This window comes from Paenibacillus sp. FSL M7-1414 (genome assembly GCF_038003195.1).
Classification (GTDB): Bacteria; Bacillota; Bacilli; order Paenibacillales; family Paenibacillaceae; genus Paenibacillus; species Paenibacillus amylolyticus.
Window position 1 is genome coordinate 3,171,934 of the sequence record NZ_JBBOOS010000001.1, and the last position, 57,671, is coordinate 3,229,604.

General features: G+C 45.0%; 50 protein-coding genes and 1 pseudogene (2 of these 51 only partly in view). 48 read left to right on the plus strand and 3 right to left on the minus strand.

All coding sequences use genetic code 11. The annotated features are described in order from the left end of the window. The 20 genes from MHH92_RS13800 to MHH92_RS13895 all read left to right on the plus strand — a co-directional run. A protein-coding gene (locus tag MHH92_RS13800; protein WP_340904368.1) for a glycoside hydrolase family 125 protein crosses the window boundary here: on the plus strand, window positions 1-281 show its end. It extends 1,021 nt beyond the left edge of the window; only the last 281 of its 1,302 coding nucleotides appear in the window; the start codon falls outside the window, past its left edge; its stop codon occupies window positions 279-281. 78 nt (window positions 282-359) lie between these two features. Beyond that, entirely contained in the window at window positions 360-1,739 is a 1,380-nt protein-coding gene (locus MHH92_RS13805; RefSeq protein ID WP_340904369.1) for an extracellular solute-binding protein, read from the plus strand. A 67-nt stretch (window positions 1,740-1,806) separates the two neighbouring features. Beyond that, entirely contained in the window at window positions 1,807-2,673 is an 867-nt protein-coding gene (locus MHH92_RS13810) for a carbohydrate ABC transporter permease (protein WP_101314027.1), read from the plus strand. A 22-nt stretch (window positions 2,674-2,695) separates the two neighbouring features. Beyond that, entirely contained in the window at window positions 2,696-3,520 is an 825-nt protein-coding gene (locus MHH92_RS13815) for a carbohydrate ABC transporter permease (protein WP_076211825.1), read from the plus strand. 18 nt (window positions 3,521-3,538) lie between these two features. Further along, entirely contained in the window at window positions 3,539-6,340 is a 2,802-nt protein-coding gene (locus MHH92_RS13820) for an alpha-mannosidase (RefSeq protein WP_340904377.1), read from the plus strand. A gap of 244 nt (window positions 6,341-6,584) precedes the next feature. Continuing rightward, the gene (locus tag MHH92_RS13825; protein ID WP_315370982.1) at window positions 6,585-7,589 is read left to right on the plus strand and encodes a Gfo/Idh/MocA family protein; all 1,005 of its coding nucleotides are present in this window, start codon (window positions 6,585-6,587) and stop codon (window positions 7,587-7,589) included. 24 nt (window positions 7,590-7,613) lie between these two features. Next, the gene (locus tag MHH92_RS13830; RefSeq protein WP_340904382.1) at window positions 7,614-8,537 is read left to right on the plus strand and encodes an AraC family transcriptional regulator; all 924 of its coding nucleotides are present in this window, start codon (window positions 7,614-7,616) and stop codon (window positions 8,535-8,537) included. A 12-nt stretch (window positions 8,538-8,549) separates the two neighbouring features. Then, window positions 8,550-9,647 (plus strand): Gfo/Idh/MocA family protein, encoded by a 1,098-nt coding sequence (locus tag MHH92_RS13835; protein ID WP_340904383.1) that lies wholly within the window; start codon window positions 8,550-8,552, stop codon window positions 9,645-9,647. A 312-nt stretch (window positions 9,648-9,959) separates the two neighbouring features. Further along, window positions 9,960-10,673 (plus strand): glycosyltransferase, encoded by a 714-nt coding sequence (locus MHH92_RS13840; protein WP_340904384.1) that lies wholly within the window; start codon window positions 9,960-9,962, stop codon window positions 10,671-10,673. Between the two features lie 213 nt (window positions 10,674-10,886). Beyond that, on the plus strand, window positions 10,887-11,639 hold the full coding sequence (locus tag MHH92_RS13845) for a FadR/GntR family transcriptional regulator (protein WP_340904386.1): 753 nt from the start codon (window positions 10,887-10,889) through the stop codon (window positions 11,637-11,639). After that, a complete protein-coding gene (locus MHH92_RS13850) occupies window positions 11,636-12,847 on the plus strand; it encodes a M20 metallopeptidase family protein (protein ID WP_076317980.1) in 1,212 nt (403 codons plus the stop codon). Before MHH92_RS13845 ends, MHH92_RS13850 begins: the two co-directional genes overlap by 4 nt. Continuing rightward, window positions 12,844-14,409 carry an ABC transporter substrate-binding protein gene (locus MHH92_RS13855; protein ID WP_340904391.1) on the plus strand — a complete coding sequence of 522 codons (1,566 nt, stop codon included), beginning with the start codon at window positions 12,844-12,846 and terminating at the stop codon, window positions 14,407-14,409. The genes MHH92_RS13850 and MHH92_RS13855 overlap by 4 nt, the downstream gene beginning before the upstream one ends. Before the next feature lie 102 nt (window positions 14,410-14,511). Continuing rightward, the gene (locus MHH92_RS13860; RefSeq protein WP_017688654.1) at window positions 14,512-15,429 is read left to right on the plus strand and encodes an ABC transporter permease; all 918 of its coding nucleotides are present in this window, start codon (window positions 14,512-14,514) and stop codon (window positions 15,427-15,429) included. 16 nt (window positions 15,430-15,445) lie between these two features. Next, on the plus strand, window positions 15,446-16,375 hold the full coding sequence (locus tag MHH92_RS13865) for an ABC transporter permease (protein ID WP_036670788.1): 930 nt from the start codon (window positions 15,446-15,448) through the stop codon (window positions 16,373-16,375). A gap of 21 nt (window positions 16,376-16,396) precedes the next feature. Beyond that, window positions 16,397-18,415, plus strand: coding sequence for a S9 family peptidase (locus tag MHH92_RS13870; RefSeq protein ID WP_340904403.1), 2,019 nt, complete (start codon window positions 16,397-16,399; stop codon window positions 18,413-18,415). Beyond that, on the plus strand, window positions 18,412-18,888 hold the full coding sequence (locus MHH92_RS13875; RefSeq protein ID WP_340904405.1) for a hypothetical protein: 477 nt from the start codon (window positions 18,412-18,414) through the stop codon (window positions 18,886-18,888). The genes MHH92_RS13870 and MHH92_RS13875 overlap by 4 nt, the downstream gene beginning before the upstream one ends. A gap of 163 nt (window positions 18,889-19,051) precedes the next feature. Continuing rightward, window positions 19,052-19,414: an Asp23/Gls24 family envelope stress response protein gene (locus MHH92_RS13880; protein ID WP_340904407.1), complete on the plus strand. Its 363-nt coding sequence runs from the start codon at window positions 19,052-19,054 to the stop codon at window positions 19,412-19,414. A gap of 32 nt (window positions 19,415-19,446) precedes the next feature. Continuing rightward, a complete protein-coding gene (locus MHH92_RS13885) occupies window positions 19,447-20,055 on the plus strand; it encodes a GNAT family N-acetyltransferase (protein ID WP_340904409.1) in 609 nt (202 codons plus the stop codon). Window positions 20,056-20,303: 248 nt separating this feature from the next. Then, window positions 20,304-20,909, plus strand: a complete 606-nt coding sequence (locus MHH92_RS13890; RefSeq protein ID WP_047842838.1) for a pentapeptide repeat-containing protein — start codon at window positions 20,304-20,306, stop codon at window positions 20,907-20,909. Between the two features lie 137 nt (window positions 20,910-21,046). Next, entirely contained in the window at window positions 21,047-21,430 is a 384-nt protein-coding gene (locus MHH92_RS13895) for a hypothetical protein (RefSeq protein WP_036608246.1), read from the plus strand. Between the two features lie 157 nt (window positions 21,431-21,587). Here MHH92_RS13895 and MHH92_RS13900 read toward each other — a convergent pair whose 3' ends face one another. Next, window positions 21,588-23,093 carry an MFS transporter gene (locus MHH92_RS13900; RefSeq protein ID WP_340904415.1) on the minus strand — a complete coding sequence of 502 codons (1,506 nt, stop codon included), beginning with the start codon at window positions 23,091-23,093 and terminating at the stop codon, window positions 21,588-21,590. 139 nt (window positions 23,094-23,232) lie between these two features. Here MHH92_RS13900 and MHH92_RS13905 point away from each other — a divergent pair, with 139 nt between their 5' ends. The 9 genes and pseudogenes from MHH92_RS13905 to MHH92_RS13945 all read left to right on the plus strand — a co-directional run bounded on the left by MHH92_RS13905 (window position 23,233) and on the right by MHH92_RS13945 (window position 33,179). Beyond that, window positions 23,233-24,072, plus strand: coding sequence for a MerR family transcriptional regulator (locus MHH92_RS13905; protein ID WP_100528039.1), 840 nt, complete (start codon window positions 23,233-23,235; stop codon window positions 24,070-24,072). 383 nt (window positions 24,073-24,455) lie between these two features. Beyond that, window positions 24,456-25,828: pseudogene (locus MHH92_RS13910) on the plus strand (ATP-binding cassette domain-containing protein). Between the two features lie 151 nt (window positions 25,829-25,979). Further along, window positions 25,980-26,546 (plus strand): TetR/AcrR family transcriptional regulator, encoded by a 567-nt coding sequence (locus tag MHH92_RS13915; RefSeq protein WP_036608234.1) that lies wholly within the window; start codon window positions 25,980-25,982, stop codon window positions 26,544-26,546. 354 nt (window positions 26,547-26,900) lie between these two features. After that, on the plus strand, window positions 26,901-28,055 hold the full coding sequence (locus tag MHH92_RS13920; protein ID WP_017688647.1) for a glycosyltransferase family 2 protein: 1,155 nt from the start codon (window positions 26,901-26,903) through the stop codon (window positions 28,053-28,055). A 37-nt stretch (window positions 28,056-28,092) separates the two neighbouring features. Further along, entirely contained in the window at window positions 28,093-29,400 is a 1,308-nt protein-coding gene (locus MHH92_RS13925) for an aminotransferase class III-fold pyridoxal phosphate-dependent enzyme (protein WP_338708741.1), read from the plus strand. A 42-nt stretch (window positions 29,401-29,442) separates the two neighbouring features. After that, window positions 29,443-30,474 carry a zinc-dependent alcohol dehydrogenase gene (locus MHH92_RS13930; RefSeq protein ID WP_340904425.1) on the plus strand — a complete coding sequence of 344 codons (1,032 nt, stop codon included), beginning with the start codon at window positions 29,443-29,445 and terminating at the stop codon, window positions 30,472-30,474. Between the two features lie 92 nt (window positions 30,475-30,566). Next, a complete protein-coding gene (locus MHH92_RS13935) occupies window positions 30,567-31,811 on the plus strand; it encodes an MFS transporter (RefSeq protein WP_051449724.1) in 1,245 nt (414 codons plus the stop codon). 93 nt (window positions 31,812-31,904) lie between these two features. After that, window positions 31,905-32,498 (plus strand): DUF1349 domain-containing protein, encoded by a 594-nt coding sequence (locus MHH92_RS13940; protein ID WP_339199459.1) that lies wholly within the window; start codon window positions 31,905-31,907, stop codon window positions 32,496-32,498. A 39-nt stretch (window positions 32,499-32,537) separates the two neighbouring features. Next, on the plus strand, window positions 32,538-33,179 hold the full coding sequence (locus tag MHH92_RS13945) for an HAD family hydrolase (RefSeq protein ID WP_339286763.1): 642 nt from the start codon (window positions 32,538-32,540) through the stop codon (window positions 33,177-33,179). Here MHH92_RS13945 and MHH92_RS13950 read toward each other — a convergent pair. Further along, window positions 33,176-33,991 carry an AraC family transcriptional regulator gene (locus MHH92_RS13950; RefSeq protein WP_340904429.1) on the minus strand — a complete coding sequence of 272 codons (816 nt, stop codon included), beginning with the start codon at window positions 33,989-33,991 and terminating at the stop codon, window positions 33,176-33,178. The genes MHH92_RS13945 and MHH92_RS13950 overlap by 4 nt on opposite strands. 295 nt (window positions 33,992-34,286) lie before the next feature. Between MHH92_RS13950 and MHH92_RS13955 the strand changes: the two genes are divergently transcribed. From MHH92_RS13955 to MHH92_RS13965, 3 genes are all read left to right on the plus strand, one after another. Continuing rightward, window positions 34,287-35,429: an NAD(P)/FAD-dependent oxidoreductase gene (locus MHH92_RS13955; RefSeq protein ID WP_340904433.1), complete on the plus strand. Its 1,143-nt coding sequence runs from the start codon at window positions 34,287-34,289 to the stop codon at window positions 35,427-35,429. Then, entirely contained in the window at window positions 35,426-35,713 is a 288-nt protein-coding gene (locus MHH92_RS13960; RefSeq protein ID WP_340904435.1) for a hypothetical protein, read from the plus strand. The genes MHH92_RS13955 and MHH92_RS13960 overlap by 4 nt, the downstream gene beginning before the upstream one ends. A 215-nt stretch (window positions 35,714-35,928) precedes the next feature. After that, window positions 35,929-37,164, plus strand: coding sequence for a cytochrome P450 (locus MHH92_RS13965; protein WP_340904438.1), 1,236 nt, complete (start codon window positions 35,929-35,931; stop codon window positions 37,162-37,164). 98 nt (window positions 37,165-37,262) lie between these two features. Here MHH92_RS13965 and MHH92_RS13970 read toward each other — a convergent pair whose 3' ends face one another. Further along, window positions 37,263-38,702: a DHA2 family efflux MFS transporter permease subunit gene (locus MHH92_RS13970; protein ID WP_076249946.1), complete on the minus strand. Its 1,440-nt coding sequence runs from the start codon at window positions 38,700-38,702 to the stop codon at window positions 37,263-37,265. Between the two features lie 282 nt (window positions 38,703-38,984). Between MHH92_RS13970 and MHH92_RS13975 the strand changes: the two genes are divergently transcribed. The 16 genes from MHH92_RS13975 to MHH92_RS14050 all read left to right on the plus strand — a co-directional run. Next, window positions 38,985-39,590: a TetR/AcrR family transcriptional regulator gene (locus tag MHH92_RS13975; RefSeq protein ID WP_017688636.1), complete on the plus strand. Its 606-nt coding sequence runs from the start codon at window positions 38,985-38,987 to the stop codon at window positions 39,588-39,590. Between the two features lie 45 nt (window positions 39,591-39,635). Next, window positions 39,636-40,181 (plus strand): GNAT family N-acetyltransferase, encoded by a 546-nt coding sequence (locus tag MHH92_RS13980; protein WP_340904440.1) that lies wholly within the window; start codon window positions 39,636-39,638, stop codon window positions 40,179-40,181. Between the two features lie 59 nt (window positions 40,182-40,240). After that, on the plus strand, window positions 40,241-40,915 hold the full coding sequence (locus tag MHH92_RS13985; RefSeq protein ID WP_340904443.1) for a response regulator transcription factor: 675 nt from the start codon (window positions 40,241-40,243) through the stop codon (window positions 40,913-40,915). Next, window positions 40,912-42,282, plus strand: a complete 1,371-nt coding sequence (locus MHH92_RS13990) for a sensor histidine kinase (RefSeq protein ID WP_340904445.1) — start codon at window positions 40,912-40,914, stop codon at window positions 42,280-42,282. The genes MHH92_RS13985 and MHH92_RS13990 overlap by 4 nt, the downstream gene beginning before the upstream one ends. A 217-nt stretch (window positions 42,283-42,499) precedes the next feature. Further along, on the plus strand, window positions 42,500-43,486 hold the full coding sequence (locus MHH92_RS13995; RefSeq protein WP_340904447.1) for an alpha/beta hydrolase: 987 nt from the start codon (window positions 42,500-42,502) through the stop codon (window positions 43,484-43,486). A 193-nt stretch (window positions 43,487-43,679) separates the two neighbouring features. Then, window positions 43,680-44,600 (plus strand): alpha/beta fold hydrolase, encoded by a 921-nt coding sequence (locus tag MHH92_RS14000; protein WP_051447070.1) that lies wholly within the window; start codon window positions 43,680-43,682, stop codon window positions 44,598-44,600. 39 nt (window positions 44,601-44,639) lie between these two features. Further along, window positions 44,640-46,097 (plus strand): alpha/beta hydrolase family protein, encoded by a 1,458-nt coding sequence (locus MHH92_RS14005; protein WP_340904448.1) that lies wholly within the window; start codon window positions 44,640-44,642, stop codon window positions 46,095-46,097. A gap of 32 nt (window positions 46,098-46,129) precedes the next feature. Then, on the plus strand, window positions 46,130-48,217 hold the full coding sequence (locus MHH92_RS14010) for a serine hydrolase domain-containing protein (RefSeq protein WP_340904449.1): 2,088 nt from the start codon (window positions 46,130-46,132) through the stop codon (window positions 48,215-48,217). Between the two features lie 162 nt (window positions 48,218-48,379). Continuing rightward, window positions 48,380-49,054 (plus strand): response regulator transcription factor, encoded by a 675-nt coding sequence (locus tag MHH92_RS14015; RefSeq protein ID WP_024634381.1) that lies wholly within the window; start codon window positions 48,380-48,382, stop codon window positions 49,052-49,054. Further along, a complete protein-coding gene (locus tag MHH92_RS14020; RefSeq protein WP_340904454.1) occupies window positions 49,051-50,412 on the plus strand; it encodes a sensor histidine kinase in 1,362 nt (453 codons plus the stop codon). The genes MHH92_RS14015 and MHH92_RS14020 overlap by 4 nt, the downstream gene beginning before the upstream one ends. A gap of 194 nt (window positions 50,413-50,606) precedes the next feature. Next, window positions 50,607-52,733, plus strand: a complete 2,127-nt coding sequence (locus tag MHH92_RS14025) for a serine hydrolase domain-containing protein (RefSeq protein WP_340907679.1) — start codon at window positions 50,607-50,609, stop codon at window positions 52,731-52,733. Between the two features lie 25 nt (window positions 52,734-52,758). Continuing rightward, on the plus strand, window positions 52,759-53,700 hold the full coding sequence (locus MHH92_RS14030) for an alpha/beta hydrolase (protein WP_340904456.1): 942 nt from the start codon (window positions 52,759-52,761) through the stop codon (window positions 53,698-53,700). 175 nt (window positions 53,701-53,875) lie between these two features. Beyond that, window positions 53,876-54,250, plus strand: a complete 375-nt coding sequence (locus MHH92_RS14035; protein ID WP_235200730.1) for a hypothetical protein — start codon at window positions 53,876-53,878, stop codon at window positions 54,248-54,250. Between the two features lie 2 nt (window positions 54,251-54,252). Then, on the plus strand, window positions 54,253-55,971 hold the full coding sequence (locus MHH92_RS14040) for an ABC transporter ATP-binding protein (protein ID WP_339286781.1): 1,719 nt from the start codon (window positions 54,253-54,255) through the stop codon (window positions 55,969-55,971). A gap of 461 nt (window positions 55,972-56,432) precedes the next feature. Next, complete coding sequence (locus MHH92_RS14045) at window positions 56,433-56,855, plus strand: MarR family winged helix-turn-helix transcriptional regulator (protein WP_036670809.1); 423 nt, start codon at window positions 56,433-56,435, stop codon at window positions 56,853-56,855. Then, window positions 56,852-57,671, plus strand: partial view of a threonine aldolase family protein gene (locus MHH92_RS14050; protein ID WP_340904457.1) — the 5' portion only. It continues 260 nt past the right edge of the window; the window shows 820 of its 1,080 coding nt (coding positions 1-820); it begins with the start codon at window positions 56,852-56,854; its stop codon lies beyond the right edge, outside the window. The genes MHH92_RS14045 and MHH92_RS14050 overlap by 4 nt, the downstream gene beginning before the upstream one ends.

Below are 57,671 nucleotides of genomic sequence, written 5' to 3' on the forward strand. Positions count from 1 at the left end.
TTTATGAGGGAGCAGCAGCAGCAGGAATCGGTAGTCCGCATACACCGGAAGGGTACATCTGGCATATCGCTTTATCGATGCAGGGGCTGACTACAGAGGATCGCAATGAAAAACTACGATTGCTTCAGCTTATCCATAAGACGGATGCGGATACCGGACTGACCCATGAAGGTTTTTCGGCCAACAATCCACATGAATATACACGTCCATGGTTTTCATGGTCCAACATGCTCTTTAGTGAACTGATTATGGATTATTGCGGATTCCGCGTACAGAAATAGATAGGGAAGCAAGAGATAACCTGCGAGTACATTATAACGTTCGGAGTTCGTTAAATTCCGACAAGAGGAGAGCGAATCATGAGAAAAATATCATTGAAAATGCCGGTAGCAGCAGTTATGACATCCTTGCTCATTCTTACTACAGCCTGTTCGGGCGGAAGCTCAAGCACAGGCACAACCAGTGATGGCAAGAAGGAAGTAACTGTATCGTTCCGTTCTTCAGGATCTGAAGATACACTTACGAAGTTTTTCCAATCAGGCTTGGTGGGTCAATTCGAGAAAGAAAACCCGGATATCAAAATCAACATTGCGCCTGTACTGGCAAGTGAAGGCGATTATACGTCCAAAATGGTTCTGCAAATGAAATCCCCGGATACGGCACCGGATGTCATTGCCGAAGATACATCCATCATCAAATCCGATGCTGCTGCGGGATATCTGGAGCCGCTGGATACACAGGTTCAGGGATGGCCCGATTGGGAAGAACACATCATCGACAACCTGAAGGCAGGGGTTACCGGAGAAGACGGCAAAGTGTACGGCGTTCCGGCTACCTCGGATACACGCGGAATCTGGTACAACAAGGAACTGTTTCAACAGGCGGGACTTGAAGTTCCGTTCAAACCTGCAAGCTGGGCAGAAGTACTCGAAGCAGCACGTACGATCAAGCAAAAACTGCCGGGTGTGACACCACTTAATATGATCGTGGGCAAAGCAAACGGTGAAGGTGTCACCATGCAAACACTGGAAATGCTGCTCTATGGTACGGCGGACACGCTGTATAACGACACCAGCAAGAAATGGGTCGTGAACAGCCCGGGGCTGCTGGATTCCTTCAAATTCATAGATCAAGTGTTTAACACGGATAAAACAGGTCCAACCATGCAGGTTGCCCTGAATGGACAAGCTGGCAGTATTGCATTCCAGCAACAGTTCCCGCAAGACAAACTGGCGATGGCTGTAGATGGTAGCTGGGCAGGTTCGACATGGGCCGAGAACGGTGCTGCTCCAATAGCCAACGTTGAAGAAAAAATAGGTTTTGCACCATTCCCAACACAAAATGGGGAAGAACCTGGAGCAACTACGATGTCTGGAGGATGGGCTTGGTCTGTTCCTGCACAAGCGAAGAACAAGGAAGAAGCTTGGAAATTTATCGAGTTTCTGATGAATAAGGAAAATGCGACTGCACGCGTAGTAGCGGAAGGCAGCCTCAGCCCACGTAATGATTCCACAGAAGTTGAAGGTTATACGGATCGTCCATATACCAAAGAAGCACAGGAACTCTTGAATGTGGCTCACTTCCGTCCAGCGAACGATCAATATGCAGCGGTATCCGCACAATTGCAAAGCATTGTTGAGAGTATTGCCTCTGGCAAGCTGACGCCGGAAGAGGGAGTTACACAATTGAAGGACAACGTATCCCGTTCCCTTGGCGCGGACAGCATCGAAGAGAAATAAGGATATCGATATATTCGGAGGGGGAGGCATAATCTCCCCTTTTTCCGGTTCGAATGGAGAGTGACTTATGAAAAGGAAAGCACCAGGTTCATTTCTGTTTCTCATGCCTTCCGTACTGTTATTACTTGTGTTTTTCATTGTTCCCATCATTCTGACGATCTGTTTTGCCTTTACGAATATGGCTCTGACCGGGGCGGCAGCCAAGAGTTTGGAGTTTGTCGGATTCCAGAATTTCATTAATATGTTCCATGATCCGGACTTCCGGATTAGTGTCTGGCGTACGCTGGTCTTTCTCATCTTCTCCGCAGTGATTGGTCAGGTATTGCTTGGATTCATTCTGGCTCTTCTAATGAAGGAGAAAAATGTGACGTTCCGTCGGGTCATCGGCATCATCGTCATTGCCGGTTGGGTGACACCCGAGATTGTTGTGGCATTCTGTATGGTCGCCTTTTTCAGTGACAATGGTTCATTGAATCAGATCCTCGGCTGGTTTGGGGCGAATCCAGTCTCCTGGTTGTTCAGTTTCCCTATGGTGAGTGTAATTATCGCAAATATCTGGCACGGCACAGCCTTTTCGATGATGGTCTATCAGTCGGCACTGGATGATATCCCGAAGGAAGTTGAAGAAGCTGCGATTATTGACAGCGCCACCGGGTTCCAGATTGTCAGACACATTACGATTCCAATGGTAAAAGGGTCCATTGTGACCAACATGATGTTGGTTACTCTACAGACACTGGGCGTGTTCACGCTGATCTATACGATGACCGGTGGTGGCCCGGGTACTTCGACACAAACCTTGCCGATCTTCATGTACAATCAGGCCTTTGTGAACTATCAGTTTGGATACGGCACAGCCATATCTCTGGTTCTGTTGTTCATCGGTATTGTCGCCAGCCTGTTCTACATGCGATCCATGAAAGTGAAAGTGTAACCATGAAGGAGGTTCGATCCCTATGGTCAAACATGGGCTTCAACGCAAAATCCAGTACGGGATTCTAGTTTTTCTAGGGCTCTGTTTTTTATTGCCGCTGCTCTGGATCATTCTGGCTTCATTTGACCCAAACGCGCAACAGGGTATCAAAATGCCCAGTACCTGGACCATTCAAAATTTCAAGGATGTACTCGGGGATTCGAGCAATCTTCGTTCATTCGGTGTAGGCCTGATTCTGTCGGGAGGACAAGCGATACTGGTTGTTCTGGTATCTGTCCTTGCTGCTTATCCTTTATCCCGTTATGAAATGAGATTCAAAAAAAGCTTCTTGTTATCCATTCTGTTCATGACAGCTCTACCGATTACTGCCGTGATGGTTCCGGTATTTCAGATGTTTCTGTTCTTCAAAATGCAAAATAGCATCATCGCCACGATGTTGTTCCTGACCGCATCCTCACTTCCTTACGGCATCTGGATGATGAAAAATTTCATGGATTCGGTGCCCATTGATCTGGAAGAATCGGCATGGATTGACGGAGCGTCCGTATGGAACGGATTGAGACGAATCGTGGCTCCGCTGATGTTGCCAGGTATTGCAACGATAGCGATATTTACGTTTTCAGGAAGTTGGGGCAACTTCTTTGTGCCATACATCCTGCTCCAGACACCGGAGAAACTTCCGGCATCAGTCACGATTTATCAGTTCTTTGGCAGCCACGGTATGGTTGAATACGGCAGATTGGCTGCATTTTCACTACTTTATACAATGCCTTCGGTTGTGCTATATATTTTCTCCCAGCGTTACATGTCCAAGGGCTTCAGCATGGGCGGGGCAACCAAAGGTTAATGACAGGAGGTACGTAACATGACAACCAAAAAGATGGCACATCTCATCTCGCATACCCATTGGGACCGCGAATGGTATATGCCTTATGAACACCATCATGTACTGCTCATTGAGCTGATGGATAAACTGCTGGATACGCTCGATCAGGACCCGGAATATCGCTATTTCCATCTGGATGGGCAGACGATTATTCGTGAAGATTATTTGCAGGTTCGGCCCGAACAACAGGAGAGGCTCGACCGTTATATTCGTGAAGGACGCATCCATTTTGGTCCATGGTATGTGTTACAGGATGAGTTTCTGACCAGCAGTGAGGCCAACTTACGTAATCTGCTCATCGGTCATCGTGATGCTCGACCTTTCGGTGTGATATCCAAGACGGGATACTTCCCAGACTCGTTCGGAAATATGGGACAGGCACCGCAGATTCTGCAACAGGCGGATATTCATAACGCGATCTTCGGGCGAGGGGTGAAGCCTACGGGATTCAATAATGCGGTGGTTGATGCCGACAGTTACGAATCTCCCTATTCCGAGATGATCTGGCGTTCGCCGGATGGTTCGGAAGTGCTCGGCATTTTGTTCGCGAATTGGTACTGTAATGGGATGGAAGTTCCGGTTGATCCGGAGAAAGCCCAAGTATATTGGGATAAAAATCTGGAGGATGCCGAGAAGTTTGCCTCGACTTCACATCTGCTGTTCATGAATGGTTGTGATCATCAGCCGATCCAGACGGATCTGCCAGAGGCTTTACGCACGGCGGCTGCATTGTATCCTGATGTTGAATTTATTCACTCCAATTTTGACGATTACATTGAGGCGGTTACGAAGGACGTGCCTGAGCATCTGGCGACCATCGAAGGCGAGCTTCGCAGTCAGCACACGGATGGTTGGGGAACACTGGTGAATACGGCATCCGCACGGGTTTATCTGAAACAGTTGAACCAGCAGGGGCAGACGTTGCTTGAAAAAGTAGCCGAACCACTGGCCGCCATGGCCCATATAGCCGGGGTAAAAGATTATCCGCATCATCTATTGACGCATGCATGGAAGATGCTGATGCAGAACCACCCACATGATAGCATCTGCGGATGCAGTGTTGATGAGGTTCATCGTGAGATGGTGACCCGCTTTGCCAAGAGCAGACAACTTGCAGAGAAATTGGTTTCCCAGAGCGCGCAGGCGATTGCTGAGTCCATTCGTGTGCAACCTGCTGAGGCTTGGGGAGAGGAAGCGGTGCTGTTCACCGTGTTCAACACGAGTGGGTGGAATCGAAATGGAATCATTGAGATGGATCTGATTGTGGACAAAGCATTTTTACCGGAAGGTCCTAACCCTCAGGCACTTGCGCAGAAGGTGGAAAAAGATGCACTACCAGTGTATCAGCTGGTCGATTCGGATGGACAAGTGTATTCGGCAGAAATTAACGATCTGGGTGCACATTTTGGCTATGAACTTCCGAAGGATCGTTTCCGACAACCTTATATGGCTCGTAAAGTAAGAGTGACTTTCCAAGCGGTGGATGTACCTTCTCTAGGTTATAAGACGTATGCTCTCATTCCAGTAGAGAAACAAGCAGAGATTGTTGAGATTGTTGAAGTGCCCGATACGAGCGAACTCATCCAGGTGCAGGGAATGATGATGGAGAACGGTCAATTACGGGTGACGGTTGAAGAGAATGGTACGGCAACAATTGAAGATAAGGTCTCCGGTGCTGTATACAGGGGATTGAATTCATATGAGAATACCGGTGATATCGGCAATGAATATGTCTACCGTCAACCGGAGGGAGAGACAACGCTGACCACGGAGCATCTGAAGGCAGACCTGCGGATTGTGGAGCAGTCTCCGTACCGGGCAGTTATGGAAAGTGTATTACGCTGGGATATTCCTGCTGGAGCAGATGAACTGTTCGAGCTGGAGAAGCGCCAAATGGTTCCTTTTACAAAACGGAAGGCACAGCGAGTTAAGAACACTGTTCCGTTGGTGATTACGACAACGTATACGTTGGAAGCAGGCAGTAATATGGTCAAGGTAAAGGCTGACTTTACCAATCAGGCCAAGGATCATCGACTGCGCGCACTCTTTCCGTCAGGACTGGTGACAGAGGATCATTATGCGGATTCCATCTTTGAAGTTGCCAAACGTTCCAATACACCGGCCAAAGAATGGGTGAATCCGAGTAATGCACAGCATCAGCAAGGGTTTGTACATGTGACCGATGGTGATCATGGCTTGATGATTGCAAACAAAGGGCTGAATGAATACGAGATTTTGCAGCATGAAGAGGGCAGTACGATTGCGGTTACGCTGCTGCGTGCCTCTTCGGAACTGGGAGATTGGGGTGTGTTTGAAACACCAGAAGCCCAATGTCTGGGACCTCAGAGTGTGGAATATGCTATTATTCCATTTGCGGGCGATGCGGCACAGTCAGGTGCATGTGCATCCGCATACGTGTATCCGATTCCGTGGACGACTGTACAGCTAGGGGCACTAGCACGCACGTTTGAGCGAGAAAGTCATGCCGGAACTGATGGGAAAAAGGTTGAACTGCCTCTGTCGAAGCAATGGCTGGCATGGAATGCACAAGGTTCGTCACTAGCCTTCTCCACATTGAAGATCGCAGAGGAAACTGGAGATTTGATTGCTCGCTGGTATAATCTAAACTCCGAACCCGTTGAGTTGAACGTGCAAACTGGATTCGAAACTGCCTCCGCTTATGAGAGCGATGTGCTGGAACGGGTTAAGGACACATTGGAGGGGCATAGCCAGACGGTATCCGGGTACAAGATTGTTACACAAGGGTATGCGTTACGGTGAGTTGATTTTTGAATATCATAACTATAAAAACCTTCTGTTCACGGTAGCGTGGGCAGGAGGTTTTTGTTATGCGACCTGGTTATGTAAAATATATCAGAAATATGGGCAAGTGTATAAATGTCTAATAACATTCATGTCGTGATTTTATACATTTATTGTCGCGAGTTTCTATTAAAAATAGATTAAGTCTGTGATAACTTATAGATAAATGTCAGAATATTATATAGTATGGAGGTAAGACACATTGACCATTCGAATTGGAAAAATTAGCTTGTGGCATGTTCACGCATGGGATTACATCAAGCAGGCACAGGAACATGAGGATACAGTCATCGCCGCTGTGTGGGATGAAGATGCTAAGCGCGGACAGGAAGCGGCTGAACGTTTAAACGTACCATTCTATGCTTCACTCGAAGATATGCTGGCCAAGGATGACATCGATGCCGTTATTGTAGATGCGCCAACCCGCATTCACGAAGAAGTGATCACCGCTGCTGCAAAAGCAGGTAAACACATTTTCACGGAGAAAGTTATTGCCTCGACACAGGCGGAATCCAACAGAATCCTTAATGAGGTAAAGGCAAACAACGTCAAGGTGACAGTATCCTTACCTCGACTGAATGCAGGGTATACGTTAACGATTCAGGATGTCCTTAACCAGGGATTACTTGGTGAAGTGACTTATGTTAGAGCGCGTTTATCACATGATGGAGCAATTTCCAACTGGTTGCCTGAACACTTCTATGATCTGAAGGATTGTCAGGGCGGTGCGCTGATTGATCTGGGCTGTCATCCAATGTATCTCGCCAAACTGTTTCTGGGTCAGGAAGTAACAGCGGTTAATGCGAACTTTGGATATATTACAGGTAAAGAAGTGGAAGATAATGCCGTTGCAACCTTGTTTACGGATTCTGGAGCAGTCGGCGTTGTTGAAGCCGGTTTTGTGAACAGCCATTCTCCATTTACGATTGAGGTTCATGGTACGGAAGGTACACTTCTGTACGGAACACCCGAAGAAAAGTTATTGATTCGCACGAAAGCAGCACAGGGACAATATGATGACTGGACTGAACTTCCTTTGGTAGACCAAAGAGAAAGCGCATTCAATCAATGGGTTGCACATATACAGAATGATACGGATGCAACTGAAAACGTGCAGATCGCTATGGAGCTGACCCGTTTGATGGAAGCAGCGAATCTCTCTGCCAAAGAAGGGCGCAGAATTACTCTGAAAGAGTTGAAGGGTTAGTTTTAATAAAGGAGGTGTGCAATCTTGAGCCTGTATCCTTATGAGAAAATGCTTGAACGGCAGGATCTCCTGGAGAGACTGGATATTCTAATGGTATGGGGACATTATGAGATTCGCGTGATGCGATTTCATCTGACTTCTTTTCCAGCGGGCCGAGTTGTGGATTTCCATAATCATGCGGAGTTTGAGTTTCATTTTATCCCGAGAGGTAAAGGTAAAGTTATTCTGGATGATCAGACACATGCACTCTCGGAAGGTATGCTGTATTTGACTGGACCAGGTGTCGTTCATTATCAGGAGGCTGATGCCAAAGAGGACATGGATGAACTATGTCTTCATGTGGATATCGTTCACAAGCCAAGAGAGCATGTCGATCCCTGGGAAGCAGCAGAATCCGAGGAAACGATGGAAAAGCTGAGAACGCTTCCGCTTACTCCGGTGAATGATTATCATCGGGCAATGCATTGTTTTTTGGAAGCCTACGAGGCATGTGATCAGAAATTGTTAGGTTATTATACGTCCATTAAACAACTAGTCATCAGCATATTACTCAAAACCGTGCGAGCATACGACACCGGGGGGAATCGACCGGAAGCCCCTGTGCGGGATATGTCGGTATATCGCTATGAGTATGCACTACAGTATATGGAGGCGAATCACCCTTCAGTGGTCACGCTGGAGCATGTAGCTGAGAAACTTCATATTAGCAGCAGACAATTGCAGCGAATCTTCTACCAAGTACAGCCGGAGATGCCGTTCAGCCGTGTACTGGAGGATATCCGTCTGCGCGCCGTGTGCCGCAATCTGGAGGAAAGTAACGTATCCATTGAACAGATCGCACTTGCTTCAGGATTCAATAATGCCAACTATTTGCATGCTGTATTTCGCAAACGTCTGGGGATGACCCCGTCGGCTTTTCGCAAAATGAAACAACCAATACTTAAGTGAGGGTGAATATATATGAGTAAAGTATATCGTATCGGAATTATTGGCTGTGGTGGAATCGCGAATGGTAAACATCTGCCGAGTCTGAGTAAACTGGATAATGTTGAACTGGTGGCTTTCTGTGATATCGTTCAGGAACGTGCGGATGAAGCCAAACAGAAATATGGCACTACTGAAGCCGAAGTCTACACGGATTATCAGGAATTGCTCAAGGATGAGTCTTTGGATATTGTGCATGTGCTTACACCGAATATTTCTCATTCCGAGATTTCAATTGCTGCTCTGGAGGCAGGCAAACACGTGATGTGTGAAAAGCCAATGGCGAAGACATCTGCTGAAGCACAGCTCATGCTGGAAACGGCAGAACGTACCGGCAAGAAACTGACTATCGGATACAACAACCGTTTCAGAGAAGACAGTCAGTACTTGAAGAAGGTGTGCGAAGCGGGTGACCTGGGTAATATTTATTTTGCCAAAGCACATGCAATTAGACGTAGAGCAGTACCAACATGGGGTGTTTTCCTGGATGAGGAGAAGCAAGGTGGCGGTCCATTGATTGATATTGGTACGCACGCACTTGATCTGACGCTCTGGATGATGGATAACTATCAACCAAAAGTTGTGCTGGGTACGACCTATCATGAGCTTTCACAACGTGAAAATGCGGCCAATGCCTGGGGCCCGTGGGACCCAAAACAATTCTCCGTAGAAGACTCGGCCTTTGGCATGATTGTAATGGAGAATGGGGCAACGATCATGCTGGAATCCAGTTGGGCACTGAACTCACTGGATGTGGATGAGGCAAAATGTAGCTTGAGCGGTAGCGAAGCGGGTGCGGACATGAAGAACGGACTGCGCATCAATGGTGAGAAATTCAGCCGTTTATACACCAATGAGATTGAACTGAGTGCAGGCGGGGTAGCTTTCTACGATGGTAAGAGCGAGAGCGCACCGGATGTTGAGATGAGAAAGTGGATTGAAGCGATTGAGAACGATCAGGAGCCGGTGGTCACACCGAAACAAGCACTGATTGTATCTCAGATCTTGGAAGCACTCTATGAATCTGCTCGCACAGGCAAGGCCGTGTACTTGAATAACGGTAACGAAGCATAGAAAAGGCTTAAAACAATAGATTACAAAACCCTTTGTCCTGTTATTTGGGGCAGAGGGTTTTTGGTGTTTTGGATGCTAGGGCGTATCTGAAAACTCCGAAGGAAGCAGATTTTGCCGAATTTTCGTTCCAAGCCAGGAAGTTTTCCGCAGGCGTGCCGGGGCACGTCAAGGGGAAGTGACGCAGGAGGGGGCGAAAAGGCGGTAAAAGATGCACTTCAGCGAGTTTTGAGACACGCCCTAACTATTGGTCCATACCAGACTCTATTTCGGCACATATGATGAGAGAAAAATGAGCTGAAAAGAGGGTATGTCTTGACTAAACACAAAACGGGTCATGGTGTTTCCATTGTTGTATGTACCAATCGGCCGCAATTTTTTGATAACATCCTGCAAAATTACAATCGGCAGCGTTATAAAAGCAAAGAGCTGATCATTGTCCTGAATCATGACAGTATGAATCTGGCATTATACCAAAACCGGGTTCGAAATCTTGCCAATGTTCATGTATATCAAGTTCCGGAGAGCATTTCCCTAGGACAAAGCCTGAACGCTGGCATGACAAGGGCACGCTTTTCGCTGATTGCCAAATTTGATGATGATGACTACTATTCGCCGTATTATTTAACAGAGCAGGTGAGAGAACTTAGACGGACCAAAAGTGATATTGTGGGTAAACATTCGTGCCTGGTCTATTTGGGCGCATCCAAGACATTGTTGGTCAGATCTCCTGCTGAAAAAAATAAACCGGTTGAATTTGTTCAAGGGGGCACTATTTTATTCAAAAGAGAGATCTTGAAAAAAGTCCGCTTCACAGACCGTTCAATAGGGGAAGATGTGACCTTCCTGAGACAATGCAGGAAAAGAGGATTCAAAGCGTACGCGACCTCTCCTTATAATTATGTCTATCACCGCAGACAGAACAAAAAGAGTCATACCTGGAGAGCGGATGACAGCTTTTACCTGGAGGGAAGCAAAAAACTTGCGGTTACAGAGGATTTCAGACCCTATGCTAATAAAAAGTTATAGTCTGTAATCGTAGTGCCCATGGGTGTCGTCAAATAACGAAAGCGAAGATGCATCTGATGCGTGTAGATGCGTCTTTTTTGTGCCAAAATGCTTAAATTTGGAGGTGGTCAGAAAAAAATATGAATTTACTTGAAAAAAAGTATTGCATATAAGTTTAGTCGGAATTATATTAATGGTATAAGGTCTAGACCATATACAGATCGGAGTGTTTAGATGTCCAGTACGTTTTCATTTCGTTTTGAGAAAGTATCCACCAAAAAGGTTAGTGAATTCATTAGGGAACAACTGGAAGAAGCCATTATTCTGAAAGAATTAATGAGTGAAGAACAGCTTCCAGCCGAGCGAGATCTGGCAGAGATTTTTAACGTAAGCCGGATTACCGTTCGCGAGGCACTCTCTTCATTGGAAGAGAAAGGCTTGATAGAGAAAAGGGTGGGTGCCAAAGGCGGAACATTTGTACTGCCTCTGACAGCCAATTCGCATAAACGGACCAGAGAAGAAATTAAACGGGATTGGTCACAGATGCTGAAGGTGTTTGAATTTCGAACCATCATCGAGCCAGAGGGAGCTTTTCTCGCTGCTGAGCGGATCACCGCAGGCGAACTGGAGCTGCTTGAGGGTTACATGGAACAAAGTATAGAGCCAGACTGCACAAGGGAATGGTTCAGGGCGCTGGATGTGAAATTTCATCTGACCATCGCCAAGGCTTCGGGGAATCCATACTGCGAGAGAGCCGTCAGACAGATCCGGACGAAAATTAATCCGGCGCTCGACTTGATGCCTTATGATGACCGGATCCGTACCGTCAACCACGGTGTACATATGGAGATTCTTGAAGCATTGAAAGCCCATGATAGCATCAACTCTAAGGAGACGATGAAAAGGCATATCGAATTCTCGGCGGATGCAATCTATGCCCGTTTGGTTTCTGAATCGGACAAAAATGAAGGGAATGACAGCAAATGAATCGTTCAGAACTAATACAGCTGGCTCAGCCACTACAAGCCCAGTTAAGTGCTTGGCGCAGAGATTTACATGAGCATCCGGAGATCGGTTATGAGGAGCATCGCACATCTGCTATCGTAGCTGAGCATCTGGAAAGCCTGGGGTTGGAAGTTACACGCAATGTCGGACAGACCGGGGTTACAGGCCTGCTTCGCGGAGAGACCGACGGACCAACCTTTGCTTTGCGCGCAGACATGGATGCCTTGCCAATCCAGGATCAGAAAGCGGTGGAATACCGTTCGCAAGTAGAAGGCAAAGCGCATCTGTGTGGGCATGACGCTCACACCTCCATCCTGATGGGAGCCGCCCAACTGCTTACTGGTCTTGGAAGACCGAAGTCAGGCAACATCAAATTTATTTTCCAGCCAGCAGAAGAGGGACTTGCAGGTGCAAGAGCCATGATCCAGGACGGCGTTCTGGAGAATCCAAAGGTTGATGCCATCGCAGGATTACACATGACACCTGGACAGGACACGGGAACCTTGGGCGTAAGTCAGGGCGTTGCTTTTGCATCAGCTGATCCCTTGATTATCAAGGTGTTTGGCAAGGGTGGGCACGCAGCTCGTCCGCATGAGGGTATTGATGCGATCGCGGTATCCGCTCAGGTCATCACCGCATTGCAAAATATCGTCAGTCGGATGGTTGATCCACTTGAACCGGCAGTAGTCACGATTGGCAAAATCACGGGAGGTTATATGGGAACAGCCATCGCCCCCGAAGTGGAGATGATCGGTACGGTTCGTACACTCTCACCTGCCATTCGTGAGCGGATGCCAGCTTTGATCGAGCAGGTTGTTAAAGGGGTCTGTGATTCTTTTGGAGCTGGATGCGAAGTTGTCTACGGCGATGGATACCCTGTTGTCGTGAATGATCTCGGCATGGTTGACCTGCTAACAGAGACTTGTGATCAGGTTAATGCGGAGAAGGGATGGACTTATATCAAACCTTCTACAGGGGGCGAGGATTTCGCGTTTTATTGTGAACAGGTTCCGGGTGTGTTTTTCAGACTAGGATCTGGGAATGATGAGGAACGTACTCGCTATCCACTCCACCATCCCATGTTTGATCTTGATGAGACAGCGATGCCTTATGGTGTGGGCATGTTGTCCGCAGTAGCACTTGAATTTTTGGCACGGAATACAACTTCTGAGGGGGAGCAATCACAATGAAAAAAAGACAATGGACAGGCTTGTGGATCACGTTACTGGCAGTCGTAATGGTACTCAGCGCTTGCGGAGGAAAATCGACAAGCACAAATGATGGTTCCGCAACAGAAGGAACGGGCAGTGGAAGCGCAAGTACAACACTGACCGTTGCTGCGGCAACCGATATTGAGAGTTTTGATCCGCACAACAACAACAATACTTCCAGTGAGGCGGTTCTGGTCAACGTTTTTGATTATCTGATCAAAAATGACAGTGAGCAAAAAAAAGTTGCGGGACTTGCGACATCATGGGATCAAGTCGATGATACAACGTGGAGATTTAAGCTGCGTGAAGGTGTTACCTTCCATAATGGCGATCCATTCACTTCAGCAGATGTAAAATACACGCTGGAGCGCGTAGCCAAGGACGAGACACTGAAACAAAACAGCTATTTCAAAAATATTGTAGAAGTTAAAGTGGTGGATGACTATACCGTAGACATTATCACGGATGGCCCAGATCCATTGCTCCTGAATCGTTTGTCCAAGATGGGAGCAGGCATTCTGCCGGCAAAATATATTGCAGACAACGGTTTTGATGCTTTCCTGAAACAACCGGTTGGAACAGGCCCTTACAAGTTCAGTAAATGGACGAAAGATGATCGTGTAGAACTGGTGAAAAACGAGAGCTACTTCGATGGAGAACCAAAATGGAATGAAGTGGTATTCCGCGTTATTCCTGAAGCCTCCACACGTGTATCCGAATTGCTTGCTGGTGGTGTAGATGTGGCGTCTTCCATTCCCTCCACTGACATTGCCCGGATCGAAGGCGAAGCAGATAAGAAGATTGTCAAAGCGCCAATCCAGCGTGTGCTTCAGTTGATCTTCCGTCAGACAGAAGGTAGCATCACAGCTGATCCGAAAGTACGTGAAGCGATTGACCTGGCTATCGACAAACAAGGGATCGTGGACAGCATTGCCGGCGGAGCAGGTATCGTAACCCGCACATCCGTAACACCAGGCAACTTCGGTGCTGATCCTTCATTGTACAAAACATCACTTTATGATCAAGCAAAAGCGAAACAGTTGCTGCAAGAAGCTGGCTATGCGGAAGGTGAAGCCGAGATGACTATCTCCGTTTCCGCACAATACAAAGAACAGGCTGAAGTTGTTGCAGCAATGCTGGAACAAGCCGGATTCAAAATCAATCTGGATGTCCTGGAAGCAAGTGCATTCAGTGAACGTTACAGCTCCAAATCATTCAAAGAAATCTTCATGATTGGTATTGGTAACTCCTTGTTCGATGCTTCGAATAACTACAATCGTTATATGTTGGAAGAAGCAAAAGGCGAGTCGGATTACAACAACCCTGAAGTAGAGAAACTGCTTCAATCGGCATTGGTGAACATGGACCCTGCGTCTCGTGAGAAAGAGTATCAGCAAGTACAACAGATCTTCTCTGAAGAACGCCCAGCCGTATATCTGTACCAAATGGAAGGTGTCTACGGAACAAATGCTAAAGTGAACTTCGCGCCACGCAGTGACGAGATGTTCTATGCTGACGAGATTACACCTGTTGCACAGTAACATCGGGTATAACAACCGGTCATTGAAAAGATAGGCCGTGAACGGCAGGGACTGGATAACCATGTTCCTGCCGTTCTTTTTTAAAAGGGAGGTGAACAAGGAATGGGCAAATACGTACTTAAGTCACTACTGCAGATCATTCCGGTGCTGTTCATTGTTTCATTAATTGTGTTCATTTTGGTTCGAGTCACCGGTGATCCGGTTGCGCTAATGTTGCCTGAAACGGCTACCGCTGAAGATCGTGCTGTCTTGACGCAGGCACTTGGTTTGGACCAGCCTTTATATACGCAATACGTGAAGTTTCTGGGCAGTGCGATACAGGGAGACTTTGGTCAATCTTTTCGCTACAATCAGCCTGCGTTAGAGCTTGTGCTGGAGAGATTGCCTGCCAGCTTTGAACTGGCTGTAGCCGCCATGTTTTTTGCTGTACTTATGGCTGTGCCACTTGGCGTCATTTCAGCTGTCAAACGCAATACGTTTACCGATCTCATTATTTCAGGAATATCCGTCATTGGTAAGGCGATGCCAAACTTCTGGATGGGGATTATGCTTATCCTCTTGTTCTCCGTCATGCTGGGCGTATTGCCGGTATCTGGTCGCGGAGGATTGTCACATCTGATCTTGCCGGCCTTTACACTTGGTGTTGGACTGGCTGCGCAGATGACCCGACTGATTCGCTCCAGCATGCTGGAGATTCTCAACCAGGACTATATTCGAACAGCTCGCAGCAAGGGGCTTGGCCGGATGGTTGTCATTGTAAAACATGCATTTCGGAACGGATTGATTCCGGTCGTGACAATTATGAGTTTGCAGTTTACAAGTCTGATCGGGGGCACTTTGATTACGGAAACGGTATTCTCCTGGCCTGGACTGGGTCAGTTGCTGGTCGTTGCAGTCAACACACATGATATGGCGATTGTACAGGCAGCGGTGTTTGTCATTGCCTTTATCGTTGTAGTAATCAACATCTTGACGGATGTAGCTTACAGGCTACTTGATCCGCGCATCAAATACGACTAGAAGGAGGTGCAATCATATGACAGGCAGCAATGAAATGCCAATTCCGGGTACAGAACAGGAACAAGACAATGGGCGTGCACCAACGGGATTTCGTTATATCTGGCAACAACTGATCATCAGCAAGACCGGAATGTTTGGTGCTGTGCTTGTATTGTTGGTTGTGTTAATTGCCATAGGTGCACCTCTATTGACGAGTCATGATCCGGCAGCGGTGAATCCGCTGGGCCGACTTAAACCACCAGCATGGCTTGAGGGCGGAACGGCCGAATACTGGCTGGGCACCGATAATCTCGGCAGAGACATGTGGAGTCGAATTGTATATGGTGCCCGAGTTTCCTTAATCGTGGGGATGGGTGCCGTGATTGTGTCAGGAATTATTGGCGCGATTCTGGGGCTGGTATCCGGATTCTACGGGAAATGGCTGGATGCTGTTATCATGCGTGTAGGTGATGCATTCATGGCGATTCCAACCATTCTGTTCATGCTTGTTGTGATGGCAATTGTTGGCCCGGGTATTACAACGTTGATCTTTGTCATCGGGGTGACGAACTGGGTTCCATTCACCCGTGTGGTAAGAAGTGAGGTTCTTAGTATCAAAGAGCGTGATTTTGTTCATGCGGCCAGATCGATTGGCGCGAAGAATGGAAGATTGATTCTGAAACACATTCTGCCGAATATCCTTTCATCCTTTATCGTCATCTGCGGTATGAATGTCGGCACAACGATTATTATGGAAGCTTCACTCAGTTTCCTGGGTCTGGGTATCAAACCACCTGATGTATCCTGGGGAGGGATGCTCAGTGATGGCAGACAATACGTTGCTACAAGCTGGTGGGTCGCTACATTCCCGGGACTAGCGATCACATTTACCGTACTCGGTGTTATTTTCCTTGGAGATTGGCTGCGTGATGTGCTTGATCCACGTACGGAGACAACCCATAAATAAACGGAGAAGGGAGCCATCATTATGAATCAAAGACCAATTATGCCGGAGGATCTGAGTCACTACCGTTGGATAAGTCAGCCGGTGATCAGTCCTAACGGACAAGTGGCTTATGTGGAACAGACCATAGATCAGGATAAAAACGAATATAATACACAAATTCGAGGGATTTCCCTCGATGGTGATGAAGATATTGCACTTTCGGATGGAACAAAAGATTCCTCACCTGCTTGGTCGCCGGATGGCACACAGCTCACATTCATTCGCACAGTGGATGGGGGCAAAGGATTATGGACGCTCCATTCAGATCAAAAAGAGCCGGTTATGCTGATATCTCCCGCACGTAAAATATTGAGTTATATCTGGTCGCCGAACGGGCAGTACATTGCGTTTACCAGCAAAGTACAACCGGAGGACCAACAGAAGAAAGCAGACGTCCAACAGGAGTCTGTACCTGAGCTGCGAGGTAAAGTCTTCGAGCGTACAACGCCGAAGGCGGAAGGGGCTGGCTGGTGGGATGGTCAATACAGCCAGTTGTTTGTATATGAGATCAAAAGCGGGGAGATCACACAGGTGACTTCAGGGCTATGGAATATCAGTGCTCCGGCGTGGTCGCCAGATAGCCAGCAGCTTTCTTTCATTTCGAAGCAAGTAGAGGACGAGGAACTTGATGCGGATCTGCTTTACTTTACCGATGTATACAGCATTCGATTGGGAGAAAGTGATCTGTTCAAAGTGACGGATTCCAGTCTGGCGATAAGCCAATTCTCCTATTCGTCCGACGGGCAGCAGCTAATCCTGATCGCCAGTGATCGTGAGTATGGAAGCGGGAGCCACAACAGCTTATACGCTGTCCCCGTTCATCGAGGTATACCCAGGCCAATCGCACCTCAATTAGATATGCAGATTGGTAACGCGGCGCTTGGAGATATGAAGTCGGCAGGTGCGTCACCTTCTCCTATCTCGGATGCCCATCATCCAGAACGTGGTGTATATGTACTCGGAACAGATAACGGGAATGTGGACGTGTATCGCATTCAAGAAGATGGGAATTATCAATCTGTGACGGGCGCTGGTGAAAAGGATGTGTATCAGTATACCTTAACGCCAGATGGTTCGTCGCTGGTAATCGCTGCGTTGACTGCTGAACACCCTGGAGAGTTATATCGCGTGGATATCGACAGTGGTGAAATGTTCAGACTCACCCGGCGAAATGATGAATTTATGGCTGAATTGGCTGTAAATGTGCCAGTCCGTGTAGAGTTTAAGTCCTCTGATGGATGGCCGCTTCAAGGTTGGTTAGCCACACCGGCAATACGTGACACCAATGGGAAACTGCCACTGATTTTGCAGATTCATGGTGGACCCCACGCAATGTATACGGGAACATATAGTCATGAGATGCAGACACTCGTTGCGCAAGGTTACGCTGTGCTGTGGATCAATCCTCGCGGAAGTATGGGATACGGTCAGGAGTTTGCCAGAGCTTGCCGTGGTGACTTTGCCGGAGGGGATTACCGGGATCTGATGGAAGCTGTTGATTATGCCCTGGCTACATATGATTTCCTTGATGCATCACGTCTGGGTGTAGCGGGTGGCAGTTATGGCGGAGTGATGACCAACTGGATTGTAGCGCATACCCACCGTTTCAAGGCGGCTGTAACCCAGCGATGCATCTCCAACTGGTTGTCCATGTATGGAACGAGTGATATCGGAATTTCCTATGTTGAGGGAGTCATCGGTGGTAATCCGGCGGAAAACGCTGAATTCCTGTGGTCCCGTTCACCTCTTGCCCATGCACATCACATTGAGACGCCACTTCTAATCATGCACGGAGAGCAGGACTATCGGACACCGATTGCGCAAGCGGAGGAATTATATACTACGCTAAAACGATACGGCAAAAAGACCAAACTGATTCGTTATCCGGGCTCCAACCACAGTTTGCTGAAAAGCGGTAAACCTTCATTACGTATCGATAGCTTCGAACAGGTGAATGCCTGGTTCAATCAGTACCTCGGGAATGAGGAGGGCGAGCAATGAGTCGAACTCAGCTGTCCATTCCTGTAGGGCTTCTTGTAGAGAATGTTCTGACAAGTGGGGAATCAAAAGAAGTGATTATTGAATGTTTACAACGTCGAGACTATTCCCGTTTGTTGCCTCTGGTTAAGGAATCCGCGATGGATTTTGATGAAAGACTACAGACAGCAGCTGATATCGGAGACGATTGGGAAAAGGCGATACGTCAAGGTTATGAGTTCAAGTTTTTGCATATTAACGGGTTGAAACGATTGCTCGATTTCCGGTTTGACCGTAAGGTGGATCGGGATTACGTTCAAGATGAGTTGTCTCTGAAGCATATTCAACTGACCGCAGAAGAGATTGAACTGCTACAATGGTTAATTGGCAGGCAGTGGATCGTGCAAGCAGAAGAAACAGAGGCAGCAGAAGAAGGCAGAACAGAGGACGAGTCATCTTCCCATTTTCCTGTCTGTATTCAATTGAAATTCCCATAGTATGACTAGAAGAAACCGCGATGATCGCGGTTTTTTTGCTATGTACAGGTAGAAATGAGGATGACTCAATTCAAAAGTTGAAATCGGACCCTGCATGATTTATATTTATATTAAATGATATTATTATCTATCAAAAATGCAGGTATAAAGAGGGGGACCTAGGATGTCCATTCAAAATGTTTTGGGAAAAATTCAAATATCGGATGATGTGATCTCCAAAATTGTCGGCAAGATCGCAAATACCACCAGTGAGATTTCCTCCATGTCGACAGGACTTATAGAGGGCATCACCAAAAAGTGGAGCGGGAAAAGTCTACAAAATGGCATAGATATCCGCAAGGTAGAATCAAGACTGGAGATAAACGTAAAGGTTGTCGTTTGTTATGGAACAAAAGTGCATGAAGTCTGCAGGGATTTGCAAAACAATGTGAGATTGCATGTGGAACAGCTGACCGGATTAACCATTGATACGGTGAATGTGATCGTTGAGGGGTTATCATTCAACCAACCTGCTACGAGGTTTTAGTCCAATTTCAGCTACCTAGAGGAGTGACAGCGATGAATAAGATTTCCATAACAAAAGCCAGTCCACAATCATTAGTCGGCGGGCAACTAAATCAGATGGCACTTGAATATATGGCCTATTCGCTTGCAGGTACCAAGGACAAAGGCATTATAGAAAAAACATTTAACAAGTTATGGCGTTCGAATCAGAATCGATTCAGTCACCAATATGCTTATGAAGCTAAAATGGGTAACCAAACGCTGGGCATGATCATGTGTTATCCGACCACTATAATGAACAAACTTGCTTTACCAACGTTCTCCAAACTGTTTGAACTTCGTAAATGGAGCCTGATTAAGTATAATCTCCAACACTGGAAAGAGTTCTACTCCATGGTGACATTAAAAGAAGCGGAGAACGACGAGTACCATATCGGAACATTGGCTACCTTGCCTGAAAGCAGAGGTCTTGGTGTAGGGACACAGCTCATTCATTTTGCTGAGGAGCAAGCTATAACACAATGTCTGTCCAAATCTTCACTTACGGTTAAAAAGGAAAATCTACTAGCAATTAAACTCTACGAGCGTTTGGGATACCAGAGAGTAGGGGAAATCAATAAACCTTCGCTATCCTTGTACCGAATGTCCAAAATACTGGTGTAGTGCTTTCTAAGAAGATTAGAATAAGCAACTGGAAGGTTCACATATATAAGCCCACATTGGAACAGTTAAAAGTGTGAGCTGGAGGGGCACTTTATGCGTCCCTTTTTTAGTTCTTCAGATTTTTCTCATAAAAAAAGTAACTTGACTTTTGCGGGTGTTTAAGCAGGTACTTGACAGGGGTGTGGTATAGTATAAAAAGTTCTTTTAATGAAGAAAGACGGAGAAATATACAATGTGGGGTGTAACCAGTGTATCAATATAAGGATCAGGAATATGAAGCAGTACATTTTGAGGGACGTGACCTGCGCTATGGAGAACTCATAAGCTGTGTTTTCAAACAGTGTACATTTATGAACGCTTCTATGGAAGAAATTGAAACGAGTAACTGTCGTTTTATCGAGTGTGACTTCAAAGGGGCTTCCATGAATGGTTCGATTCATACGGAATCGGCTTTTGAAAACTGCACCTTCGGTGGTGCAAATCTCTTTGCTTCCAAATTCAGCTCCTGCAAGATGACAGGCTCAGACTTCTCTGGTGCGCAAATGGATGGCATTACCCTGAGTCACGGCGATTGGTCCTACACAAATCTGAGACATACACGTTTGGGGAAACAGGATCTGCGAGGAATTCGTTTCTTTGAGGCTGACTTTACGGACACGGATTTCACCAAAGCAGATTTGAGAGACAGTGATCTTACCCGAGTTGTATTAAGCAGAGCCAAGTTGCAAGGAGCCGATCTTAGAGGGGCTAACCTGGAAGGCATCGATCTGAAATCACTGGATATCAAAGGCGTACGTTTGGATCGCGAACAAGCTGTTCTGTTTGTACGCTCATATGGTGCGAAAGTAGATTGAGTTGAACATACACAGCAGGAAGCCGCCCTTAAGGCGGCTTTTTTGACGTTAAAGCTTTCCCATTCAAGCAAATTGGCAGGAATAAGAGATCTAAACAAGAAGTAGTTAACATAAGTTTCAACTAAAAGGAGGTTATCATGACCGTCACATTAATTATTATTGTTGCTATTATTGTCTTTGGGCTTATAACAGGCACAATCACTACGATTATGGCATTTAAACTGCTACGTAACAATAAAGAGAAACATCACCTTCGCAAGAGCATTCTGATGGACGGAATTCCAACAGAAGCAATAATTCATGATATTGTGCAGACATCATCCAGTAGGGATGGAAGGCCTGGCGTGCGATTGGATCTGACTGTAACCCAAGTTGACGGCCGCACCTTCCCAACAATTGTAGAGACTTATATTCCAATCACACATATTCCCCATTTTCAGAAAGGAAATGTCATTAACGTAAGATACATTGCGATGGGGAATGAACGAAAAGTTGAGGTAGAGGATGCCTACCTTCCGTGAGGTGCCGCATGGTGGTAAGCTTCGGTTATCAGGCATATCAAAAACCATTACCTGAAACAACTCAGGTAATGGCTTTTGACGTTAATTTAATTGAGTTAATCCTCTTCTTTTGACATATTTCGTATATACCTCGCTTTGTTTCATGAAGTGAATTTCATTACGTTTTAACGCTGTGCTTGTGGGTTCGTTTCAATCGCACAGCAACCCAACTCATAATCAGAGCAGCAATGAACAGAAATACGGTCACACCTGCAATGACAACAAAGAAGGATTGGTCAAATGCAGCAAAGGCGGCATTTTTGAGCGATTCAGCAGACGCAGCAGGCAAGCTTTCGGCAGCGATAAGCGCTTCATCCAAACTGTCTTTCGCATTGGCTGGCACACTAATTCCCACAGGAATCTTCATAGCGAGTGTGTAGAAAAGGGTCGACATGCTGCCGATGATTGCAATACCGGATGCTCCGCCCAGCTCATAACCCACTTCCTCAATGGAAGCGGCCATGCCCGCTTTGTGTGGTGGGGCATAACTCATAATGGAATGTGATGCAGCGGTCATCCCTGATCCAAGACCTGCACCAAGCAGTGCCAAGCCGATAATCTGCCCGGTGAACCCAGCATTGAAATAAATCAGATACGTCCCCATGCCAAGGGCAGCGATGAAGAGAGTGAAGCTTTTGATATATACAACATCCACACGGTGCATAATGGCCCCCGTAACAGGTCCGGCAATGAGTGCTGCAACAGGTATGGATACGGTGAATAGTCCAGCCTGAAGCGGTGACATGCCTTCCACCAGCTGAAGCCGCTGAGTGACCATATATTGCACACCCATTTGTGCAAACAAGCCAACCAGTGCGGTAATAAAGCCGGTGCTGAATCTTGGGATTTTGAATAAGGACAGATCCAGCAGTGGGTTGGTACTGTTATTCTGACGGCGAATAAAGATGATCAGGGACAGAACACCGACAATAGCAGCAATAATAGCGAGTGTGAGAGATCCTTCGCGTCTTGTGAATTCCTTAATGGAATAGATAATTCCGACCATGGCAATCATGATCTGAATGGAACTGGTGAAGTCCCACTTTTTCGAGGTATCCCCTTGATGTTTAGGGATCATTCTCAAGGCGAATACAAACGCGATAATGGCTATGGGCAGGTTAATCAGAAACACAGAGCCCCACCAGAAATGTTGAAGAAGCAGTCCACCAACAATCGGTCCCAATCCAGCACCACCTGATGCAATGGAACCCCAGATGCCGATTGCCAGTGCGAGTTCTCGCTCATTCGTAAACGTAACTCTGATAATCGACAATGTTGCTGGCATCATCATGGAGGCACCTACGGCGAGAAGAATTCTGCTCATGACCAGCATAGCCGGTACTGGAGAAAAGGCAGCAGCAAGAGAAGCAGCAGAAAAGACGACCAAGCCCAGGGTGAATATTTTTTTATGACCAAGACGGTCCCCGAGTGTTCCCATTGCAGGAAGAAGACCCGCCATGACAAGGGAGTAACCGTTCAGAATCCATAATTTCTCCGAAGCAGATGCACCGAGATCATGGGTCAAGCTGGGTAGGGCTGTGTACAGGATGGTCATATCCATCACAATGAGTAATAGTGCACTTGAGACAATAACAAGAATCATCCAACGTTTGAATTTAGACATGTTTCCCTCCGACGATATGAATAACTTACAATTTTAGACTAAACTATCGGGTAACCCTATAGTCAAACTTTTCTTTACACACTATAATGCATGTATATTGATAAAACTTAGACTACATATGTACATGGAGGGCCCATAGATGGCTGGACATCACGCACAACACTTTACCACCAGTGAATTTGCCAAGATCTGCGGAGTGACCAAACATACCTTGTTTCATTATGACGAGATTGGGCTGTTAAAGCCTGAATATACCAATGCCAAGGGCTACCGCTATTATGGTATGCAACAAACGTATGTGCTGGATGTCATACATGTGCTGAAGAAGGCAGGAAGCTCACTCCAAGAGATTAAGTCGTTTATTCAAAATCAGAATACACCATTGTTAATTGAGCTGTTTGAACAGAAATTAAAGGCACTTGAGTTGGAGCAGCAACGAATCAAACGTATGCAAAAGCTGCTAAGTGGTGCAATAGAAATGACGAAACAAGCCACGGATGCTTCTCCTGAAGGGCTGCATATCGAACAATGTGAGCTGGAGTATTTTATTACTGTTCAACTGGAGCAAGGGGATGGGGATAAGGAATTCTTCCGTAAATTCATTGAATACAGGACCCATTGTGATGAACAGATGATCGACTATGAGTTTCCGGTATGGACGATCTTAACTCAGGAGCACTATGAGGCAGGAGAATACTATCCGGATTACTTTGGCAACAAAATAAAAGCTCCCATTCCAGGGGAAACGATATGGATTAAGCCAAAAGGGATGTATGCCGTCATGAATCATCGAGGTTCATACGAAAGCATGCCGGAGACGTATTCCCTCATGAAAGAGGAGATAGAAAAAGAGGGACTGCAAGTCTGTGGACATGTGTATGCACTGGACCTGCTCACTTATTTTGCAGAAAGTAATCCCGATGAGTACATCATCAAAATTTACATAGAGGTGTGTAAGCCAGAAAACACAATGGTTTAACGGTACGGGGATGGAAGATGAGATCGAGGCTACACTGTCTTGACCCATATCGTATTCCATGTTAAGTTTTCTGTATTAAATTTTGAACTTTCAAAGGGGGGATAGAGTCATGACTGAATTAGAGGTTGTGGATGTTTATGTGGACCTGTCAACAAACATGAACAGTGGCATGGTTCACAATATGACTAATCAGAATCCGGCACTTTGTCCTCCTATGCATAGATCTACTTGGCGCTGAGTGGTTTATCGCCAGGTTTCTTTATTGTATAAGCGAATCTAAATTCTGATTATGTTCAAATATTAAAGTGAGGGAATCCATGCCATGTTCTATGGTGAAATCCCGTCAGTTTACTTTTATATTTCACATAAAAAGGATGATATGCATGTCTTTAATCAACGTTACCAACCTGACCTTTGCTTATGAAGGCAGTTACGATAATATATTTGAAAATGTTAGTTTTCAGTTGGACTCCGATTGGAAATTGGGTTTTACCGGAAGGAACGGCAGAGGCAAAACGACATTCCTCAATCTTTTGCTTGGCAAATATGAATACAGCGGACATATCTCTGCGAATGTTAGCTTTGAATACTTTCCTTTCCAGGTAGAAAATAAGGGAGCCATGACCGTTGATGTCATCGGCGAGATTCATCCTGAATATCTACACTGGCAAGTTGTGCGCGAGCTTAACCTGTTAAAAGTGTCAGAAGATGTGTTGTATCGGCCTTTTGATACGTTATCCAACGGAGAACAAACAAAGGTGATGCTGGCTGCTTTGTTCCTGAAGGATAATCGGTTTTTGCTCATTGATGAACCTACCAATCATCTTGATCTTCATGCAAGACAAATTGTCAGTAATTATCTTGGTAGCAAGAGTGGATTTATTTTGGTATCTCACGATCGATCCTTTCTAGATCACAGCGTGGACCATATCCTTTCCATCAATAAAAGTAACATCGAGATTCAGAAAGGCAATTTCTCCGCTTGGTGGGAAAATAAAAGAAGGCAAGATCAGTTTGAACTTGCGAGTAATGAGAAATTAATAAAGGATATATTGGGCACAAGGCTGCCAAAATGATGAAACGTTCCAAAAATATCGAACAAAGGCAGCAATCTGCGATTCAAGAGAAATCCAAACTTCTCAAAAATATCGAGAGTGCAGAACGTTTACAGATTCATCAGCTGGATTTTCACAAGCAGGAACTTGTTGAATTGGAACATGTGTCGATATCATATGGCTCCAATACGGTGTGTAAGGATGTCAGTATCACGGTTGAACAAGGGGATCGTATTAACCTGTACGGTAAAAATGGATCTGGCAAATCAAGCATTCTTAAACTGATCTGTGGTGAAGATATCCCTTATACAGGTCTTTTCAGAAAGGATCATCAGCTTAAAATCTCGTATGTGTCGCAGGACACGTCCGATCTCGGAGGACATTTATCTGAGTATGCGGCCACACAGGGGATTGATGAAAGCCTGTTTAAATCGATACTTCGAAAGTTGGATTTTTCCAGACTGCAATTGGAGAAAAATATCTCAACGTTTAGCGCAGGTCAAAAAAAGAAAGTGCTCATTGCCAAAAGTCTTAGTGAGAAAGCTCATCTGCATATTTGGGATGAACCACTCAACTTTGTAGATGTCATTTCACGTATGCAGATCGAAGACTTACTCTTGGAATACTCGCCAACCCTGCTTTTTGTAGAGCATGATCGTGAATTTTGTACAAATATTGCAACGAGAATCATCGAACTGTAAGTAACGTGAAAGATAACCATGCTAAGAGCCGCCAAATGGCGGCTTTTAGTATTACTCGTGAGGAAGTATGCTATAATTTTATAATCTCATCCAATCATTTGATGGATGACTAGATCAATTGTAGACTAATTCGCCAAGAGGTGTAATACCAATGAAAAAGGAAATGACAACAATCAAACAAACCAGGCTTCATTCCATTTTGGACGAGGCCACCAAATTGCTGATTGAAAAACCGAATGCTTCTATGAATGAGATTGCAGAATCTGCAAAAATCGGGATCGCTACGTTACATCGATATGTGGAAAGCCGTGAACAGCTCATGGTATATCTCGGATTACGCGCAATCGAGGTGGTCAGTGAGACCATGAAAGAAATCCAACTGGATGAGGAGCACTGTGAAAAGTACATACCTGAGCTGATCGAGGCGCTGATTCCATTAGGCGACAAAATTTATTTTCTGGCTCATGACACCACCATTAACTATAATCCCGAGATTGAGGGAGCAGATCTGAAACTGAGAGAACCTGTATTACACGCGGTCGGTCTGTTACAACAGAAAGGTTATTTCCGCTCCGATCTCGATAAAACCTGGATTGTCGATGTGTTGTATTCCATCATGTTCCTGACGTGGCAGCAGGTTGTAAGTGGTCATATCGCGAGAAAAGCAGCCCCTGCGCTTGTGGTAGATACGTTTTATCATGGATTTAAGCAGCGATAGCTAAAGGTTAATTCAGCGAGAATCAATAGATTTCCATCAAGCGAACACCCCAAAAAAAGTCGAATGTATCGTTAGATACACAGACTCTTTGAGGGTGTTTTTTTGCGTTCACAACAGCGTTTCTCAGTGCGCAAGCTGCAAAAACTTGATTTTCTCACATATTCAAATATTAACAGAGTTCAGAATTTAAGATTTTCAGTTTACAAAAAATGATATAAATTTCTAGTAGATTCAAATCATTACCAAATAAAGACAAAATATTCAAACGAGGGGGCCGGGCAGAAATACCTTCAATTGTGCAGTTCAAAATCAGCTTATGTACTCATTCCATCAACCCAAATCAGGAGGGATTCCATGCTTTACACCATTATTGTGCCAGTCAACCAGGACTATAACATTTTGAACCTGTTCACAGATTCGCTACTCCGGACGGTTAGCCCATCCACTCAGATTATTTTCATCAACGATGGTTCCGGCTCAGCAGTCTTTCAACATCTGGATAAACTGAAGCAAGAAGTAAGAGAAGGTGTGACCATCGAGATTCTTCAGCATGATTTTCCACTCGGTTGCGCCGTGTCGATTAATAGCGCACTGAGTCTTGCCAAGGGAGAGTACATTTTCTTCCTGGATTCTGACACCATTCTTCAACCGAACTGGCAACCGATGATGAAAGAGACACTGGATAGCGATATTACGATTGGCATGATTGGAGGGGTTCTGTTGTATCCACAAACAGGAGGCGTGCAGCATTGCGGCATTGCTTTTGCGGACACCATCGGCCGACACCTGTTCCTGAACGCATCTCCTGATGATATCCCAAAAGAAACCTTCTCTGTTCAACTGGTGGTCTTTGCCATGTTTGGCATGAAGCGGGAGGTGTATGAGACCATCGGCAACCTCGATGAGAAGTTCTTTAACGGATACGAGGACTTTGATTATCAGATGCGGGCACGAGCTGCCGGATACGATACGGTCATTAACCCGAATATTCAAGCGTATCACTGGGAACGCAGCAGCGGGATTCACCGCAACTTCAACCGCAAGAACAATCTGGCACGCTTCTGGAAAAAGTGGGGCGGTCAAATCGAGGCTGATGTATGGCCATTCGTTTTCAGTCATCTGAAAGCACAGCTGGAAAGCCAAGAGGAATACCAGCATCTGCCGATTGTCGGGATTGACCTTGCCGAGGTTCGAAGTGATGCCGATACATTCTGGACCAAGCTGGAGGAAGCCGAATTTGCAAATGTAGCCGAAGTACGGGACTATTCAAACCGCTTTAATTCCAATGGGGCCATCTGGCTGCCACAGGTACTGGGCAAGGAACTGATTCATAGTGAGAACCGGTTACTGTTTTTGGTGGACAATTTCGCCCGTTTGCTGGAGAACCGCTACTGGATTGAGATGAGACATGCTCATCGAGCCAAGGATCTGATCATTGATCTGTATGGCAATGTGATCACGATGGATCGCATATACGATGGATGCTGGCCTGGAACCAAAGTTCGGTAATACACTCACAACGAAAATAAACAGGGAGGTACTTAAGGTGAAAGAAAAAGAGAGCACGCTCGATCGTGCCGTACGGTTTACCCGTAATCTGGAGTGGTTGGAACAAGTCGAGAAGGTAATTCCGAGCGGATGCAGCACTTTAGCCAAAGCACCTGAACGTTTATTTCCGGGCCATACACCCGTATGTTGTGCAGAGGCTTATAACTCCCGATTTACAGATATCGACGGGAATGAATGGCTGGATTGCGAAATGGCCATGGGTACGGCGCCATGGGGCCATGCCAGACATGAAGTCCAATTAACCGTCATTCACCAGTTGAAAAAAGGGACAAGCTTTTCTTTACCTGCCGACATCGAGCTTGAATGTGCCGAGTTGATTCTGGAGCGGTTCGAGGGGCGTTATCCATCGCTGCGCTTCACCAAGAGTGGTGCCGATGCAGTGAGTGGGGCCGTGCGTCTGGCCCGTGCCGCTAGTGGCAAAAGCAAGGTTATTGCGACAGCTTATCATGGGTGGCACGACTGGTCTGCCTACGGTTATTATGGTGGCCAGACAAAAGAACGTGGCATACCCGTGGATATCGAGCGTTCAACGATCTGGGTCAACAAGCCTACTACGGAGCGAATTGAGGCTCAGATTACCGCGTCTCCCGAGGATATCGCATGTATTGTTCTATGCCCCAACGAGTGGAAAAAGGATGCGCTGGAGGAAGCCGTAAACCTATGTCGGTCTCTGGACATCATTATCATATTCGATGAGGTAACTTCCGGTATTCGAATGGGCAAGCAGGCTACAGCAGGAGAATATGACATCTGGCCTGATCTGCTCTGTATCTCTAAAGGTATGGCCAACGGTTTACCGCTCGCAGCGGTTATGGGGCCTGAGCACTTGATGTCTTTGTCAGGACAGGTCAGATTCAGTAATGCCCATTCCAGTGAAACGACAGCGCTCGCGGCAGCTATTGCCTGTGAACGATTAATGAAAAATGCGAAAGTATGGCCGACTTGGCGTGATCCGGCAACCCGGATCATGGATCGTCTGGAATCTGAACTTGTGTTACTCGGATTGACGGATCAATTGGAAGTGAGAGGGACTTATGCAAGCTTCTGCATTCAATCCTTGGCTGAAGATAACTTCCAAACCGATCCTTTCCGCGAGTTCATGGTGAAGAGAATGGCTCACTTCGGCATTTTCACCAAAGGATACTTTATTTTCTCTGATGCCCATACACGGGAAGAATTGCTATGGGTCGAGGAAGCGCTGTTGCAGATCCTGTCAGACTGGAAAGAGATTCAGAAGCAGGAACATCTTCATGCGATGCAACTTTCGAAAACGTTTGAAGCTTAATCCATAGATCATAATCAACAATCCACTAGGAGGAATTATTCAATGAAAGCACTCGTATATCAGGATCTCAAACAGGTGACTTACCAGGAGATTGAGGAGCCAACCATTCAAAAGCCAAACCAGGTGAAAATTAAAATCTATGGTTCCGGCATCTGCGGTACAGATCTGAATATTGTCAAAGGCAAAGTGCCTGCGAATAAAGGAACGATCATTGGTCATGAAGGCGTAGGCACAGTGGTTGAGGTGGGCGACGACGTTCGTGGTTTCAAGATCGGTGATCGGGTATTGGTTGATCCCACGCAATCTTGCGGTACCTGTTCATACTGCCGTGAGGGTCTGTTCATCTACTGCGAGAATTTTGATGATTATCAAGTAGGGATGACGACACACGGAACCTTTGCTGAATATTTTGTTGGGGACGAAAAGTATATCTATGCCATCCCGGATTCCATGAGTTGGGAAACGGCCATGTTGATCGAACCACTGGGATGTGTACTTCAGACGTTCATGAAAGCAGGAACTAAGCCAAGTGACTCTGTACTCGTCCTTGGTTCTGGAGCAATCGGTTCCCTGTGTCAGCTTGTTAGCAAACGATTGGCAAGGCTTACCGTAGGCACGGAAGTTGATCCATACCGCAAAGAGTTCGCTTCAGGGATCGCGGATCATGTGTTCTATCCTCAGGATCTGACACTGGATAAAGTATACGAGATCAATAATAACAAAAAGTTTGATATTGTAGTGGACGCGGTTGGTAACCAGCTTCATGTAGGGTTTGAGCTGATTGCCAAAGGCGGCAAAATTATTCCTATGGGATATGACGACAGCTATGAGGTGACGTTCAAATCAACAGCCGTGATTAATGATGGCATTAGTATCATCGGTGCAGTTGCTAATCACTCGATGATCAGTACGGCACTGAAATTTGCCCAAAGCATCCCGGAACTGGAACAGATGGTGACAGCCAAGGAACTGCTGAGTGATTATGAACAGGCCTTTAATGGAACGATTGGTTATGACATGCATACTGGAGAGAAGTTGCCGATGAATTCGGTCAAAACAGCTCTTATCCTATAAGAGGTACTATAAGCATGTAGACATTAGCGGGTTTGCCGCTGCGAGAAGTTGGAATTCGCAGCGGTGAAAACCGCAGAAGGAAGGGATATCGATTGAAATTGCTTCAAGATTTGCCGAAGAATCCACGCTACTCCATTTTACTCGAACCGGTATGGGCCATTCCGGGCACGATCGTTCTATTCTACGCTCCTTTATATATGAAGGAAGCCGGACTTTCGGACATAGAAATCGGTTTAATCAATTCGGTGAATCTTTATTTTGCCTTTATCTTTCAATTGTTTGCAGGTTCCATTACGAATAAGCTGGGACGAAAACGAACAACACTGATCTTTGATCTGCTTGCCTGGAGTGTTCCCATGTTCATCTGGGCCTTCTCCCAGAACTTCTGGCTGTTTCTGATCGCTTATTTACTGAATGCAACATCCAAGTTTGTAACGGTCGCCTTTAACTGTCTGATCATAGAGGATGTGGAGGAACACAAACGATCCAAGGTATTTGCCATTCTCAACATGATCATTACAGGGGCTGGGGTACTCACGCCTATTGCCGGGGTGGTCATTGCTGATTATGGTATTGTGCCTACACTCGCCAGCATTTACTTTGTCGGGGGCATCCTCATGACCGCTATGTTTTTCATTCGTAACCGATACACGGATGAGACCGAGGTCGGCAAGGAACTTATGGGATTGCATAGTAAAACCCGCGTGCTTCAGAGCTTGGGTTCCAGTCTGCGCCTGTTTGGCAAATCGTTCTACAAACGGAGACTTTTTCCGATTATTCTGATCACGGTGTTGTCCAATCTGATCTTGCAGCTGAATTTCTTCCAGGTCATTTTCTTCAAGGAACAGTTGAAGTTTGATGACCGTGTCATTTCGTTTATCCCAGTAGTGACTGCGGTAACCGTCATGCTGCTCTATCTGGTCATCATTCCGCGACTGAAACGGCGTTCGGAAGAAAAGTATGTTGGTTTTTCCATCGTGCTTAGCACGGCCGGAGCCATTCTGTTTCTGTTGATCCCTGTGGGGAATATAGGGATGTTGTTTCTCACGCTAATCGTGCTCGCTGCGGGTAACTTCATTTTGCAGACGTACCGGGATTCCCTGCTGATGAACCGATTGGGTACGCATGAGAAAGCCGATATGTTCTCGGCCGTGCAGACCGTCATGACGCTTACAGCCATTCCATCCGGTTACCTGACGGGCCTGCTCTACCATCACAATCCAACACTGTTATTCAGCGTCATTCTTGGTCTATATGTTGTACTCATGGTCATCATGTTCTTCCTGCCAGATCCGCAAAAGCACTCCCAAGTGCTGGAACCTTACAAAAATATGTAGAAAAAGGGGTTTACTGTATCTGGAGCGAATATGTAGTACAGAAAAAAATAGAACTACCTCTAGAACATATTTTAACTTGGGAGGCTGCTAAAAATGACTAACGTAATGACAACAGAAGCACGGAAGCAATGGAGTTGGATGAACGAGCCTGAAACCTGGTCCTATACCGATCAGGGAGGTGTGCTGGTGGAAGCGAAGGCGGACACCGACTTTTTCCAGGATCCAGCGGGGAAGCACATTCGTGCAACTGCTCCTTTCTTGTCCATGCCTGTGCCTGGCGATTTCGAAATCACAACCCAATTAACCGTTGATATGAAAAATCAATATGATTCCGGATGCCTGATGGTGATGGCGGATGATCGTAACTGGTGCAAAATTTGTTTTGAATATGATGGAAAAGTGCCTACCATCGTGTCGGTGGTGACACGTGATGGTTCATCGGATGATTGTAATTCGGTGGAAGTCTCCATACCTAATCCCTATTTGCGTATACGCAAAGTAGAGGGCTGCATATCATTCTTTTATTCACCCGATGGGGATGAGTGGAAACTAATTCGTTATTTCGGCATGCCGATACAAGGGGAACTTCGAGCTGGATTAGTTGTTCAGTCGCCGACTGGAACGGGCTGTACGTGTCATTTTTTATCCGTGAACGTTACTCATCCGGACTTGACCGCACGTTTCTAATCCGCTCCCCTGGCCGATCACTGGAGGGAGAACAGGTTCATGGTAAAAGCATTTATATTTGATTTTGATGGACTCATTGTCGATACAGAGACACCTTGGTATTATGCGTTTCGCGATATTTATGAAGAGCACGGAGTGGAACTTGGTCTGGAGCTTTGGTCGAAAAATGTGGGGACATCCTTTGAGGAATTTCATCCATTTCTGTATCTGGAGCAAGCGCTCCAAAAAAAGATAGATCATGATCATATCAAACTGCTCTCTGAACAAAAATACGAAGTCTATTTGGGACAGGCCGCCATTCTTCCAGGGGTGTATGAATTGCTTCAGTCTGCAAGGGAAAAGGGGATTCAGCTTGCGGTTGCTTCCAGCTCCACACGGGACTGGGTGCATGGTTACTTGCAGAAATTAGACATTTTAGATTATTTCACAGTCGTTCATACATCCGAGGATGTGAAGCGAGTGAAACCGGACCCTGAATTGTACCTTCTTGCTCTCCAGAGTCTTGGGATCGAGGCTTCCGAAGCGATTGTGTTCGAAGACTCACCTAATGGCTTGAAGGCAGCCAATGCAGCAGGTATTCGGTGTATCATCGTACCTAACGAGGTAACGCGTGGTCTGGAATTCGCCATGCATGAACTGCGGTTATCCTCGCTGGCCGAGATCGATATGGAGGCGCTTTAATCCAGATACTGCTTGCGTAGCTCGATAGGGGAGATCCCTTCGTATTTTTTGAACACTGACCCAAAGTAACTGGCACTGTTGAAACCAACAGCTTTGGCTATTTCATGAGCGGTCGTAGCGTTATTTTCGATGAGCATTTCCTTGGCTTTCAACAACCGATATCGCATCAGATACTCTAGTGGAGTCATTTGAAATTCTTTTTTGAATATCCGATTGAGGTGCTGCTCGGTAACGTCCATCTGCTCAGCCAACATGGGGAGAGAAATATCCTGATGATAATTTTGTTTGATAAAAGTAATGAGTTCATCCAATCTTAATCGGGCATCAGAACGTTCGTAAGCACTATAGCGTTCACCTTCAATGGTTAATCTGACCAAAAGCATGTACAGTAATGCGGATACGTGCCAGATCTGATCCTTGTGCCGGGACTGCAGCGCCAACGTAATTTCACGCAACAGGATATGAAGCATTCCATCCGGCTTGAAGGCGCGCAGCTCCCCGATCTGCAAGGTATGCAAGAACCGTGGCAATAAATAGCCATTGAAAGACAGACAATCAAATCGTAATGAATCACTCAGATTGTGGTAACGGTAGGTTACCTCCGGGAACAAAATGAGAGCGGTCCCTTTTTTGATCGAAAATTCATGATTCTTTGCTGCGATTCGCCCTGTTCCTCCGATGCACTGTACAATGCTGTAATCCCGTGAATGGTCGCTCCAATTCATCAATTCATCAACGGTCAACTGGTTTTTCCCTGTAATCATGAGCGGCATATCGGTATCCAGTGGATTCCCCATACTAGGTTTCGGCATCGTCGTGTTATTCCTCTTTTCGTTAAAGGATCATGTGCGTAAGTGGCGTGGTTACAGCGTTAAAAGAAACCTAGAAAGAATTATATTACATAAATGGAATAATTTTAATTGAATGACGGGCAATATATAAAACGTTTTCATACAAATGCTTCAACAATTCTTTATTGGATGAATGAGTATGAACTGTAGTCTGATCAGCCTCTATTTATGGATCTAAAAGTACGCCTGCCTTGCCAACAGAATGCGAAACGGTATACGCTATAACGAATGAGTGATTAAGGAAAGGGATGCAAACATGAAGAAAGTCATCGTAGTCGGATCGGGTATTCTGGGGGCATCAACAGCCTATCAATTAGCCAAACATGGCGCAGAGGTCATCATCGTAGATCGAAAAGATATAGGACAGGCAACGGATGCAGCTGCCGGTATCATCTGTCCATGGCTGTCACAGCGTCGCAATCAGGACTGGTATCAGCTCGCCAAGGCAGGTGCGCGGTTCTATCCTGGCATCATAGCGGAGCTTGAAGGCGAAGGAGAAACGGAAACCGGTTATGCTCAAGTGGGCGCGCTTAGTATTCATACGGATGTGGACAAAATCAACAAGATGGAAGAGCGGGCCCATCTTCGCAAAACAGATGCGCCGGAGATTGGCGACATTACACCTTTTGATGCCAAAGAAACCCGTGATCGTTTTCCTCTACTGGATGAACGTTATCAATCGGTACATATCAGTGGTGCTGCACGTATAGATGGAAGAGCGCTGCGCGATGCATTGATCCGGTCTGCACAGCGAAATGGAGCGGAAGTGATCCATGGAGACGCCACGCTTCAATTCGAAGCGGATCGGGTCATTGGTGTGAGTGTTAATGATCAGAGTTTCCTGGCAGATGAAGTTATTGTCTGTGCAGGTGCTTGGGCCAACGAACTGCTGAAGCCACTCGGCATACACTTTAAAGTGCATTATCAAAAGGCACAAATTATGCATCTACATGTCACGGATGGGGAGGATACAGGCCGCTGGCCTGTGATCATGCCACCTTCTGATCAATATCTGCTGGCCTTTGATCAACAGAAGATTGTGATTGGTGCCACTCATGAAAATGATGTGGAGGGTTATGATACAAGAGTCACTGCAGGGGGCATGCAGGAAGTTTTGAACAAAGGTCTGGAACTGGCGCCGGGGCTAGCCAATAGCACATTCCAGGAAGTAAGAGTTGGGTTCCGTCCGTTCACACCTGGCTTTCTACCAGTAATGGGGGCTGTCCCAGGCTGGCAAGGTCTGATTACCGCGAATGGACTTGGAGCCTCTGGATTGACTATGGGTCCTTTTATCGGGAGTCAACTGGCGAAACTAGCTCTCGGCATGGAGCTGGATATCGATATTGAGCCCTACACTGTTGGCAAAGCAATGGATGAAATTGAAAGAGGTGAGTCATGACATATTCACAACGTGTATCCGATGGAGCGAACTCGTCCGACATCATATATTTGGAGCATCAGATCGGTACGACAAAAGAAAAACTGCGAATGGCTTTGGAGAAACAAGAAACATACAAAAACGAATTGTCGGAATTGAAGTCATCACCAATCAGGAATGCATCCGAAGACAATTCTGAAGAGCAAGTCTTAATGGAGAAGGTAAGCCAAACGAAGAACTTGGTTGAAACCCTGTCTGAACAACTGGAGCAACTACAGGAAGCATTGGCGAAACTAGGCGATTGATCGGCTCGTATGGCTTATCTCACTGAGACATCGACAGAAATAATATACGATACGTATAAAACGAAAACCCCTTATATTAAGGGGTTTTTCTGATTTAGTTCAAATGGTTTATATCAACAAATGAACGAATGGTATAAAATGGAATCAGGTGCTGAACTGTCAATTCAGATACCCATGTAACCAATCACGAAACTATGCTGAGAGGTGGATTCCAAATGTATAAAGAAGTGATACGTGTTGAGGACATCACGAGGTTTCAGTCCAGGTCTGAAGAGTTTTTCCCACTTCACTGGTTTCGAAAAATGCTGTCCGAGCATCCAGTGTACTATCACGAAGATACAGACACCTGGAATGTGTTCAGATACGATGATGTGAAGCAGGTCCTCAGTAATCATGAGTATTTTTCAGCCGAAGGAACCCGGACAACGATTGCCGTTGGAGCAAAGAACAATGAAGGCACACCTCCAGACAAATTAAACATATCAAGTATCGATCCTCCCCGTCATCAAAAGAGCCGTTCGTTGTTATCTGCTGCTTTTACTCCGCGTAGTCTGAAAAACTGGGAACCACGAATTCGCAACATTGCAGAACAGCTGGTAGCCGATATTGAGCCAAATACGACCATTGATATCGTCCAAGCATTAGCTGCTCCGTTGCCTTCCATGGTGATGGCGGATCTGCTCGGCATCCCTCTCACAGACAGCCATCGCTTCAAGAACTGGGTAGATATTCTGTTTCAACCCACCAATCCCAAGACGGCTGAGGAGAGTGAACTGAAAAAGCAAACTGCCGCTCAAGAGTATTATCAATTCCTGTATCCTATTGTGGTTCATAAACGGACTCATCCTGGTGAGGATATCATTACCGATCTGTTGAACGTGGATGTTGAGGGGGAGAAGTTCACGGAGGATGAGGTTGTTCGCACGACCATGCTTCTGCTTGGAGCCGGTATAGAGACAACGAGTCATATGGTTTCAAATACGTTCTATTCCTTCCTCTACGATGACCCGAGCTTGTATGGCCAACTCAGGCAGAACCCCGAATGGGTTCCGCTCGCAGTGGAAGAAATGCTTCGTTATAGGTTCCATAATGCCAAGCGGCATCGGACAGTAAAGCAGGATAATCAACTGCTCGGAGTGGATTTGAAAAAAGGAGATGTTGTCATCTCCTGGATGAGTGCAGCCAATATGGATGAGCAGATGTTTGAAGACCCCTTTGAGCTGAATATTCATCGTCGGAATAACAAAAGACATCTTACCTTTGGTAATGGCCCACACTTTTGTCTAGGGGCCCCGCTGGCAAGAATGGAACTAAGCATTGCCTTGACAGCATTTGTGGAGAAGATTGCTCGGATTGAACCGATGGAGTCCTTTGATCTGGAGAATAATCTGGCCACTTCAGCTCCGGGACAGTCATTGACCCATCTGCCAGTGAAGATCGTTGCGGAGTGAGAAGGAATCATACGGGACACAACCTAAAAAGCGGCAGATCAGACGTAAACGTCTTGATCTGCCGCTTTGTTATGCAAGCAAGTATGAGGCTGGACACCTTAATTTGAATTCATAGAAACTTTTTGTCTTACCACCTGTTTGATTTCTTCCTCTTTGGCTTGTTTGGTGCGTTTGATAAAGAAGGAAAGGACCAATCCCACAACAGCGATACCGATGATAACAACATAAGCATCATTGATACCCTGGATCATGGATTCTGTAGCAAGCTGTTTTTGACTGAGACCATTGGCTGCACCAGTCGCCATCATATCCTGTACATGTGCCGTTGTACGGGAGGTCATGACACTTACGAGTAATGAAGTACCTACAGCACCAGCCACTTGTCTGACGGTGTTGGAGATAGCTGTACCGTGTGCACCAAGTCTTGGTGGCAGTTGGTTAAGTCCCGCAGTCTGAATCGGCATCATGAGCAGAGCCATACCAATTCGGCGGCCGGTAGACATTAATACCAGGTAACCATAACTGGTTGAATCCGTTAAGTCGATGAAACCAATTGTCGTCACGATGGTGATCACCATCCCGATAACAGCGAGCCATTTCGCTCCAAATCGGTCAAACAATTTTCCAGCTACTGGCATCAGGAAGCCCATGACAAGCGCACCCGGAAGGAGTAATAATCCGGACTCCAGTGCAGTGTAACCACGTGCGTTCTGGAGATACAAGGGAAGCAACATCATGTCAGCATACATGATCATTGTAATCGCGATACTAATGACCGTGGTCAAGGAGAACATGTTGTATTTGAATGCCCGCAGATCAAGCAGCGGAGTTTCAGAAACGAGCTGTCTCCATGTAAACAGGGCAAGAGAAACAATCCCAGCCGCAATGCAGATAAGAACTTCTGCACTTGACCATCCCAGACTTCCTGCTCTGCTGAAACCATAGAGCAATGCGCCAAATCCGATCGTGGACAGCACCACACTGATTGTGTCGAACTTTGTGTTGACCCGTTCGGATACATTCTTCAGGTATACAAACGCAAAAGCAATGACAATAAGAGTTAATGGAATCATGCCGTAGAACATCGTTTGCCAAGAGTAGTTCTCGAGAATATAACCGGCAAGGGTAGGCCCGATTGCAGGGGCAAAAATGATGGCAAAACCAACCATTCCCATTGCAGATCCTCGTTTTTCAGGAGCAAACAAGGTCAAAATAACGTGCATCAAGAGCGGCATGATAATGCCGGCACCCGCTGCTTGAATCATACGTCCTGTCAGCAATGTGCCAAAGTTATCTGCAAGAGCAGATACGATGGTACCAATCAGGAAAATAAACATGGAAGCTTGGAATAATTGCTTGGTTGAAAAGCGTTGCATGAAGTAGGCCGTGATCGGGATAAGCACCCCGTTCACCAGCATGTAACCTGTCGTTAACCATTGTGCTGTTGCGGCGGAGATGTTAAAATCACCCATCAGTTCCGGTGTAGCAACACTCATGATCGTTTGATTCAACGTTGCAAGGAAGGCTCCCAAAATCATGATAAACAGGATGGGGCCTTTCTTTACGGATAATTCTTCTGGTACTCTAGCCTGACTCAATCCTTTTCATCCTTTCAATCCACACGTGACTAAATTTACAACGTGTTGTATAGTTTACATTGTATTTATTGAATTATATACATATTCGGACAGATTACAATTTACGTTATGACGTGTTTTCGTCGTTTATTTTACAAATAAAATGAATTTGTTGTGTAAACCAAAAATAAACGACTGATTGTTTAAAATTGTAATGTTTAAAATTTGATAGGAGGGATACACGTGAAAGACGAGAAGAAATCAGCCGTGGACCCAAGAATATTGCGAACACGTCAGTTAATTCGAAGTGCATTTGTTGAGTTACTGCAGGAAATGGATATTGAAAAGTTGTCAGTGAACAAAATTGCCGAACGAGCGACGATCAATCGGGTAACCTTCTACCTGCACTATCGTGATATTACGGATATGATGGAGAAGATGGCCGACGAGATGATTGAGAATATTGAACGGATCGTGGATGAATATGCCCCTCATTTTGAGAAGCAAAGAACGGAAGAGGCTTGGCCTGTTCTAGTCAAGTTACTGGAGCATTTTGCAGAGAACGCCTCGTTCTATCAGGTGGTTCTTGCTACAAAGCGCACACCGATTTTTACCGAACGACTGCTCAAATTGTTAAGTACGCTGGTCAAAGCCAAAATTGATCGGGTAGAGATGGAAGATGAACTCGAAGAATCCGGCATTCACAAAGAAATCGCAATATGGTACGGTTCTTCGGCTCTGATTGGAACCATCGTTGCCTGGTTGCGTAATGATATGCCATATTCACCTCATTTCCTGGCGAAACAATTCTCGTTGATTCGCTCGTACTCTTATAATGACTTGATATAATCATGCTACAATTGCACCTAACGTTAATAGAGGAGGAATAATGTAATGAAATATAGTGCAGAACGTATCTATGTGAGATTTTGGAATGTGGATGATGCCGCATTGCTTCTGGATCTACAGGTTCGCAACCGTGGGGAAATAGAGAACATATCAGCAAGTGATCGGGACGAGTCTTTCTACAGCTTGGAAGGGCAAAGGTCACTCATTGAGAGCTGGAACAAGAAGAGAGAAGAAGGAAATCGCTATTCTTTTGGTATTTTTCTACATACAACGGATGAACTCGTCGGTGAAATTTCTTTGTTCGAGATCATACTGGATTCTACCCCAAAATGGATCGTTGGTTATGTGACGGATACTCTGCATCAAGGAAAAGGATATATGAGCGAAGCCCTGCAATGTGTACTGGAATTTGCCAAACACGAAACTGAAATTACTCGAATCGAAGCTGGCGCTGTGCCCGATAATACAGGTTCCATCCGTGTCCTTCAAAAAGCAGGATTCAAGGAGAATGGGTCACAGCTTGTGCCAATCCAGGGAACGTTGAAAGAACATACGATGTTTGCTGTGGATACTATAAGCAAGATGTTTTAATATTTACTATACAAGTTGAACTATATATTTAAACGTAACGGAGAGGACAGAAAAAACATATGGCTACTATACTCGTTGCAGACGACGATGCGAACATTCGTGAACTCGTCTGTCTATTTCTCAAAAACGATGGATTCACAACAGTGGAAGCTGCGGATGGTAAGGAAGCTCTCACTATATATGGCGAAACTCCAGTGGATCTGGTCGTCCTTGATATTATGATGCCTGTCATGGATGGTTGGGCACTGTGCAAAGAACTCCGAAGAGCCGATCCCGACCTCCCGTTACTCATGCTTACGGCGAGAGGAGAGACTTGGGAGAAGGTGAAAGGATTCGAACTGGGTACGGATGATTATTTGACCAAACCGTTTGATCCATTAGAGCTGACCGCTCGTGTCCGAGCATTACTGAAACGATACAAAATCGGCTCCACACATACAATCCAGTTTGGCAACGTCATTCTGGACCGTCAGACGTATAAGGTGATGAGAGGTACGGAGTCGCTTACGTTACCACTTAAGGAGTTCGAATTGCTGTATAAGCTTGCTGGAACACCAGGACAAGTCTATACACGTGAGCAATTAATCGATCAGATATGGGGTATTGATTACGCGGGAGATGATCGAACAATAGACGTACATATTAAACGCCTGCGTGAACGATTCGCGACAACACCTGATTTTCGGATTGAAACGGTGCGTGGGCTAGGGTACAGACTTGAGGTCTATGAATGATCAGATCCTTATATATTCGTGTTGTTCTGACCTTTCTGGTGTCAGTCATCACAGGCACGATTATTTCATTTTTTATGTCAACCTGGATGTTCGAAGATCAATTGAATGAAAATGCTCAAATTAACATACGCAATTTTGGCCAGGACGTTGTGCAGATTTATAAGACGCTGCCTGCTGATGAAGCAGAATCATTCGTTAGTAGAATGAAGCAACTTGATTCGTATCATATTCGAATTTATGATGCAACGGGCAAGTTCCAGTCTTATGGGAAGCTTAACGAACATAAATCATCACCCGTATCGACGGATCAACTCAAGAAGGTGTTAAACGGAGGGGTTGTGCAGGACACACCTAAAGGTATCGCTACCGTTCTTTTGGGGCTACCGATCAAGACGGAAATGGGTACAAGAGCGATGTTTCTAGAAACACTCTCACCGCCCTCAGCCTCTTTTGTGGTCCAGTTTGGCTTGATTTTTGCAAGCTGTTCCTTGATTGTAGGAAGTTTGTTGATTGTGGTTGCTTCTGTATATCTGGTTAGACCGATCAAAAAATTGACCAAAGCGACCAAACGGATTGCAGCTGGAGACTTCAACGTCAAGCTGAACATTAAACAAACGACGGAGATTGGTACATTGGCCCGCAGCTTTGAAGAAATGATGCATGATCTTCAGCAGTTGGAGCAGATGCGCAGGGAATTCGTTACCAATGTTTCGCATGAGGTTCAGTCTCCGCTCACCTCGATATCCGGTTACGCTTCAGCACTGAAGCAAGTAAATCTCTCAGAACAAGAACGAAACCGTTACCTGGATATTATCATCTCAGAAGCAAAAAGAATGTCCAAAATGAGTGATAGCCTGCTGAAGCTGAGTTTGCTTGAATCGCAGTCACAGCAACTACGGCTCACCACCTTAAGCCTTGATGAACAAATCAGGCGGGTCATCGTGGCGCTTCAGCCGCAATGGTCTGGGCGCAACATTCATTTCGAGCTTGATTTGGAGAACGTGAAGGTAACGGCTGATCACGATCAGTTAAATCAGGTATGGACAAACATCATCGGAAATAGCATCAAGTTTTCCGAGGATGGCGGTATGATTAAAGTCAGTATCGAAGAGGACTTCAAAAATGTGACTGTTCGAATATCCGACACGGGCATTGGAATTCCCCTGGAAGATCAGAAGCGTATATTCGACCGTTTTTTCAAGGCAGATCGTTCCCACAGCCGCAAATACGACGGGAGTGGTATGGGACTTGCTATCGTTAAACAGATCGTGTCCCTTCATCAGGGTGACATCCGAGTGGAAAGCGAACCTGGTCAAGGCACGACCTTTATTGTCACGTTGCCCATCCATCCACCAACGGATAGTTAGGCTCACAGGATAGGGTCAATGAATAGAATATCCATCGGATTATCTAAACCGAATGTTCATGTCCTATGTAACATGCAAGCTTCCTTGTATGTTACATAGGACATTTTTTTTGCTTGTTCATACTCTGTTCATATTCCGGTCATGGGGAGTACATCTTTCTTGATTAAGATTTCTTAAGCAGCCTGCGAGGCCAATATACAGATGAGGATAGGAGCAGATGAATGTGAATCAACAAGCAGACAGAGAAGTCCAGAGTAAGAGCAAAACCAAGAAAGTGTTAAACATTTTGTTTAAAGTACTTTGCGCAATCATTATAGCAATCTTACTTTTTGTAGCTATCGTATATACCGTTAATAAAATCAGCAGTTATTCGGAGCAAAAAAGAATGGAGCCGTATGGTCAACATGTATCCGTAGACGGAAAAAATATGAATGTGTTCATACAAGGCGAAGGCGAGGAAACGATTGTGCTTCTGCCTGGTTTTGGAACAGCTGCACCAGCGCTTGATTTTAAACCTCTTATCTCCGAGTTATCACCATATTATAAAGTTGTCGTTGTTGAGCCCTTTGGTTACGGATTGAGTGATCAGACCAAAAAGGAACGCAGCACAGCAAATATCGTCAGTGAAATTCATGAAGCGTTACAGCGTCTACATATTGATCGTTATATCCTCATGGGTCATTCCATTTCGGGGATCTATAGCCTGGATTACGTGAACAAATATGCAGATGAAATAAGTGCATATGTTGGGCTGGATAGCAGTGTTCCAGCGATAAGTGAACAGAAGATTGATTCATCAGATACACAACCGATTAAGTGGTTCCGCAACTTAGGTTTCGCCCGAGTGCAACTGAAACTGAGTGCTGACCCTTATGATGGACTGCCTTATGATGAACAAACGAAAGAACAATTGAACATTCTGGTACGCAAAAATATGTATAATACCACGCAATTAAATGAGGCAGAAAGTATGTATTCCAACTTTAAAGCATCTGAACAACTAACTTTCCCTGTTAATCTTCCAGTTCTTTTCTTTGTTCAAAAGAATCATCCGGCAGCAGACAATTGGGTTCCGGAACACGAGAAGTTAATAGAGAACTCTGTGCGTGGTGAAGTGGTGCTGTTGGAAGCAAATCATTATTTGTATCGTTCCCATGCCAAAGAAATTTCTGGAAAATTCAGGGGATTTATGACGCAGCAGTAAATATAAATGAATTGGCTTGTTCATATTCAGTTCATATTGACGTCACGGGGAGTACATTTTCATTGGATAAGATTTCATTAGCAGCAAAAAAGACAATCGAACTATCAGTTCAAGACAGGAGAAGATAACACTGACGACGCAGCCTGCGGAAAAGAAAACAAAGAAGAGATCAAAGGCCAAAAAAGTGAGAAACATGATACTGAAAATAGTAGGAGCAATCGTAATCGCCATTATTCTATTTCTAGGTATTGTTTATATCACCAATGTGATCAGTAGTAATTCAGAGGCCAAGAAAATCGATTCCTATGGTCAGCATGTATCTGTAGACGGTAAAAATATGAATGTGCTCATTCAAGGCGAAGGCAAGGAAACGATTGTACTTCTGCCTGGTTTTGGGACAGCTGCACCAGCGCTTGATTTTAAACTGCTCATTGACGAACTATCACCATATTACAAAGTTGTGGCGGTTGAGCCATTCGGTTATGGATTAAGTGATGCTACTGAAAAAGAACGAACCACAGAGAATATCGTAAGTGAAGTTCATGAAGCTCTGCAGCAACTCGATATTCATCAGTACATGCTCATGGGTCACTCCATTGCAGGCATTTATGGCATTGATTATGTGAACAAATATCCGGATGAGGTCACGGCATTTGTCGGAATTGATAGCAGTGTTTCAACACAACCGGGTATGGATGCCAAATTGCCTACTAAAACGTTCGCATTTCTTAAAAAATCAGGTCTCCAAAGATTGGTGGTCAAATTTAGTAGTGACCCCTATGCTGGACTCGCATTTGATGAACATACCGTAGAGCAGATGAACATGCTGTCGAATAAAAACTCGAACAGTTCCACGACTTTGAATGAGATGGACCATATTGCTTCCAATTTTAAAGGAGCCCAAGGTTTAACCTTCCCTAAAGACCTTCCACTTCTACTCTTTGTACAAGCGAATAATGAAGGTGTAGAAGGATGGATACCGCTGCATGAAGGGCAGATCAAAGATTCAGTACATGGGAAAGTAATCACCATGGATGGCGAACATTACTTGCACCATACGTTATTCAAAGAAATAGCTGAAGATGTTAGAGCATTCATGAACGAAGCGAAATAATAATTCTGTAAAAGTCCGTGATGAGAGAGAGGAATTCAATTGAGATTATTTGAGATACTGTTAGTTCTATCCTGTTTCGCGTTACTCATAGACCTACTATTTATTAAAAGAAGTGCAAAGAAAATAGGTTTGGGTTTGGGTATAGGAAGTAGCGTTATATTATTAGTTCAATTGTTTGTTGAGGGATACAGATGGCAGTTGCTTGTGGTATATATCATGACGGCTCTATTCATAATCATCGTTTTATTCAGACATTCCGATAAGATGGCGAATCTTAAAATAGGGAAGTTCTTGAAATATAGTTTATCTTCCTTAATCGTCATTCTGCTTGTTGGTTCTACCGTCTTGTCTGTATACTTACCTGTTTTTAATCTGCCGAAGCTTGATGGTCCAGAGAAGGTGGGTACTCAAACATTTCATTTAACAGACCAGAACAGAGACGAAAACTTCACTGAAGATCAAAGCGATAAGAGAGAACTAATGGTTCAAGTTTGGTACCCAACTGAAAACAGCAATAATAACAAGCGTGACACGCTGTTTCCAAAAGATAAAGAAATGTTCAAAAAGTATATTCAGAGCTTCTCTAATTCTTTAAAACTGCCCGAATTTTTGCTCGACTACTTGAAGTATAGTCAAACCAACTCTTATGAAAATGTTGAAATATTACCTTCTACAAGTCCTTATCCCGTGGTACTACTATCTCATGGTATGGGAACCAGTAGAGTTCTACATGTATCACAGGCCGAGAATCTGGCCAGTCATGGGTATATCGTGTTCACCATCGATCACACGTATAGCACCTTTGCTACCCTTTTCCCAGATGGCCGTGTAACGGATTATAAAAAAAGTACGACTACACTAGATGAACGTACAAAAACAGGGAGTATATGGACGAAAGATGTGGAGTTTGTAATCGATCAAATCGAAAAGCTGAATTCAGGTGCAATCGAAAGTCAGTTTAAAGGGAAAATCGATCTAGATCACATCGGCGCGATGGGGCATTCTTTTGGGGGTGCAACCGCGTTTAATGCAACGTATTTAGATCAGAGAATCAAGGCCGGGGTTAATATGGATGGGTCACTATATGAAGTGGAAAATAGAGATGATATAAACAAGCCGTTTATGTTCATCCGATCGGGAAGTTTTGAAGACTGGTTTGCCAACTTTGAAATAGATAGAAATTCGGATGATGAAGTAACTAAATCTCTTTCAGATGAGCTGCACATTATGAAAAATGTTATGAATCATGGGGGAAAAGTGATCTATGTAGAAGGAACCCAGCACTTCAATTTCACGGACCTTCAGTTCTATTCAGAGCTGGTTAAACTGTCCGGTATCACAGGAGATATCAATGGTAAAAGAGGATCAAACATCGTAAATCAATATGTACTCGATTTCTTTAACAAGCAACTGAAAGGAACGGGTGGAGATCTCATTCAGGGACCAAACGACTTGTATCCGGAGGTGAAATTTGTAGACCCAGAAGAAATCAAATAACCAAAACACTTAAAATTCAGGAGATGATGTGAATGGGACGACAAAAGGGAAAACGCACTTCAATCGCCGTGTTAACGCTGGCATTAACCATGTTAGCTCCAATGTCTGCAATGGCTGCGCCTACTACAAGTAGCAGTGATCATACGTATGAACCAACCAAGAAAACGGTGATGGAGAAAGCCAAGTTACTCACTGAGAAGCATGGAATCACAAGCCTGCAATATGCCCTTATCGATGGTGGCGAGATTGTGGTGTCCGGTCAGACGGGCAAAAACGATAAAAACAACAAGGTGCCTCTTACGCCGGATACGATCTATGGCATAGGATCAACGAGTAAAATGTTCCTAACCGCTTCTGTTATGAAGTTAGTTGAAGAAGGCAAGGTGGATTTGGATCTGCCTGTTGTGAACTATATACCTGATTTTCAAATGAAAGATCATCGCTACAAACAAATCACACCACGCATGCTGTTGAATCATTCTTCCGGTCTGCTGGGAGGCACGGGCAGCAATGCCACATTGTACGGGGATAATGATACGTACTCACATGATACGTTTCTGGATCAATTGGCAAGTCAAAACCTGAAGGCAGATCCGGGCGCGTTCTCGGTGTATAGTAACGATGGGTTTACGTTATCCGAGATTATGGTTGAACGTGTTAGCGGCATGAGTTTTACAGCTTTTATACACCAATATTTTACGGAACCTTTGGACATGAAACATACCAAAACACCACAGGATGTGGTTGACACGGCAGCTATGGCGGGAATCTATTCTCCTATGTATGAGGGTCAGCTTCCACAAGAGAATTATAATGTTATCGCTACTGGAGGCATTTATTCTACCGCTGAAGATCTTGCGAAGTTTTCACAAATCTTCACGGGAGAGGTCCAAGGCATTCTTACCGATAAGTCTGTAGAAGCCATGGCGCAAGAAGAATACAAAAAAGGCATGTGGCCAGAGGGTGGCGATACGTCTATATCTTACGGATTAGGGTGGGATAGTGTAAATCTGTACCCATTCAGTGAATATGGTATCAAGGCAGTAACAAAAGGTGGAGATACCATATCGTATCACTCATCATTAGTCGTACTGCCGGAATATAATCTGGCTGCAGCCGTTACCTCATCAGGTGGGACAAGTGCCAAAGATCAGTTCATTGCGAGTGAATTATTACTCAGCGCACTTGAGGAAAAGGGCATTATTACAGAACGGAAGCCGGAAAAATCGTTTGGTGTTCCAGTGAAGGCAGATATACCTAAAGAAATAGCCACGAATGCAGGTATATATGGCGGCAATAATTCAGTTAAGAAGATCGAAATGAATAGGGCTGGACAAATGACTGTATCCACACCTTCAGCTCCAAGTGATCCGGCTCAAAAATACACCTATACAGCGGATGGTACTTTTGTTAACGATGAAGGCACGGAAAAGCTGAAATTTGTTAAGGAGAAGAATGGAAGGACTTATCTGTGGTATCGATCTTATATATCCTTACCAGGACTTGGACAATTGGCTTTCTCCGAATATAAAATGGAGAAGCTGGAAGCCAATGAATTATCCCAGGATATTACGGCCTCATGGGAGCAACGTGAAGGTAAAAAATATTACCTTCTGAATGAGAAATATACATCAACGGTTTATCTCAATTCGGCACCAATTCTCCCTATTCATTTGGACAAAGAGACGCCTGGGTATGTATCCAATACTAAGATTATTGGAGCAAACGAAGCAGTCACGGAGCTGCAAATCCCTGGCCTGGCTGGACGTGATACAAAGGAGATTTATTTTGCTAAAAAGAACGGAGTAGAGTACATTACAGCCGTTGGTAGCATATACGCCAGTGAGGAAATGGTACAACCACTCTATTCGGGTAAACAATCTCTAGCAACGATTCAAGCAGACGGATATGCCAGATGGTTTTCGTTACCATCAACGGTGAAAGGAAAAGTCATGACGGTTAAAATGCCTGCAACTGGCGCCTTTGCCGTATATGATCAGAAGGGTATTTGTATTAATCACACCGTAGTCAGCGGTGTGAACGAGGTTGTTTTACCAGAGAACGGCCGCATTGTATTTGCAGGTGACGTGGATTCCACATTTGAAATTTCATTAAAATAGATGTTGTGCCGTAGTTAGTTTTATGAAAGAAACTAAGAAAGTAGCCGATCAAAGTAATCGGCTGCTTTTGTTCAATTTAACTATAATTAGTTTGTCACTTCAGTTAGAATTCTTCGCTATTGCTCAACTGAAGAATTATTCTTTTTTAGGAGAGTGGAAACGGTGCCTACGATATTAGTTGCTGACGACGATGCGAACATTCGCAAACTCGTCTGTTTATTTTTGCGCAACGACGGATTTACAACCATCAACGCCGTAGACGGAAAGGAAGCCCTGGCTATCTATACCTCCACGCCAGTCGATTTGGTTATTCTTGATATTATGATGCCAGTCATGGACGGTTGGGCATTATGTGAGGAACTTCGAAGAGCCAATCCGGATCTTCCGTTACTAATGTTGACGGCAAGAAACGAGACCTGGGAGAAAGTACAAGCATTTCAGCTCGGGACAGATGACTATATGACGAAGCCATTCGATCCGCTTGAGTTGATGGCTCGCGTCAAGGCACTGTTGAAACGATACCGTATAGGATTAACGCAGACCATCCAATTAGGAAACGTTATTCTGAACCGGCAGACTTATAAGGTCCTGAGGGGTACAGAGTCGTTCACCTTGCCGCTTAAAGAGTTCGAATTATTGTATAAACTTGCTGGATTACCGGGACAAGTCTATACGCGGGAGCAATTAATCGATCAAGTTTGGGGAATTAATTATACTGGCGATGATCGAACGATAGACGTGCATATTAAACGTCTACGCGAACGTTTTGCCGATATCTCCGATTTTCGTATCGAAACGGTGCGGGGACTTGGCTACCGGCTAGAGGTGCAAGAGTGACCGGCTCCCTCTATACACGTGTAGTCCTGACCTTTCTGGTCTCCGTGATTGGGGGCACAATCCTTTCTTTTCTTGCTACAACCTGGATATTTCAAGATAAATTAAACGAAAACTTACAAGGCTCCTTGCTTGACTTTGGCCAGGATATCGTCCGCATCTACGAGACATTGCCGTTACATGAAGCAGAAATGTTTATAAGTGAAATGAAACAACTCAATTCCTATCACATTCGAATCTATAAAGCAACGGATCAATTCCAATCCTACGGAGAACTTAAAGAACAACATCCTTTCCCGGTGACGACGGAACAAGTGAAGAAAGTGCTGGATGGGGAAAGGGTCCAATTCAATGGGATCGATACGTTCTTCTTGGGAATGCCGATAAAAACTGAAATGGGAAGCAAAGCAATGTTTGTAGAGCCCCTCACTTCCTCTTCCACCTCATTTCTCATCAAGTTTGTTTTAACTTTTATGATTTGTTCGTTAATAGCAGGAAGCCTATTGATACTAATTGCGGCTATGTTTCTGGTGAGACCGATCAAAAAGCTGACAGAAGCGACCCGGCTTATAGCTGCCGGAGATTTCAATGTCAAGCTTAATATTAAACAAAAGGGTGAGATAGGTGCTCTGGCTCGTAGTTTCGAAGAAATGATGCACGATCTAAAACAGCTTGAGCAGATGCGCAGGGAATTCGTAGCAAACGTGTCCCATGAAGTTCAGTCTCCGCTCACTTCCATTTCCGGTTTTGCTATAGCGCTCAAGCAGGTAGACCTCCCGGATGACGAAAGAAGCGATTATCTCGATATTATCATCACTGAAACTGCAAGAATGTCCAAAATAAGTGATAGTCTGCTAAAGCTGAGTTTGCTTGAATCTCAATCATTGCAAATGCGGCTCGCCACGCTCAGTCTGGATGAACAGATCAGACAAGTAATCGTCGCTATTCAACCCCAATGGTCGGCCCGTAACATTCAGTTCGATCTTGATTTGCAGCCCACCAAAATCACGGCCGATCATGACCAGTTAAATCAGGTGTGGATCAATATCTTCGGCAATGCCATCAAATTTTCCGAAGATGGTGCCCGAATTAACGTCACGATCAAACAGAATATCAAGAACGTGACGATCCGCATATCGGATTCGGGTATTGGTATTCTCCCGGAAGACCAAAAGCGTATATTTGACCGCTTCTTTAAAGCAGATCGTTCCCACAGTCAGAAATATGAAGGAAGCGGTATGGGACTAGCTATTGTAAAGCAGATCGTCTCGCTTCATCAAGGGGACATCCGGGTGGAGAGCGAATATGGACGAGGAACGACCTTCATAGTCATCTTGCCAATCACAACACCCACAGAGTGATTGGATTTCATGCCTTCACTAGGTTATGACACCCTGTATAAACCTCCTTGCGTATGATGATGCAAACTTTTTTTGCCTGTTCATCCTCCGTTCATGCTGCAGTCATTAGGGGGACATCTTGGTTTGTTATATTGTCTTTAGCGCCCACGTTAAGGTGGCTTAACACAATGATGAAGACAGGAGTAGATGCAAGAATGAAACCAAGAGAGGTAACAAAACTGAAGATGAGTGTGAGGAGAGCAAGAAAGAGAAATACTATAGCTGCTGTGACTCTCATGCTGACGATACTTGCCCCAATGTCTGCAATGGCCGCACCGGCTCCCATGAACAACAGCAACCTTACGTATGAGACAACAAAGAAAGCCGTGATCGAAAAAGCCAAATTACTGACCGAGACATATGGTACGACGAGTCTGCAATATGCGCTCATCGATGGTGGAGAGATTGTGGTGTCCGGTCAAACGGGCAAGAACGATATAAACGACAAGGTACCTCTTACTTCGAACACCGTCTATGGCATTGGTTCAACCAGTAAAATGATGCTTACAGCCGCTGTAATGAAGCTGGTTGACGAAGGCAAGATTGATTTGGATGCGCCTGTTGTGAACTATATGCCTGACTTTACAATGAAAGATAACCGATACAAACAGATTACACCCCGTATGTTGCTGAATCATTCCTCCGGTCTTCTGGGCACCTCAACCAGCAATGCCACATTGTACGGAGATAATGACACGTATTCACATGATACGTTTCTGGAGCAATTGGCGAATCAAAACCTGAAAGCAGATCCCGGCGAATACTCAGTCTACAGCAACGATGGCTTTACGTTAGCCGAGATTCTGGTCGAAAGAGTGAGCGGCATCGGTTATACCGCATTTATACACAAGTATTTCACGGAGCCTTTGGATATGAAACATACCAAATCACCACAGGATGTGGTTAATCCGTCAGACATGGCGGCAATCTATTCCCCTTTTTATGAGGAACCACTTCCCAAAGAGAATTATAATATCATCGGTACTGGAGGTCTGTATTCCACCGCTGAAGATCTGGTCAAATTTTCAAGAATCTTCACGGGAGAAGTTGACGGTATTCTTTCCAGTAAGTCTGTAGAAGCTATGGCGCAAGAAGAGTATAGAAGAGGTATGTGGCCAGAGGATAGCGATACGCTGATGTCTTATGGGTTGGGGTGGGATAGTGTGAACTTGTTCCCATTCAACGAGTACGGCATTAAGGCCGTTATGAAAGGTGGAGATACGTTATCTTATCAGTCCTCATTAGTGGTACTTCCGGAATACAATATGGCTGCAGCCGTTATCTCTTCAGGCGGGTCAAGCTTAACCAATAATTTCATTGCGAATGAATTATTACTCAGTGCACTTGAGGAAAAGGACATCATTACAGAGCGGAAGCCAGAAAAATCATTTGGCGTACCTGTGAAGGCAAATATGCCTAAAGGAATATCCAAGTATGCAGGTATATATGGCGGCAATAATTCGGTTATGAAGATCAAAATAAATACGGCTGGACAAATGACTGTATCTTCACTTACAGCTCCGAGTAATCCGGCTCAAGAATACACCTATACAGCAGATGGTACTTTTGTTAATAACGAAGGTACAGACAAGTTGAAATTCGTTGTGGAGAAAAATGGGAAAACCTACTTGTGGTCACGATCTTATATATCCGTTCCAGGACTCGGACAGCTGGCTTTCTCAGAATATAATGGGGAGAAGCTTGAAGCCAATAAATTATCCAAGGAGATTAACGCTGCATGGGCAAAGCGCGATGGTAAAAAATATTATCTGGTGAATGAGAAATACACATCAATGCTCTATCTTAATGCTACATCGATCCTGCCTATTCAGTTGAATAAAGAGAATCCGGGATATATGTCCAATAATAAGATTATTGGAGCCAACGAAGCAGCCAATCAATTGCAGATTCCGGGTACTGCCGGACGTGATACGATGGACATTCATTTCTCCAAAAAGAACGGAGGAGAGTATCTTACATTTTCAGGTTATGTATACGCTAGTGAGGAAATGGTGAAACCAATCTATTCGGGTAAACAATCCGCCACAACCATTCAAGCAGATGGATATGCCAAATGGTTTTCGGTACCAGCGACTGCGAAAGGAAAAGTCATGACAGTGAAGTTGCCTGCAAATGGAGCCTTTGCTGTCTATGACCAGACCGGAATTTGTATTAATCACAGCGTGGTCAGCGGTAAGAATAATGTTGTTTTACCAGAAAACGGCCGTATTGTATTTGCAGGTGAGGTTGGTTCCAAATTCGAAATTTCATTAAAAAAGTAAATGAACTCAACAGGAGAGAACCATCATGATGAAAAAAATATTAATCATTTTGCTCAAAATATTCGGAGCCATCGTTATCGCTTTTGCATTATTTCTTGCCACTGTTTTTATTGTTAATGTATTTAGCAACAAATCGGAAGAAGGGAAAATAAATCCCTATGGTCAGTTTGTAGCAGTTGACGGGAAAAACATGAATGTGTTGATTCAAGGAACAGGCAAAGAAACGGTGGTATTGCTTCCTGGATACGGAACACCTGCCCCAGCCCTTGATTTCAAACCGCTTATCGATGAGTTATCTCCATTTTACAAAGTTGTTGTCATTGAGCCTTTCGGTTATGGATTAAGTGACATTACTGAAAAAGAGCGTACCACTGAAAATATGGTTAGTGAAATTCATGAAGCGTTACAGCAACTTGGTATTCATAATTACACGCTTATGGCTCACTCGATTTCAGGGATATACGGCCTGGATTATGTGAATAAATATCCAAACGAAGTAAGTTCATTTGTCGGAATTGAGAGCAGTGTCCCAACGCAGGGAGGTAATGATGATCCATTTCCAACCGAAACGTACAAACTGCTTAAAAAATCAGGATTCTACCGATTGTTAATGAAACTGGCCCCTGATCAACTGATTGCACCCGATGTTGATGAAGAAACCAGAGAACAAATTAGAATACTTTCACTCAAAAATACGTTTAATCCGAACAACCTGAATGAAGGTGAAAACTTTGGTCCTAATTTCAAAGCAGCTGAGAACCTGTCCTTCCCCAAAGATCTTCCTGTGATTTTCTTCTTACAAGCGAATGATACGGAAACAGAAGGCTGGATACCCTTGCATGAAGAGCAAGTCAAAGATTCAGTGCATGGAAAAGTGATGACATTTGAGGGAGAACATTATTTGCATCACACCCGATCCAAAGAAATGGTTCAAGAATATAGAAAGTTTATGAGTGAGATAAAATAGTGTCGCCAACAAAAAAAGTCGCGAAATCGCGGCTTTTTTCTGTTAAGAAGATGGTGAATATACATACTTCGTTATCTATTGGGAAATTTAGGTTGACACTTCTTTTTGTCGCGTATACAATCGTATACATGAACACGTTGTATACATATGTATACACGTAATGGGGGTGGCATAAATGAGAGATCGTCCTATCGAAGAGATGGATGGAAGTGTACGTCAAGGTGAGCGTCCGAGACGCGATATGAGTGACAATGAGCAACGTGGTGAACGTTCCAGACGTGGAAGAGGTCATGGTGAACATGAGGGAAAACGGGGCCGTGGTGCGCAGACATTCCGTCGCGGCCGAATTCTTGTATTTCTGGAACAAATGCAGAATCGGAGAACAACGCTTGTCCGACAACTTGGACAGGAGGAGTATGAACATATTCGCCCGGTGATCAGTGGGGAGTTAAAAGCGATTGATCAGGTCATCGACGAGTATATCCATCTGTTCGAGCTGCAAAATGAAGATGTAAACCCCAATAAGGATCTGGAGAGTGAGAGTGAATAAGTATGATTCGTCGTTTTTTTTCGTATTATCGTCCCTATAAAAAACTGTTTTTGATTGATTTTGGATGCGCTGTACTCGCAGGTCTTCTGGAGCTGGCTTTCCCTCTTGCCGTCAGCAAATTCATTAATGAATTGTTGCCAGGTCAGGATTGGCCTCTCATTATGCTTGCCTGTGTGGTGCTGTTATCCATCTATGCACTTAATACCGTATTGAACTATGTAGTTACATACTGGGGACATATGCTTGGCATTAACATTGAGACCAACATGCGTGAGAAGATGTTCGCTCACTTGCAGAAGCTGTCCTTCCGTTTCTTTGATAATCGTAAAACAGGTCACTTAATTGGTCATCTTACGAATGATCTGAATGATATCGGCGAGGTTGCTCACCATGGACCTGAAGATGTATTCATCGCAGTAATGACATTAATCGGATCGTTCTGGCTGATGGCTAACATTAATCTGGAGCTTGCGCTGCTTACCTTTATCATTATCCCAATTATGGCTTGGGTCATTATCGTATTTGGTGGTCGCATGACAAAGACGTATCGGCGACTTTTCGGAGACGTCGGCAATTTCAATGCGCGTATTGAAGACAACGTCGGGGGTATGCGTGTTGTGCAATCGTTCGCCAACGAAGAACATGAGAAAGAACTTTTTGCGGTGGACAATCAGAATTTCCGTAAAACCAAACTGCTTGCCTACAAAACGATGGCGAAAAGTATCTCGGTGAGTTATATGATGATGCGACTGGTTACGGTGTTTGTCATGATCAGCGGGGCTTGGTTTTATATCGATGGCAGAATCAATATGGGTGACTTTATGGCCTTTCTGCTCCTGTCCAATATCTTCTTCCGCCCGATCGAGAAAATCAATGCCGTCATTGAAAGTTATCCAAAGGGTATCGCTGGTTTCAAGCGTTATCTGGAGATCATTGATACGGAACCAGAAATTGCGGATAGCAAAAACGCCGTTGAATTCGAAAGTGTGAAGGGTGATATTCGCTTCGAGAACGTCTCGTTCGGATATGAATCCAGTCGGCGAATTCTAAGTGATATCAGTCTGTCTGTTCGACCAGGGGAAACGGTTGCTTTTGTTGGACCTTCGGGTGCAGGCAAGACGACAATCTGTAGCCTGCTGCCCCGATTCTACGAGGTAGAAGAGGGACGTATCACTGTGGATGGCGTCGACATTCGTAACGTTAAGCTTCAATCCTTGCGCAAGCATATCGGAATCGTTCAACAGGATGTATTTTTGTTCTCGGGTACCATTAAGGAGAATATTTCTTATGGTGATCTGAGTGCAACGGATGAACAAATCTGGGATGCCGCCCGTCGTGCCTCATTGGAGGAACTGATTCTCACGTTGCCTGATGGCATGGATACGGTCATTGGCGAGCGTGGAGTCAAGCTATCCGGAGGACAGAAGCAACGGTTATCTATTGCTCGTATGTTCTTGAAAAATCCACCGATTCTTATTCTGGATGAGGCAACCTCTGCGCTGGATACGGAAACGGAAGCACTGATCCAGCAATCACTCGCTGAATTGTCGGTGGGCAGAACTACACTTGTGATTGCACACAGACTGACAACTATCAAGAATGCAGATCGAATTATCGTAGTAAACACAGATGGTATCGCTGAGCAGGGTAACCACGAGGAATTGGTCGCCGCTGGAGGGATATACAGCCGTCTTCATCAGGTGCAATATAGTCACTCTTAATCCATATAAATTGAACTGTTTACACTCGTCACTTCGATGACAGAACAACCTTCCGATCGCTGTTATCCCCAGATTTTTTGATTCCTTCTAGAAAGGGAGGAAATCCGGGGATAGCGTATGCTTCCGATGTAGCTTTCTTGCAGAAAGCTTTTAGGCGAACGCTTTGCTTCTTCAGGTTCTTTCTGTCCTCTCCGTTTTGTGTAAATGTTTAGTTCAATTTATATAGAAACTTAAGTAGCTGACTAAGTATCTGGATCAAGTATCTAAAACAAGTAAACCTTGCCGCGCATATGCGCGGCTTTTTTTATTGATTGGATATTAAAAATGAAGTTATAAAATGCTATGTACAATATAATGTTGACAACGTCCACTAACGTGATTATTATAATGTTGACAATGTCCACTAAAAAGGAGGGTTTGACATCGACTCTCAGTACATAAATCCAGATATACTGGCTGACATGCGACGTTTTAACCGTTTTTATACCAACATACTCGGTGTACTCGATAAGCATATTCTTGGAACAGGGTATTCGTTTGCAGAAGTACGAGTCATTATTGAGATTGGAATTCGGGGAGAGAGCATTGCGAATAATCTGGTAGATACACTGACCATTGATCGCAGTTACATGAGCCGAATTGTGAACAAGCTGTCCAAGGAAGGACTGCTGGTGAAAGTGGATTCTGCGGCCGACAGCCGGGTCAGTCTGATTCGTCTGACAGCCAAGGGTGAGGAACTGTATGCCCAATTGAATGACCGATCCGATCAACAGATTCTGAAGCTGATGCAAGAATTGAATGAAGAAGAGATTCAAGAGGTATACACCTCCATGATGAACATACAAGAGAAGTTGAACAAGAAGGCAGGAGAGACAACACGATGATACGATTTGAATGTGATTATAACGAAGGTGCGCATGAACGCATTTTACAAAGACTGATGGAAACCAATATGGAACAGACGAGCGGGTATGGCACGGATGGACACTGCGAACGGGCGAGAATGCTTATTCGTCAGGCTTGTGACAATGAGCAAGCTGATGTTCATTTCCTGGTTGGTGGTACACAGACAAATACAACGGTGATTGCCTCTATTTTGCGTCCATATCAAGGTGTGATTGCTGCGTCCTCGGGACACATTGCGGTTCATGAAACCGGAGCTATTGAAGCTACGGGACATAAGGTACTCACAGTTCCAAGCGAGGACGGAAAGATCACGCCTGAGCAGGTTAGAGCAGTCTACGATGCGCACATGAATGAGTCGTCGCCGGAACACTGTGTTCAACCAGGAATGGTCTACATATCTCAGCCAACCGAGAACGGAACGATGTACAGCAAGGCAGAACTGCAAGCATTGCATACAGTGAGCAGAGCATGTGGTCTTCCGTTTTTCGTGGATGGAGCACGTCTTGGATATGCACTCGCTTCACGCGCTTGCGATATGACACTTGCTGATCTTGCTCGCTTGTGTGATGTGTTTTACATCGGGGGAACCAAGATTGGCGCATTGATGGGAGAAGCGGTTGTTATCCTGAATGATGCACTGAAACCTGATTTTCGTTATATGATCAAACAAAAAGGTGGCCTGCTTGCCAAAGGCAGATTGCTAGGTATCCAATTCGAAACGTTGTTCGAAGATGGTCTGTACCTCGATATTTCTCGCCATGCCGTAGATATGGCCTTGAGAATTCATGACTCAC

Coding starts and splice junctions, on each gene's coding strand:
- MHH92_RS14045 (WP_036670809.1), top strand. CDS start 56,433: ATGCGACGTTTTAACCGTTTTTATACCAACATACTCGGTGTACTCGAT.
- MHH92_RS13915 (WP_036608234.1), top strand. CDS start 25,980: ATGAAAAAGGAAATGACAACAATCAAACAAACCAGGCTTCATTCCATT.
- MHH92_RS13955 (WP_340904433.1), top strand. CDS start 34,287: ATGAAGAAAGTCATCGTAGTCGGATCGGGTATTCTGGGGGCATCAACA.
- MHH92_RS14035 (WP_235200730.1), top strand. CDS start 53,876: ATGAGAGATCGTCCTATCGAAGAGATGGATGGAAGTGTACGTCAAGGT.
- MHH92_RS13865 (WP_036670788.1), top strand. CDS start 15,446: ATGACAGGCAGCAATGAAATGCCAATTCCGGGTACAGAACAGGAACAA.
- MHH92_RS13855 (WP_340904391.1), top strand. CDS start 12,844: ATGAAAAAAAGACAATGGACAGGCTTGTGGATCACGTTACTGGCAGTC.
- MHH92_RS14025 (WP_340907679.1), top strand. CDS start 50,607: ATGAAACCAAGAGAGGTAACAAAACTGAAGATGAGTGTGAGGAGAGCA.
- MHH92_RS14000 (WP_051447070.1), top strand. CDS start 43,680: ATGATACTGAAAATAGTAGGAGCAATCGTAATCGCCATTATTCTATTT.
- MHH92_RS13980 (WP_340904440.1), top strand. CDS start 39,636: ATGAAATATAGTGCAGAACGTATCTATGTGAGATTTTGGAATGTGGAT.
- MHH92_RS13860 (WP_017688654.1), top strand. CDS start 14,512: ATGGGCAAATACGTACTTAAGTCACTACTGCAGATCATTCCGGTGCTG.
- MHH92_RS13850 (WP_076317980.1), top strand. CDS start 11,636: ATGAATCGTTCAGAACTAATACAGCTGGCTCAGCCACTACAAGCCCAG.
- MHH92_RS13930 (WP_340904425.1), top strand. CDS start 29,443: ATGAAAGCACTCGTATATCAGGATCTCAAACAGGTGACTTACCAGGAG.
- MHH92_RS13960 (WP_340904435.1), top strand. CDS start 35,426: ATGACATATTCACAACGTGTATCCGATGGAGCGAACTCGTCCGACATC.
- MHH92_RS13940 (WP_339199459.1), top strand. CDS start 31,905: ATGACTAACGTAATGACAACAGAAGCACGGAAGCAATGGAGTTGGATG.
- MHH92_RS13810 (WP_101314027.1), top strand. CDS start 1,807: ATGAAAAGGAAAGCACCAGGTTCATTTCTGTTTCTCATGCCTTCCGTA.
- MHH92_RS13995 (WP_340904447.1), top strand. CDS start 42,500: ATGAATGTGAATCAACAAGCAGACAGAGAAGTCCAGAGTAAGAGCAAA.
- MHH92_RS13990 (WP_340904445.1), top strand. CDS start 40,912: ATGATCAGATCCTTATATATTCGTGTTGTTCTGACCTTTCTGGTGTCA.
- MHH92_RS13870 (WP_340904403.1), top strand. CDS start 16,397: ATGAATCAAAGACCAATTATGCCGGAGGATCTGAGTCACTACCGTTGG.
- MHH92_RS13920 (WP_017688647.1), top strand. CDS start 26,901: ATGCTTTACACCATTATTGTGCCAGTCAACCAGGACTATAACATTTTG.
- MHH92_RS13895 (WP_036608246.1), top strand. CDS start 21,047: ATGACCGTCACATTAATTATTATTGTTGCTATTATTGTCTTTGGGCTT.
- MHH92_RS13965 (WP_340904438.1), top strand. CDS start 35,929: ATGTATAAAGAAGTGATACGTGTTGAGGACATCACGAGGTTTCAGTCC.
- MHH92_RS13985 (WP_340904443.1), top strand. CDS start 40,241: ATGGCTACTATACTCGTTGCAGACGACGATGCGAACATTCGTGAACTC.
- MHH92_RS13820 (WP_340904377.1), top strand. CDS start 3,539: ATGACAACCAAAAAGATGGCACATCTCATCTCGCATACCCATTGGGAC.
- MHH92_RS13970 (WP_076249946.1), bottom strand. CDS start 38,702: ATGATTTTGGGAGCCTTCCTTGCAACGTTGAATCAAACGATCATGAGT.
- MHH92_RS13805 (WP_340904369.1), top strand. CDS start 360: ATGAGAAAAATATCATTGAAAATGCCGGTAGCAGCAGTTATGACATCC.
- MHH92_RS13880 (WP_340904407.1), top strand. CDS start 19,052: ATGTCCATTCAAAATGTTTTGGGAAAAATTCAAATATCGGATGATGTG.
- MHH92_RS13945 (WP_339286763.1), top strand. CDS start 32,538: ATGGTAAAAGCATTTATATTTGATTTTGATGGACTCATTGTCGATACA.
- MHH92_RS13835 (WP_340904383.1), top strand. CDS start 8,550: ATGAGTAAAGTATATCGTATCGGAATTATTGGCTGTGGTGGAATCGCG.
- MHH92_RS13815 (WP_076211825.1), top strand. CDS start 2,696: ATGGTCAAACATGGGCTTCAACGCAAAATCCAGTACGGGATTCTAGTT.
- MHH92_RS13905 (WP_100528039.1), top strand. CDS start 23,233: ATGGCTGGACATCACGCACAACACTTTACCACCAGTGAATTTGCCAAG.
- MHH92_RS14040 (WP_339286781.1), top strand. CDS start 54,253: ATGATTCGTCGTTTTTTTTCGTATTATCGTCCCTATAAAAAACTGTTT.
- MHH92_RS13885 (WP_340904409.1), top strand. CDS start 19,447: ATGAATAAGATTTCCATAACAAAAGCCAGTCCACAATCATTAGTCGGC.
- MHH92_RS14010 (WP_340904449.1), top strand. CDS start 46,130: ATGGGACGACAAAAGGGAAAACGCACTTCAATCGCCGTGTTAACGCTG.
- MHH92_RS13875 (WP_340904405.1), top strand. CDS start 18,412: ATGAGTCGAACTCAGCTGTCCATTCCTGTAGGGCTTCTTGTAGAGAAT.
- MHH92_RS13900 (WP_340904415.1), bottom strand. CDS start 23,093: ATGTCTAAATTCAAACGTTGGATGATTCTTGTTATTGTCTCAAGTGCA.
- MHH92_RS13845 (WP_340904386.1), top strand. CDS start 10,887: ATGTCCAGTACGTTTTCATTTCGTTTTGAGAAAGTATCCACCAAAAAG.
- MHH92_RS13950 (WP_340904429.1), bottom strand. CDS start 33,991: ATGCCGAAACCTAGTATGGGGAATCCACTGGATACCGATATGCCGCTC.
- MHH92_RS14030 (WP_340904456.1), top strand. CDS start 52,759: ATGATGAAAAAAATATTAATCATTTTGCTCAAAATATTCGGAGCCATC.